The 57,671-nt window shown below is 53.8% G+C and carries 42 protein-coding genes (2 of these 42 only partly in view); 22 read left to right on the top strand and 20 right to left on the bottom strand.

From position 1 onward, the window contains the following. The 9 genes from ACO07T_RS19465 to ACO07T_RS19425 form a co-directional block, all read left to right on the top strand. On the top strand, positions 1 to 707 hold the 3' portion of the coding sequence (locus ACO07T_RS19465; RefSeq protein ID WP_422050771.1) for an LLM class flavin-dependent oxidoreductase. Its footprint begins 343 nt before the window's first position; 707 of the gene's 1,050 nt are visible here — the last part of the coding sequence; its start codon lies beyond the left edge, outside the window; it ends in the stop codon at positions 705 to 707. Positions 708 to 712: 5 nt separating this feature from the next. Continuing rightward, positions 713 to 1,213 carry a flavin reductase family protein gene (locus tag ACO07T_RS19460; RefSeq protein WP_422050770.1) on the top strand — a complete coding sequence of 167 codons (501 nt, stop codon included), beginning with the start codon at positions 713 to 715 and terminating at the stop codon, positions 1,211 to 1,213. 17 nt (positions 1,214 to 1,230) lie between these two features. Beyond that, positions 1,231 to 1,425, top strand: coding sequence for a 2-hydroxymuconate tautomerase (locus ACO07T_RS19455; RefSeq protein WP_422050769.1), 195 nt, complete (start codon positions 1,231 to 1,233; stop codon positions 1,423 to 1,425). Positions 1,426 to 1,433: 8 nt separating this feature from the next. After that, on the top strand, positions 1,434 to 2,210 hold the full coding sequence (locus ACO07T_RS19450) for an alpha/beta fold hydrolase (protein WP_422050768.1): 777 nt from the start codon (positions 1,434 to 1,436) through the stop codon (positions 2,208 to 2,210). A 170-nt stretch (positions 2,211 to 2,380) separates the two neighbouring features. Further along, positions 2,381 to 3,877 carry an NAD-dependent succinate-semialdehyde dehydrogenase gene (locus tag ACO07T_RS19445; RefSeq protein ID WP_422050767.1) on the top strand — a complete coding sequence of 499 codons (1,497 nt, stop codon included), beginning with the start codon at positions 2,381 to 2,383 and terminating at the stop codon, positions 3,875 to 3,877. Position 3,878: 1 nt separating this feature from the next. Then, positions 3,879 to 5,519 carry a choline dehydrogenase gene (locus ACO07T_RS19440; protein ID WP_422050766.1) on the top strand — a complete coding sequence of 547 codons (1,641 nt, stop codon included), beginning with the start codon at positions 3,879 to 3,881 and terminating at the stop codon, positions 5,517 to 5,519. Positions 5,520 to 5,557: 38 nt separating this feature from the next. Beyond that, positions 5,558 to 6,514: an ABC transporter substrate-binding protein gene (locus tag ACO07T_RS19435; RefSeq protein ID WP_422050765.1), complete on the top strand. Its 957-nt coding sequence runs from the start codon at positions 5,558 to 5,560 to the stop codon at positions 6,512 to 6,514. Positions 6,515 to 6,594: 80 nt separating this feature from the next. Continuing rightward, positions 6,595 to 7,650, top strand: coding sequence for a quaternary amine ABC transporter ATP-binding protein (locus ACO07T_RS19430; RefSeq protein WP_422050764.1), 1,056 nt, complete (start codon positions 6,595 to 6,597; stop codon positions 7,648 to 7,650). Then, positions 7,643 to 9,703, top strand: coding sequence for an ABC transporter permease (locus tag ACO07T_RS19425; RefSeq protein WP_422050763.1), 2,061 nt, complete (start codon positions 7,643 to 7,645; stop codon positions 9,701 to 9,703). Before ACO07T_RS19430 ends, ACO07T_RS19425 begins: the two co-directional genes overlap by 8 nt. Here the strand turns inward: ACO07T_RS19425 and ACO07T_RS19420 are convergent. Further along, complete coding sequence (locus ACO07T_RS19420; protein ID WP_422050762.1) at positions 9,663 to 10,529, bottom strand: LysR family transcriptional regulator; 867 nt, start codon at positions 10,527 to 10,529, stop codon at positions 9,663 to 9,665. The genes ACO07T_RS19425 and ACO07T_RS19420 overlap by 41 nt on opposite strands. Positions 10,530 to 10,780: 251 nt before the next feature. On the opposite strand from ACO07T_RS19420, the gene ACO07T_RS19415 reads away from it, so the two are divergent. Continuing rightward, entirely contained in the window at positions 10,781 to 11,569 is a 789-nt protein-coding gene (locus tag ACO07T_RS19415) for a dimethylarginine dimethylaminohydrolase family protein (RefSeq protein ID WP_422050761.1), read from the top strand. Positions 11,570 to 11,686: 117 nt separating this feature from the next. Here ACO07T_RS19415 and ACO07T_RS19410 read toward each other — a convergent pair whose 3' ends face one another. From ACO07T_RS19410 to ACO07T_RS19395, 4 genes are all read right to left on the bottom strand, one after another. Beyond that, positions 11,687 to 12,694: a GlxA family transcriptional regulator gene (locus tag ACO07T_RS19410; RefSeq protein ID WP_422050760.1), complete on the bottom strand. Its 1,008-nt coding sequence runs from the start codon at positions 12,692 to 12,694 to the stop codon at positions 11,687 to 11,689. A gap of 82 nt (positions 12,695 to 12,776) precedes the next feature. Beyond that, a complete protein-coding gene (locus ACO07T_RS19405; protein ID WP_422050759.1) occupies positions 12,777 to 13,202 on the bottom strand; it encodes a universal stress protein in 426 nt (141 codons plus the stop codon). Continuing rightward, positions 13,199 to 15,817 carry a TRAP transporter permease gene (locus ACO07T_RS19400; RefSeq protein WP_422050758.1) on the bottom strand — a complete coding sequence of 873 codons (2,619 nt, stop codon included), beginning with the start codon at positions 15,815 to 15,817 and terminating at the stop codon, positions 13,199 to 13,201. The genes ACO07T_RS19405 and ACO07T_RS19400 overlap by 4 nt, the downstream gene beginning before the upstream one ends. An 84-nt stretch (positions 15,818 to 15,901) precedes the next feature. Continuing rightward, complete coding sequence (locus ACO07T_RS19395) at positions 15,902 to 16,870, bottom strand: TAXI family TRAP transporter solute-binding subunit (RefSeq protein WP_422050757.1); 969 nt, start codon at positions 16,868 to 16,870, stop codon at positions 15,902 to 15,904. 222 nt (positions 16,871 to 17,092) lie between these two features. Between ACO07T_RS19395 and ACO07T_RS19390 the strand changes: the two genes are divergently transcribed. Beyond that, the gene (locus ACO07T_RS19390) at positions 17,093 to 17,848 is read left to right on the top strand and encodes a substrate-binding periplasmic protein (RefSeq protein ID WP_422050756.1); all 756 of its coding nucleotides are present in this window, start codon (positions 17,093 to 17,095) and stop codon (positions 17,846 to 17,848) included. Then, complete coding sequence (locus tag ACO07T_RS19385; protein WP_422050755.1) at positions 17,845 to 20,553, top strand: ATP-binding protein; 2,709 nt, start codon at positions 17,845 to 17,847, stop codon at positions 20,551 to 20,553. Before ACO07T_RS19390 ends, ACO07T_RS19385 begins: the two co-directional genes overlap by 4 nt. Here ACO07T_RS19385 and ACO07T_RS19380 read toward each other — a convergent pair. Next, positions 20,538 to 21,356, bottom strand: a complete 819-nt coding sequence (locus tag ACO07T_RS19380) for a response regulator (RefSeq protein WP_422050754.1) — start codon at positions 21,354 to 21,356, stop codon at positions 20,538 to 20,540. The genes ACO07T_RS19385 and ACO07T_RS19380 overlap by 16 nt on opposite strands. Before the next feature lie 150 nt (positions 21,357 to 21,506). Between ACO07T_RS19380 and ACO07T_RS19375 the strand changes: the two genes are divergently transcribed. From ACO07T_RS19375 to ACO07T_RS19360, 4 genes are all read left to right on the top strand, one after another. Further along, positions 21,507 to 22,757: a sarcosine oxidase subunit beta family protein gene (locus tag ACO07T_RS19375; protein WP_422051054.1), complete on the top strand. Its 1,251-nt coding sequence runs from the start codon at positions 21,507 to 21,509 to the stop codon at positions 22,755 to 22,757. A gap of 111 nt (positions 22,758 to 22,868) precedes the next feature. Beyond that, complete coding sequence (locus ACO07T_RS19370; protein WP_422050753.1) at positions 22,869 to 23,156, top strand: sarcosine oxidase subunit delta; 288 nt, start codon at positions 22,869 to 22,871, stop codon at positions 23,154 to 23,156. Further along, entirely contained in the window at positions 23,153 to 26,101 is a 2,949-nt protein-coding gene (locus ACO07T_RS19365) for a sarcosine oxidase subunit alpha family protein (RefSeq protein ID WP_422050752.1), read from the top strand. Before ACO07T_RS19370 ends, ACO07T_RS19365 begins: the two co-directional genes overlap by 4 nt. After that, entirely contained in the window at positions 26,094 to 26,654 is a 561-nt protein-coding gene (locus ACO07T_RS19360; RefSeq protein ID WP_422050751.1) for a sarcosine oxidase subunit gamma, read from the top strand. Before ACO07T_RS19365 ends, ACO07T_RS19360 begins: the two co-directional genes overlap by 8 nt. 978 nt (positions 26,655 to 27,632) lie before the next feature. On the opposite strand, the gene ACO07T_RS19355 is transcribed toward ACO07T_RS19360, so the two are convergent. Beyond that, entirely contained in the window at positions 27,633 to 28,799 is a 1,167-nt protein-coding gene (locus ACO07T_RS19355; protein ID WP_422050750.1) for a glycosyltransferase family 4 protein, read from the bottom strand. Between the two features lie 413 nt (positions 28,800 to 29,212). Here ACO07T_RS19355 and ACO07T_RS19350 point away from each other — a divergent pair, with 413 nt between their 5' ends. Beyond that, positions 29,213 to 30,394, top strand: a complete 1,182-nt coding sequence (locus ACO07T_RS19350; protein ID WP_422050749.1) for a Gfo/Idh/MocA family protein — start codon at positions 29,213 to 29,215, stop codon at positions 30,392 to 30,394. A gap of 26 nt (positions 30,395 to 30,420) precedes the next feature. On the opposite strand, the gene ACO07T_RS19345 is transcribed toward ACO07T_RS19350, so the two are convergent. The 9 genes from ACO07T_RS19345 to ACO07T_RS19305 form a co-directional block, all read right to left on the bottom strand. After that, on the bottom strand, positions 30,421 to 31,449 hold the full coding sequence (locus ACO07T_RS19345) for a lysylphosphatidylglycerol synthase transmembrane domain-containing protein (RefSeq protein ID WP_422050748.1): 1,029 nt from the start codon (positions 31,447 to 31,449) through the stop codon (positions 30,421 to 30,423). After that, complete coding sequence (locus tag ACO07T_RS19340; protein WP_422050747.1) at positions 31,442 to 32,182, bottom strand: acyltransferase; 741 nt, start codon at positions 32,180 to 32,182, stop codon at positions 31,442 to 31,444. The genes ACO07T_RS19345 and ACO07T_RS19340 overlap by 8 nt, the downstream gene beginning before the upstream one ends. Before the next feature lie 49 nt (positions 32,183 to 32,231). Next, positions 32,232 to 33,560, bottom strand: a complete 1,329-nt coding sequence (locus tag ACO07T_RS19335) for an O-antigen ligase family protein (protein WP_422050746.1) — start codon at positions 33,558 to 33,560, stop codon at positions 32,232 to 32,234. Next, complete coding sequence (locus ACO07T_RS19330; RefSeq protein WP_422050745.1) at positions 33,557 to 35,140, bottom strand: GMC family oxidoreductase; 1,584 nt, start codon at positions 35,138 to 35,140, stop codon at positions 33,557 to 33,559. Before ACO07T_RS19330 ends, ACO07T_RS19335 begins: the two co-directional genes overlap by 4 nt. Continuing rightward, positions 35,140 to 36,318: a glycosyltransferase gene (locus ACO07T_RS19325; protein ID WP_422050744.1), complete on the bottom strand. Its 1,179-nt coding sequence runs from the start codon at positions 36,316 to 36,318 to the stop codon at positions 35,140 to 35,142. The genes ACO07T_RS19330 and ACO07T_RS19325 overlap by 1 nt, the downstream gene beginning before the upstream one ends. After that, entirely contained in the window at positions 36,315 to 37,256 is a 942-nt protein-coding gene (locus tag ACO07T_RS19320; RefSeq protein ID WP_422050743.1) for a sulfotransferase family protein, read from the bottom strand. The genes ACO07T_RS19325 and ACO07T_RS19320 overlap by 4 nt, the downstream gene beginning before the upstream one ends. A gap of 178 nt (positions 37,257 to 37,434) precedes the next feature. Then, entirely contained in the window at positions 37,435 to 38,568 is a 1,134-nt protein-coding gene (locus ACO07T_RS19315) for a hypothetical protein (protein ID WP_422050742.1), read from the bottom strand. A gap of 20 nt (positions 38,569 to 38,588) precedes the next feature. Further along, positions 38,589 to 39,608, bottom strand: coding sequence for a glycosyltransferase family 2 protein (locus ACO07T_RS19310; RefSeq protein ID WP_422050741.1), 1,020 nt, complete (start codon positions 39,606 to 39,608; stop codon positions 38,589 to 38,591). Continuing rightward, entirely contained in the window at positions 39,602 to 40,816 is a 1,215-nt protein-coding gene (locus tag ACO07T_RS19305; RefSeq protein WP_422050740.1) for a glycosyltransferase family 2 protein, read from the bottom strand. The genes ACO07T_RS19310 and ACO07T_RS19305 overlap by 7 nt, the downstream gene beginning before the upstream one ends. Positions 40,817 to 40,896: 80 nt before the next feature. On the opposite strand from ACO07T_RS19305, the gene ACO07T_RS19300 reads away from it, so the two are divergent. Next, positions 40,897 to 42,207: a polysaccharide biosynthesis/export family protein gene (locus tag ACO07T_RS19300; protein ID WP_422050739.1), complete on the top strand. Its 1,311-nt coding sequence runs from the start codon at positions 40,897 to 40,899 to the stop codon at positions 42,205 to 42,207. A 75-nt stretch (positions 42,208 to 42,282) separates the two neighbouring features. On the opposite strand, the gene ACO07T_RS19295 is transcribed toward ACO07T_RS19300, so the two are convergent. Then, positions 42,283 to 43,506, bottom strand: coding sequence for a glycosyltransferase family 4 protein (locus ACO07T_RS19295; protein WP_422050738.1), 1,224 nt, complete (start codon positions 43,504 to 43,506; stop codon positions 42,283 to 42,285). 131 nt (positions 43,507 to 43,637) lie between these two features. Further along, positions 43,638 to 44,567 (bottom strand): glycosyltransferase family 2 protein, encoded by a 930-nt coding sequence (locus ACO07T_RS19290; RefSeq protein WP_422050737.1) that lies wholly within the window; start codon positions 44,565 to 44,567, stop codon positions 43,638 to 43,640. Between the two features lie 196 nt (positions 44,568 to 44,763). Here ACO07T_RS19290 and ACO07T_RS19285 point away from each other — a divergent pair, with 196 nt between their 5' ends. The 3 genes from ACO07T_RS19285 to ACO07T_RS19275 all read left to right on the top strand — a co-directional run bounded on the left by ACO07T_RS19285 (position 44,764) and on the right by ACO07T_RS19275 (position 52,295). Next, a complete protein-coding gene (locus ACO07T_RS19285) occupies positions 44,764 to 45,789 on the top strand; it encodes a glycosyltransferase family 2 protein (protein WP_422050736.1) in 1,026 nt (341 codons plus the stop codon). Next, positions 45,786 to 46,862 carry a Gfo/Idh/MocA family protein gene (locus ACO07T_RS19280; RefSeq protein ID WP_422050735.1) on the top strand — a complete coding sequence of 359 codons (1,077 nt, stop codon included), beginning with the start codon at positions 45,786 to 45,788 and terminating at the stop codon, positions 46,860 to 46,862. Before ACO07T_RS19285 ends, ACO07T_RS19280 begins: the two co-directional genes overlap by 4 nt. A gap of 471 nt (positions 46,863 to 47,333) precedes the next feature. Continuing rightward, positions 47,334 to 52,295 (top strand): G8 domain-containing protein, encoded by a 4,962-nt coding sequence (locus ACO07T_RS19275; RefSeq protein WP_422050734.1) that lies wholly within the window; start codon positions 47,334 to 47,336, stop codon positions 52,293 to 52,295. A gap of 132 nt (positions 52,296 to 52,427) precedes the next feature. On the opposite strand, the gene ACO07T_RS19270 is transcribed toward ACO07T_RS19275, so the two are convergent. Then, positions 52,428 to 53,318 carry a glycosyltransferase family 2 protein gene (locus ACO07T_RS19270; RefSeq protein ID WP_422050733.1) on the bottom strand — a complete coding sequence of 297 codons (891 nt, stop codon included), beginning with the start codon at positions 53,316 to 53,318 and terminating at the stop codon, positions 52,428 to 52,430. Positions 53,319 to 53,467: 149 nt separating this feature from the next. Between ACO07T_RS19270 and ACO07T_RS19265 the strand changes: the two genes are divergently transcribed. Next, complete coding sequence (locus ACO07T_RS19265; RefSeq protein WP_422050732.1) at positions 53,468 to 53,719, top strand: hypothetical protein; 252 nt, start codon at positions 53,468 to 53,470, stop codon at positions 53,717 to 53,719. 107 nt (positions 53,720 to 53,826) lie between these two features. Here ACO07T_RS19265 and ACO07T_RS19260 read toward each other — a convergent pair whose 3' ends face one another. Continuing rightward, positions 53,827 to 57,671 carry the end of an Ig-like domain-containing protein gene (locus tag ACO07T_RS19260; protein ID WP_422050731.1) on the bottom strand. The gene runs 4,360 nt beyond the window's last position, so 3,845 of the gene's 8,205 nt are visible here — the last part of the coding sequence; its start codon lies beyond the right edge, outside the window; the stop codon is at positions 53,827 to 53,829.

The raw sequence follows: 57,671 nt of genomic DNA, 5'->3' as shown, positions 1-57,671 counted from the left end.
TGGAGCGTATCGGCGTTCCGATGGAAGAAACGCAGGATAAATTCAATGAATCCCTGGATTTGCTGCAAAAGCTGCTGACCGAAGAAGAGGTCAGCGCAGATGGCAAATACTATAAGTTTGATCCGATCACGATCATGCCGCGTCCGATGACACCGGGCGGCCCGCAGATGATGATGGCGGTGCTCAATCCTGAGGGGATTTACCACTGCACCAAGCGGGGTTTCCACATTCAGACCACGCCGTTGGCGGGCCAGCATCAGCTGTTGCTAGATCAGGTGGCAGGCTTCAACCGCGCCAAAGACGAGCTTGGCGATGCGGGTTCACATCTGACGCTGTCCCTGTCGCGGCTCGGGTTCATCAGCAATTCGGATGCGCAGCGGACCCGGTTTATTGACCAGGCCGAAGCCTATTACGCCCGGTTTGACAATGTGTTCACCGGTCCCGGCGAGGTGGAAAACGGCCTGATCAAGCAACTGCCCCGCAAGCAGACTCGTCAGGAACTGGATGACAGCCTAATGATTGGGTCTGTGCAGGAGATCGTCGACAAACTGGGCGTTTATGCGGATCTGGGCATCGACCGGTTCATTCTGAGCTGCAACTTTGGTCTGTCCCAGAGCGAAACACTGGACACAATTCAGCAATTTGCCGAAGAAATCGCTCCGCATTTCTCCCCTGCGATGAAGAACAAGCGCGAGGCCGCAGAGTGAGCTACATGGGTGGGATAACCGCGGTGGAACGGGATCGTTTTATCGGCGCGATGCGGCAAGTGGCTTCAAGCGTGACCGTGGTGACAACAGATGGTGCCGCTGGGCGCCATGGAGCCACGGTCAGCGCCTTCAATTCGCTGTCGGCTGATCCGCCTTCGGTGCTGATCTGTCTGCGTGCGGACAGCCGCATCGCCCGCGCTGTGGTGGAAAACGGAAGCTACTGCGTGAATGTGCTGCCGGAAACCTGCGCGGATATGGCCGGACGGTTTGCCGGCGCGCAGGACGCAGATCTGAGCGACCGTTTTGACGGGATCGACTTGCTGGCAGCAGAAACGGCCTGTCCAGTGTTGTCCGGTTCAACGGCGTTTCACTGTGCGCTTGGGGCGTCTTTTGAACAGGGCAGCCATCTGATCCTGATCGGCCATGTCACAGATATCTTTGAGGGCGGTGCTGCGCCCCTGACCTATATGGACGGCCGGTTTCACCGTGTCCTCCCACACTCATAAAACTAGAAAGGAAACACATGCCAATCATCCGGGTTGAGATGTTCAAAGGCCGCAGCCGTGAACAGAAACGCGAAATGGTCAAAGAGGTCACGGAGGCCTTTGTACGCACATGTGGCGGCACGCCAAAGGGGCTGGCGGTGGTGATCACCGAAGTTGAAAAAGAAGACTGGGGGTCCGCTGGCGAGCTGTGCTGTGACCTTTACCCGGATTGAGGTGCGCCATGACGGATGTGATTGACTGCGCCTATACGGTTGAGGGCGAAGGCCCGCCGCTGTTCCTGATCCACGGGATCGGTGCGGCGCGTGACACCTGGCGCTATGCCATGCCGGTGCTGACCGAGCATTTCACCGTGATCAGCTATGACCTGCGTGGCCATGGCACTTCGCCCTTGCCGGAGGCGGAGTTTGGTCTGGATGAGCTGGTGGCGGATCTGGAAGCGCTGCGCGCTAAGCTCGGCATCGAGAAAGCCCATTTTGCGGGGCATTCGCTGGGCGGCATGATCGGCCCGGCCTATGCGCGCAAATATCCTGACCGGGTGTTGTCCATCGGGCTTCTGTCAACTGCGGCAGGACGCACGGAACAAGACAGCAAAAACGTCTGGGCCGTGGTGCATGCCATGGAGGAAAAGGGCATCGCTAATGTCCTGCCCACCCTGAAAGACCGCTGGTATACCGATGGGTTTCTGGAGAGCCATCCGGAAATCGTGCAACGGCGCATGGATCAGGTTACCGGCATGTCAGGCGAGATCTTCATGAATGTGTTTCGTATTTATGCGGGCACAGAAATGCTGCCTTGGCTGCATGAGGTCAAACATCCCTGTCTGGTGCTGACCGGCGAAAAGGATGGGGGCTGCAATCCGCGCTTGAACACCTTGATTGATGCGGAGCTTGAGAACTCAGAGCTGGTGATCCTGCCGGAGCTCAAACATTCGATCATGCTGGAAGACGGGGCTAATGTGGCCCGTCATCTGGTGCGCTTCATTCAGTCTCTGGACTGAGGTCAGAGGGTACCGCGCCCGGTGCGCGGTATCCAAATTGGTGCGTTAATTCGAAAAAATCGAACCTGACGTTTCATAAAACTCGCTGTACCGAAACATGCATCGGATCATACCCTTTTCCGATAAACGCATGGGTTGCGGTCGGCGGCTCGTAGGAAAAGGGAACCTTTGTGACTATCGCCACCACGTTCAATGACGCCACTGTGGGCGCTGCTCTGGACAAAGCCATTGCGCTGGACCTTCTGAAAACCGGATCATTCATAGACGGAGACTGGGTTGAAACCAGCGGGGGCGCGACCTTCCCTGTGCTGGACCCTGCGACCCGCGAGGTGCTGTGCCATGTGTCAGATCACGGCGCAGAGCAGGCCGAGGCTGCGGTTCAGGCGGCAGAGAAAGCGCTGGCCGGCTGGAAGATGACGCCACCACGCCAGCGGGCCGCGCTGCTTGAGGCGTGGTGTGCGCTGGTTGAGCGCCACAAAGAGGCGCTGGCCGAGATCCTGACGCTGGAAAATGGCAAGCCACTGGCGGAATCTCTGGCAGAGGTGGCCTATGGCAATTCCTACATCAAATGGTACGCGGAAGAGGCCAAGCGCATAGAAGGCGCAATCCTGCCCTCGCTGGTGCCAGAGGCGCAGGCCATTGTGACCCGTGAGCCTGTGGGCGTGGTGGCGGCGATCACGCCGTGGAATTTCCCATCCGCCATGCTGGCGCGCAAGGTTGCCCCAGCATTGGCAGCGGGTTGTACCATTGTTGTCAAGCCTTCCGATGAAACGCCTCTTTCGGCACTGGCGCTCACCGAATTGGCGGCGCGTGCCGGAATTCCGGCAGGGGTGATCAATGTGGTGATCGGCAAGGATGCCCCGGCGATTGGTGGCGTGTTCACTGGCAGTGATGTGGTGCGCAAAGTGTCTTTCACCGGGTCCACCGCCGTGGGCAAGCTGCTGCTCGCGCAATGCGCGGGCACTGTGAAGAAAGCCTCTATGGAGCTCGGAGGCAACGCGCCGTTTATCGTGTTTGATGATGCAGATCTGGACAAAGCCATCGACGGGCTGATGGTGTGCAAATACCGCAATGCCGGGCAGGTCTGCACCGCCACAAACCGGGTGCTGGTGCAACGCGGCATCTATGCCAAGTTTGCAGAGGCCTTTGCCAAGCGCGCTGAGGCGTTGAAAGTCGGTCATGGGCTGAACCAATGTGAGCTGGGCCCGCTGATCAATGAAGCGTCATTGAGCAAAGTGCAAAATCTGGTGGACAGCGCCGTGGCTGACGGGGCGAAAGTGCTGTGCGGTGGCACGACTGCTGAGGACATGTCCAAGCATTATCTGCCCACGGTCATGACCGGTATCACCACCGAGATGCAGATCACCGGGACTGAGGTCTTCGGCCCCGTGGCGGCGCTGATCCCTTTTGAGACCGAAGAAGAGGCAATCGCGATTGCCAACAGCACGGAATACGGGCTGGCCTCTTATTTCTACACCCAAGACGCCGCCCGCATGTGCCGCGTGAAAGATGCTCTGGAATTTGGCATGGTTGGTGTGAACACCTGCGCTCTGGGCAATGAGATCGCGCCTTTTGGCGGCGTCAAGGAATCCGGTATTGGCCGGGAAGGCGGGCGCGAGGGCATCGAGGAATATCTCGAATCCAAATATGCGTTGATGGCGCCCTGATATGGCAAAAGGGTACTCTCACATTGTCATAGGCTCCGGTTCGGCGGGGGGCGTGATTGCCAGCCGCCTGAGCGAGGATGCTGATACCAATATTCTGGTGCTGGAAGCCGGGCCGATGGACCGCAGCCTTTATGAGCTGCGGATGCCCGCCGCGCTGGCCATTCCTCTGGAAAGCGAGCGGTTTAACTGGGCCTATTATTCCGAACCGGAGCCGCATCTGGACAATCGCCGCGTCTACTACCCGCGGGGGCGGGTTGTGGGCGGCTCGTCTTCGATCAATGGCATGGTGCATTTGCGGGGCAACCCGCTGGACTATGAAGGCTGGGCGGCACGAGCGGGGCTGGAAGATTGGTCTTATGCCCATTGCCTGCCGTACTTCCGCAAGCTGGAAAGCAGCGCCCATGACGGGAATTTTCGCGGCAAGGATGGCCCGATAAAGGTTACAATCCCGGACTGCAAAAATCCGCTGTTTGAGGCCTTTCTGGAGGCCGGCCAGCAGGCGGGACATGCCTATACGGATGATGTGAACGGCTACCGTCAGGAAGGCGTGTTCCGCATGGAACGCTCGACCCACAACGGGCGGCGCAGTTCGGTGGCGCATTGCTATCTGCATCCGGCGCGGCAATCTGGCCGGATCACGCTGGCCGTGAAGGTGCGTGTCACGCGTATTCTGTTTGACGGGCTGCGCGCCATCGGCGTGGAATATGTGGAAAAAGGTGAGACAAAGCAGGCGTTTGCGGAGCAAGAGGTGATCCTGTCAGCAGGGGCCATCAACTCCCCGCAGCTGTTGAAACTGTCCGGGATCGGCCCGCGCGAGGAGCTGGCGGAACACGGGATCGACACGATCCAGAATCTGCCGGGCGTGGGGGAAAACCTACAGGATCACTTGGACTATCTGGTACAGTATCACTGTCTCAAACCCGTGTCGTTTTACTCGGCGACAACGCCTTTGGGCAAACTGCGCACAGGGGCGGAATGGCTGTTTCTGCGCAAAGGGGTCGGGGCGTCAAATATTTGGGAAACGGGAACATTTTTCCGCACCCATGACGGGGTCGATTTCCCGAATATGCAACACCATTTTGCGCCGATCGCCGTCAGCTATGACGGGTTGGAGAAGATCGAAGGCCACGGATTCCAGTTCCATATCAGCCAGATGCGCCCGCGTAGCACCGGCTGGGTGCGGCTGGCCTCCAATGATCCGATGGCGGCTCCGAAAATCCGCTTCAACCATTTGTCCAACGCGGATGACCGTCAGGAAATCCGGGATGCGGTGGCCATGACGCGTGAGTTTGCAGCGCAGAAGGCGTTTGACGAATTTCGCGGGGCTGAGATTGCGCCGGGGGCGGATGCGACCAGCGATGCGGCGCTTGACGCTTTTGGGCGCGCCAAGGGGGAGACCTCACATCACCCCAGCTGCACCTGCAAAATGGGCCAGGATGACATGTCTGTCGTGGACGGGCAGGGGCGTGTGCATGGGATGGAAGGGCTGCGGGTGGTGGATGCGTCGATCATGCCGACCATCGTTTCTGCCAACATCAATATCCCCACCATCATGATGGCTGAGAAAATCGCGGATCATGTGCGCGGGCGGCCCCCGCTGGCGCCGCAACATACAGAGTTCTTTCAAAATAAGTCGGCCTGACAAAAACCAAGAAGCTGACCTCAACAACGGAGAAATGAATGACCACAGGGATCTTTAAGGCACTTTCAACAGCGGCGCTTGGCCTTGCGCTTGGCACCGCTGCCTTGGCAGAGGCGGAATCCAGCGATCCGATCAAGCTGACCATCAACGAATGGACAGGGCAGGTTCTGACCACCAACATCGCTGGCGCTCTGCTGGGCAAGATGGGTTACAATGTCGAATATGTCACCGCCGGGTATTTCCCGCAGATGACCGCGCTGCAGGACAACACGGTGACGGCGGCTCTGGAAATCTGGACCACCAACATCGCAGACGCTTATGACATCGCGATCGACTCCGGCAATGTGACCGACATCGGCAGCCTTGGCATTGTACCGCTGGAAACCTGGTTCTACCCCGCCCATGTTGAAGAGCTCTGCCCCGGATTGCCGGATTGGGAAGCACTGAAAAACTGCCCGCATGTCTTTGCAACGCCAGAGACAATCCCGCAGGGACGTCTGGTGGATTACCCGGCGGATTGGGGCACATCCAACCGTGACCGGCTGACCGGTTTGGAGCTGCCGTTTACGTCGATCCCGGCTGGCAGCGAAGGGGCTCTGGTGGCTGAGATCAAAACCGCTTTCACCCGTAAGACGCCTTTGTTGGTGATGTTCTTCAGCCCGCATTGGTCTTTCTCCGAATATGATCTGCGCCCTGTCACGCTGCCGCCCTTTGAGGCTGGCTGTGAAGATGATCCTTCTGTTGGCGTGAACCCGAACGCCACCTTTGATTGCGATTTCCAACGCGGCGATGTGCGCAAGGTGGCCTGGGCCGGCATGGCTGACAAATGGCCCGGTGCGCATGCGCTCCTGAGTGCGCTCGAGATTTCCAACGAGCAGCAGATCGAACTGATCAACATGGTCGACCAGCAGGGCAAATCTGTGGATGAGGCCGTCGCGCATTGGTTGGCGGAAAATGAGGCCAGCTGGACCTCCTGGATCGACGCCGCGCAGTAAACCGCAGCGGATCAAATATGGGAACGGGCCCGCCATGCGCGCGCCCGTTCCGTTCCCTTTTGTTGACAGGAAAGCCAGACGTGAAAGACGCCTCAGTCCCGCAAAAAGACGTGATTTTAGAATGCCGCAACCTTTGGAAAGTGTTCGGTGACGCCCCTGATGGGTTTGATCAAGCCACCAGAAGCCTTTCAAAAGAAAAGGTTATCGCGCAGGTGCGGGAGAATGGCAGCTTGCCGGCAATCTGTGATGTCTCTCTGGATGTGAAACGCGGAGAGATCCTCATGATCATGGGGTTGTCAGGGTCGGGCAAATCCACGTTGCTGCGCTGTATGTCACGTCTTGTGGAGCTGTCTGCGGGAGAGGTTTCTTTTGAGGGTCAGAACATTCTGACGCTGAAAGACCGCGCCTTGACAGATCTGCGTCGCAACAGTTTTGGCATGGTGTTCCAGAGCTTTGGACTGTTGGGGCATTTGAATGCGCGCGACAATGTGGCCTTTCCATTGCGGGTGCAGAATGTGCCCAAAGCGGCGCGACATGCGCGCGCGGATGAATTGCTGGATCTGGTGGGGCTGGGGGAGCGCAAAGGCAACTTTCCGCATGAACTTTCCGGCGGTCAGCAGCAGCGGGTGGGGATCGCGCGGTCGCTGATTTCCGACCCGGACCTGTGGTTTCTTGATGAGCCTTTTTCAGCGCTTGATCCGCTGATCCGCCGTCAGATGCAGGATGAGTTCCTGCGGTTGCAGACCACATTGGGCAAGACCATTGTGTTTGTTACCCATGATTTTCTGGAGGCGGCGCGGTTGGGGGACCGCATTGCCATTATGCGGGATGGGCAGCTTGTGCAGGTTGGCACCCCACGCGAAATTATCCTGTCACCAGCAGATGACTATGTGCGCGATTTTGTGTCCGATGTGCCCACCAGCCGTATCCTGCATGTGTCAGATCTGATGAAAGCAGGTGTGGCCGAGGCAGAAGCGCCAACTGTGGCCCCATCTGATCCGCTGGAAGTGGCGATTGACCATTTCCTCTTTGGCCATGCGGCGCTGCGCGTGGTGGATGATACGGGTGTGGCCGTGGGGGTGATTGCGCGTGATGATTTGCATGTGTTGACCGGGCAGGGGGCACATCATGGCTGATCCTGTGCAATCCCGTCGCGCCCTTGCCGGGTTTCTGGGGGCGGTTGTATTGACCGTCTGCGCCTTGCTGTTGCGCAGCCAGCTGCCTTGGATATTGACCTTTCCTGCGCAATGGACCGTGGCGTTCAGCGAGATGATCAATGTGGTGATCGGGGCGCTTCTGGATGTGGCCTCGCCGCTGTTTCGCGCGCTGTCGGCTTGTCTGGAGTGGCCCATGCGCGCCATTCGGGACGGGTTGCAGGCGGTGCCCTGGCAGGTTCTGACCGTTGCATTTGTGGCTGTGGCCCTGCGCGCAGGCGGGGTGAAGCTGGCGCTGTTTTGTGCGGTCTCCTCTGTCTACATCCACATCTCTGGTTACTGGGTGGAAAGTCTGAACTCTGTTGCGTTGGTGAGCGTGGCGTTTCCGCTGTCGATGCTGGCAGGACTTGGGATCGGCATCATGATGAACAAGAGCCGCCGCCTGTCCATGGTCTTCACGCCGATGCTTGATTTCATGCAGACTGCGCCCGCCTTTGCTTATCTGGTGCCGCTGATTGTGTTGTTTGGCTTCGGCCCTGTGGTCGGTTTGATCGCCAGTGCGATCTACGCCATTCCCCCGATGGCGCGGAACACAAAACTGGGGCTGGATCTTGTGCCTGAAGATCTGCATGAGGTCGCGGCCATGACGGGGTGTTCGCCCAGCAAACGGTTTTGGCTGATCGAGGTGCCCACGGCGCTGCCGCAACTTTTGATCGGGCTGAACCAGACCATTATGGCGGTGCTGAGCATGGTGGTGTTTGCGGCTATCATTGGCGGGTTTGAGGACATCGGCTGGGAAGTGCTGCGCAACATGCGCCGTGCTCAATTTGGGGAGAGCCTGATGGCAGGCGTGATCATCACCCTGATTGCCATTTTGCTGGATCGCATCACCCGTGGTTTTGCCTTACAGGCGCGCAGCCATACGGCACCGGCCACCTCCCTCAGCCGTTTTGCGCTGATCACGCTGGGGATCATGGCGGTGGTCTGGGAGCTGTCGCTGACAGGTCTGGCGCAGATCGGACCTGCTGAGCGCGGTTTCACGCCAGCAGATCAGATCAACAGCTTTGTGGCGAGCCTGAGTGTTTCGGTTGGCAGCTTTACGGATTGGCTTAAAACCAGCGCGATCTACTATTTCCTTCTGCCAGTGCGGATCGGGCTGGAAAAAGCCGTGTCGCCTTTCACCTGGGGCTTTGCCTTCACACCGGCATTGCAGCTTGGCTACTGGGGGCTGGTGGCGCTGATTGGCGCGCTGCTTGCGTGGCGCCAAAGTCTGTTGGCAGGCAGTGTCGCAGTGCTGGTGGGAGCCTTTCTGTTTACGGGCACCACCGGGTTGCCGTGGCCCGCGACAATTGCCATTGCTTCTGCCACCGGTTTTTGGGCCGGGGGATGGCGTGTGGCGTTGTTGTGGGCGGGCACGCTTGGGGTGATCCTCCTGGCGGGCCTGTGGGCACCGGCAATGTTCTCGGTCTATATCTGCCTGTCCGCGATTGCCTTCTGCATTGTGGTGGGCGGAGGGATTGGCGTGCTGGCGGCGCAGTCAGACGCGGTCTCCGCGGTGATCCGACCGATTTTGGATCTGTTGCAGACCATCCCGCCATTTGTCCTGCTGATCCCTGTTGTGATGTTCTTTCAGGTGGGGGATTTCAGCGCCTTTCTGGCGATCATTTCCTATGCGATTGCGCCAATGATCCGCTACACCGAACGCGGGCTGCGCGACGTGCCGAACACGATGATCGAGGCCGGGATCAGCACGGGATGCACGCCGCTTCAGCTGTTGTTTCTGGTGAAGCTGCCCACCGCGCAGCGCCAGATCATGCTGGGGATCAATCAGGCGGTGATGTATGCGCTGGCGATGCTGGCCGTCGCGGCCCTTGTGGGGTCGCGGGGACTGGGGCAGGAAGTCTATGTTGCGCTTGGCAAGGCGGATGCCGGGTTGGGCATCATGGCGGGCTGTGCCATTGCGGCCATCGCGATTTGCGTTGACCGCACCTTTGTCAGCGCTCTGGCGCGTCAGCAGGGGCAAGCTGCGCCTTGAGCGTGTCTATGGAGGACTGGAACCAAGGCCAGTCCTCCCCCACATCTGGGCGGGAGACCAGATAGGCGGTGCGGGTAAATTCGGGCGTGTCCCCAACCTTGAACAGACGCTCTGTCGCCAAATGATCCTGCACCATACGCGCGGGCAGATAGCCGGAGCCGCCCCATTTCAGCAGGTAGTCAATGGCCCAGCTGCTGGAGCTGATCGTGATCACCGGAGTGCGCGCCACAGAGAACGCCTCTGCATGCAGGCGCCGGAACTCGGCCCCTAGATCCACATAGACATAGCCGGGATCCCATTCCATGAAGTCGCGCGGCTGGTTGGACACTTGGATCAAACGATCTGCAAACAGGCGTTCGACATGCCAACCGCCGGAGACGGCCGCATCAAACATCAGCGCCACATCCACAAGCCCAGTGGACAGCCAGCGCTCGATGTCTTCCACATCTCCGGCCCAGAACGAGAGCGCCACCTCGGGGTGGTTCTCGCGCAGCTGATCTGCCCAGATCCGGCCCGCGCCGTCCCAGAGATCAAAATGGCACCCCACGTTGCAGACGCTCTTGAATTCTTTACTCAGCGACAATTCCTGCCGGGCCTGACCCCAGGCCTGAGACATGATTTCCGCATAGCGCAGGAACTTGAATCCGGCAGAAGTCAGCTCTGCGCCGCTGCGGCTGCGGATCAGGAGCTTTTGCCCCAGGAGGTTTTCAAGTGCGTTGATCCGTGTGGTCACAGTGGATTCGGTGACATTCAGCCGCCCCGCAGCGCGATTGAGGTTGCCAACTTTGACAACTTCAAGGAAGGTCTGGGCAAAGGTGACGTTCATTTCGGCCCCTATAGTTTTAATTTTCTTTCGTAAATGCGCAGTAATTTTGAGATATTGCAATCAAATGCGCGTATTTTGGCCGCAATGAGGTGCCGCGCACGGTGTTTTCCTGTGCAGATGCCCAAATTGATTGCCTTGTTAGGTTTTTGGGGAAGCAAGGCTGGCAATCCTGTCCCGGACTCCATAGCATCCCGCCGTTCGTCAATGAATTCGCGAACTTAGATGAAAGACCTATCTGGAATGACACGCCTATGAGCAACCCGACTTTTGAGTTTTCCCATGCGATCACGCGCCGCCCGACGGCGAGCATTATTGACGGGCTCCGCGCCGAGGATATCGGCTCTCCTGATCTGGAGCAGATGCTGAAAGATCATGCGCATTATGTTGCCACTTTGAAGGCCACGGGCGCAAAGGTGATCGAGCTTGACGGCGTAGATGCCTTCCCTGATGCTGTGTTTGTGGAAGACACCGCGCTATGCCTGACTAAAGGGGCGGTTCTGATGCGTCCCGGTGCCGCAACACGTTTGGGCGAAGTGGCTCAGATGGAAGCCACCATTCGCGCAAATTTTGAAGATGTGCGCCAGATCACCAAAGGCCATATCGAAGGCGGCGACATTCTGGTGACCGAGCGGGAAATCCTTGTGGGCCGGTCAGATCGCACCGATGCAGAAGGCGTAGAGGAGCTGCGCAGTCTTGTTTCTGATTGGGGGCACACGGTACGTGAAGTGTTCACCCCGCCCGGTGTTTTGCACTTCAAGACCGATTGTTCTTTGCTGGATGGGGAAACAATCCTGTCAACCAAACGTTTGGATGCATCTGGGTGTTTTGAAGGCTATCGCGTTTTGCATGTGGCAGAAGGCGAAGAGGTGGCGGCCAATACGATCCGTTTCAATGATACGGTGCTCTGCCCGGCCGGCTTCCCACGCACCGCAGAGACCCTGCGCGCCCATGGGTATAAGGTGGTTGAGATCAACAACTCCGAATGTGCGAAACTTGATGGCGGCATGTCCTGCCTGTCGCTTCGGTTCAACATCCGCTAGGCATCTGGTTGCCCACTGCAGTGCTTTGATGCGGTGGGCAGATCGCGGATTGTCGTAGTTGATTGATGCGAGCAGAATTTCGATCGACTGTCCAAAAGGTTGCAACCAGTCTGTAGCTCAGGCAACCGGAATTGGTTGCCCGCGTTCAATTTTGAAGCGGTTGCTTTTTTGGTTGCGCTCTTCGCTTGGGGACAGGCCAAAGGCTCGTCTGTAGTGTTTTGAGAGCGTTGAAGAGCTGTTGTAACCTACGGAAAGTGCTACGTCAGACAGGCTGTTACGTGAGTATAAGACCTGTTGCCGGGCAGCGTTCATGCGCAACATGCGATAGTAGTTCAGAGGGCTTTGACCAAGGTACTTCTTGAATTGACGCTCAAGTTTACGCGGGGAGACCTCTGCCTGCTCGGCGACATCTCCAATACTCACGGGCTCTTCTAGATTGTCGGAGAACACCGCAATCGCTTTGGCCAGAGGGGGCGGCAGATCCCTTGTCACACCCGCTGTTTTAAACGCAGGGACGCTTTGGCCAACGCCTTCTGTGCGTACCATTGGATGCTGGAACCAACAGGCGACTTCGGTCATCACAACGCTGTCCAACGTGTCTTCGATCATGCCCAACATCAGGTCAAACATGGCGGCAGCGCCAGAGGCCGTCAAACGGCGGCGATCAAGGACCAGCACATCGTCGCTGACTGCTATCTCTGGAAAAGCCTTTTCAAAGGCAGCCCGATAGCACCAGTGCACCGAGCAGGTGTGTCCCAGAAGTAGGCCCGAAGCTGCAAGCGGGAAAACACCGCCACTTACCGCGCCGATTTGCACACCGTGGCGCGCCAAATACCGCAGATGTCCATTTCCGGATGCAGGCACTGCAAATGCGCTCTCAGGGTCAGACAAGAGAAACAGGTAGTCGAGGTTTTCAACATCGCGCAGTGAGCAATCTGGTTGAAAAACGACATTTGCGCTGGCAGTGACAGCCTCGCCATTTTCAGACAGTACACGCCACGAGAAAGCCTCACGATCAGAGATTTCATTTGCCGCCCGCAACGGCTCGATGGCGGAGGTCAGGCACGCCATCGGAAAGCCCGGGAAAACCAGGAATCCAATATTGGTTGTGTCTCTACGTTCCATGGTCTCTTGATCAGAAATCAGCCGCTAAGTCGCGTTCTATATGGCTGAAATTATTGGATTATGTCTGGCGTGAAAGGAATTTTCAGCGCACGATGTAGACAGAACAAGGGGCGTGGCGGGCAATCTGGGCGGCATTTGGGCCAATGAGATAGTCCCTGAGATTGGGCTTATGGGCGCCCATCACGATCACCTGTGCATCAAGCTCCTCTGCCGTGATCAGGATTTCCTCAGAGGTCTTACCCATGCGGATCACATGCTTTGTCTCAACGTCACGGCCAACGGTTTCCTCGATGAACTTATGGAGGGCGACCCGGCTGCCTTCTGCCATTTCGTGGGTATGCTCGTCAGAGAAAAAGGTACCAACGACGCTCATGCGAAAATCAGGTAGCACTGTGACAACCGACAATCGTACGCCTTCCAAATCGGCAATCTGGCGTGCTTTTGTAAGTACGGCTTTCTGATCTTCAGGTTGGGTCAGGTCAATCGCGGCGAGTACTGTGCGGGTCATGCGGGCACCTCTTGAGAATCTGTTTTCGCTTTGCGGCGGCGCTGTACGCCAAACACAAGGCCAAGCAGCAACAGAGCGGGGAGATAGAAGATCTCTTGAGGTGGACGAGCAGCCTCCACTTCGATCTCAACCACTTCCCAATCAAAGTCGATCTTGAGCTGCTCTGCCGGGCCGCCGAAGTTCAGATTGTCCACCAAAAGTGCGCCATCTTCGTCACGGAACTCGATGCCCGCGCCGTCCAACAGTCGTGTTTCACCATTTTCACCAGCGGTGCCAAGCGGGAGCAGATAGCGCGCATCTACCAGATCGCCTTCTAAGTTTTCTCCGGTCAGACGGACGCGAAGGGTGCCGTTGTCGGGCGCGGCTTCTGCCAGTGTGTAGAGTTCAGCGGGGGAGCGGACTTCGAATTCATCTGCGATCTGGTTCAGGAAGAAATCCGGACGGAACAAGATGAAGGCACAGAAGATCAGAACCGCGCTTTCCCACAGTTTTGAGCGTGTCTGGAAGTAGCCCATGGTGCCAGCCGCAAAGAGCAGCATGGCGATCAGCGCGGTGATGAAGACAACTATCGCTTGGACCGGGCCAACGTCGATCAACAACAAGTCGGTATTGAAGATGAATAGAAATGGTAAAAGCGCGGTCCGGATGGAGTAGAAAAACGCTTGGAAACCGGTGCGCAGAGGGTCGCCTTTTGAAATGGCCGCAGCTGCGAAAGACGCAAGGCCAACCGGGGGGGTCACATCTGCCATGATGCCGAAGTAGAAGCAGAACATGTGTACCGCAACCAGTGGCACAATAAGGCCATTTTGAGCACCCAGCTCAACAACCACGCCGGCCATCAACGAGCTAACCACAATGTAGTTTGCTGTTGTTGGCAGCCCCATGCCCAGAATGATCGAAATCAGAGCGACGAAGAACAGCATTGCCAACAGGTTGCCGCCTGACAAGAATTCCACAAATTCAGCCATGACTTGTCCGATACCGGTCAGCGTCACCGCCCCCACGATGATGCCCGCAAGCCCCATCGCCGCGGCAAGGCCGACCATGTTGCGCGCACCGATAATCATGCCTTCGATGGTTTGTGCAAACCCATGTGAGAAAGAGGCGGCGATGGTGTTTTGATTTCGGAAGAAGGCCTTGAGCGGATCCTGGGTTAGCAAAATCAGGAGCATGAATATTGACGACCAGAAAGCTGACAGGCCCGGCGACTTGCGTTCGATCATCAGCAGATACATCAGCAGCAGGATTGGTAGCAGGTAATGCAGACCAGTCTTCAAAATAGTCCGAGCCGGGGGCAGATTCAGCATGGAGTCGATGCCGGTTTCCAGATCGGGTCGTGCTGCGGCATAGCGGACAGCTGCCACGTAGGCGATCAAGAGGCCAGCCACAAGAACCGGTGTGGACATTGGCCCAATCAGGTTGTCGACCAAGGTCACGATCTGACCGGCAAGCCAAAGAGTTCCCCCACCGATCACGATAGAAATCGCGATAATGAAAATTGCACCGAGCATGAACTTGATGGGGTGCATGCGGCTTGTGCCGGTCATGCCCATCTTCAGCGCTTCAAGGTGCACAATGTAGACCAGAGCCATGTAGGAGATCGCCGCAGGTACAATCGCGGTCTTCACAACCTCCACATACGAGATGCCCACATATTCCGTCATTAGAAAGGCCACCGCGCCCATGACTGGCGGCGTAAGCACACCGTTGATGGAAGAGGAGACCTCTACCGCACCTGCTTTGGCGGGCGAAAAGCCGACGCGGCGCATCAGCGGAATTGTGAATGTTCCGGTGGTCACCACATTGGCGATGGCGGAACCGGAGATCAGACCAGTGGCAGCAGAGGCAATAACGGCCGCTTTCGCGGGGCCGCCACGCAGGTGGCCAAGCGCAGCAAAAGCCAGCTGAAGGAAATAGTTACCAGCTCCGGCTTGATTGAGAAGTGCGCCAAACAGCACAAACAGAAACACAAAGCCAGAGGAGACCCCCAGAGCCACGCCGAACACGCCCTCGGTTGTCAGCATCAGGTGGCTCATCGCCTTGTTAAACGACGCGCCCTTCCACTGAACCATTTCCGGAAGCCCGTCCCAGGAGCCGAAAAAGACATATGCGAGGAAGAAAATCGCAACACCCATCAGTGGGAAGCCAAGAGAGCGGCGGGCGGCTTCCATCAGCAACACAATGCCGATGCCGGCCATGGCGAGATCAAGCGTGCTTGGAATGCCGGTCCTGGCCGCAACCCCTACATAGTTCCACGCAAGATAGGAGGCGCTGACTGCGCCTGCTATGGCGGTCAGCCAAGTCAGCGCGGGTACATGATGGCGCGGGCTAGAGCGGAAGGCTGGAAAGGCCACAAAAGCCAAAAAGACCGCGAAACCAAGGTGGATTGCACGGGTTTGCGTGTCGTTCCACACGCCCACGCCCAAGATGAAGGGAAGCGGGGATGCGATCCAAAGTTGATAGATCGACCAAATAAGAGGAACCGCCCACAAGATTTTGGCCGAAAACCAATTGTGTGGCGTGCGCGCTCCGGTGTCGGACTCGGCAACAATATCTTCCAGATCGACCTGATTGGTCTGTGCAGATGTATCTGACTGTGTCGAAGCGTTGGTCACGGTTGTCCCTCTTGTTTGCGGAATTCTTTTTATGAGCGAATAAAAAGGGCCCCCACCGATTAGGTGGGGGCAGTTGGGAGGAAATTACTTCCAGCCGCGTTCTTGGTAGTATTTCATCGCGCCTGGGTGGATTTCTGCGGTCAGGCCATCCGAAACCATTTCAGTTTCTTTCAGGTTGGCGAAGGCTGGGTGCAGTTTGCGGAAGCCATCAAAGTTTTCAAAGATGGCCTTTACCACTTCGTAGACAACTTCGTCAGATGCTTCAGCAGATGTCACGATGGTGGCTTTGGGCCCCCAGGATGGCAGATCATCTGGGTTGCCAGGGTACATGCCGCCGGGAATGGTCGCAGGCGCATAGGCCGAGTTGTCCGCCAGCAGCTTGTCGATGCCTTCACCAGACAAAGGAATGATTTTCACATCGCAAGTGGAGGTCGCTTCCTGAGAAGAGCCGTTGGGCAGGCCGGCGGCCCAGATGGTCGCATCGATTTTGCCGTCACACAGCGCTGCGGCTTGCTCAGAGGACTTCAGCTCTGCTGCCAGAGAAAAATCGTCAACGGAGAGACCTTCATATTTCAGCAGTGTTTCTGCCAGAACGCGGGTGCCGGAACCAGGGTTTGCGATATTTACGCGCTTGCCTTTGAGGTCTGCAGTGGTCGTGATGCCAGCATCTGCGCGTGCCATCAGGTGCATTGGCTCAGGGTGTACGGAGAACAGGGAGCGCAGGCCGCTGTAAGGACCGTCTTCGGAGAATTGGTCGGTGCCGTTGATGGATTTCACCTGAACGTCAGACTGGATCACACCAAAGTCCAGTTCGCCCTGACGGATGGTGCGTGCGTTGTAAACTGAACCACCGGTGGATTCTACGGAGCAGCGGATGTTGTGCTCTTTGCGGCCTTTGTTCACCAGACGGCAGATCGCACCGCCGGTAGGATAATAGACACCTGTCACACCGCCGGTTCCGATCGTCACAAAGGTCTGATCCGCTGCGGAAACAGCACTTGCACCCATGGTAAGAGCCAGCAAAGCACCTGTAATTTTCTTGGTCTTGGACATGTTTTCCTCCTGTTGAATTACCATACGCCATATGCCCGCTGCCATAAGTCGGCAGAGGCGAGCATCAACGCTTTGTCCGAAAGTTGGTTACCAGCGAAGCCCGCGCCTTTGTGAGAGACAAAAAAGTTACGCTGTGACCGTAATTTTTCTGAGGGCTGGAAACATTGCCTTGGGCAAAAGCCGGTGGTTACAGTTCCACGTAACTGCGACGGAGCCTTCAAAATGAAAATCCTTTTGGAAAAAGCCATTCCTTTTGTGGTGGCAATTTGTTGCTGCGCCAATTTGGCGAAGCCTGGCAACGCAGAGGTTTGGGTCGTCGGGTCGATGGAGGGTTTTGCGCCGTTCAATTATACGGTCGACGGCCAGTACCGCGGGATCGACGTGCAAATCCTCAATGAAGCGGCTGAGAAGATAAATGTTGAACTGGAGCACCGTCCCTTACCTTGGAACCGCGCCTTGCTGGATTTTAACGCCGGAAATCTGGATGCTGTTTTTCAGCTTGCACCAACGAAGGAACGTTTTGAGAAGTGGAATATGGTTGGCCCCTTGCGCCGCACAAAAACGGTTTACGTAACTCTGATTGACAGCCCTATAGAGGACATCCGGTCACTTAACGAATTAGATGGGCTGATTGTAGGCGTCGTGTCAGGATTTACCTATGAAGACAGTTTTGACCGACATCCCGACATTGCCCGCGAGATGTCAAAGGATGATTTCACCAATATATTAAAGCTCATGCTGGGGCGGTCAGATGTCATTGTCGGTGGTCACGCCACGCTTGCGCATATCATTGACGACATGGGATTGACCGAGAAATTGCGCTTTCTTCCGACACCCTTGGTTGAGCAAGAGCGCTATATTGCATTCCCACGAGATGGAGACGGGGACGACATGGCAAACCGCTTGCAAGGCTCTCTGAGCGCCATGCATTCTTCTGGCCGCATCCGTGAAATTGTTCAGGAGCATTTTGAGGAATGAGAGGCACACGTCTGCATCGATTGGGGGTAACACCCAAGATCGCGATAGCGGCGGGCATCATTGGCATCCTCTCTGGGTTCGTTCTGGGCGTTGTGACCCTTTGGCTTGAAGGAACACAGCGGGTTGACACGGCCCGTCAAAACGCCGACCGCATCATTCGCGCCACTTTGCCGCAAATCGAAAGCGCCTATTGGGAAGTCGATATCCCCGACACACTGGCCTTTATGGGGGGGCTATTAAAAGATCCCGTGATCACCGAAGCATGGATTGAGGATCCGCTGTTAAGCGACAGCCTGCGGGAAAGTGCGGGCATTGGTGATTTGTCGGTCGCACGCACCGCACAGGTAAAAGCGCCAAGCGTCGCACGTTGGTTTGGCTTCGGCGCAGATGGCGATGAAACCTACCGCTTTGCCCTGCACAGCAAGCGAGATGGGGCCGATATCGGGACTCTTTTTGCCATTTACTCCTATCAGTCCATCGGAGCTGAAATGGTCGCCCGAAGTTTGGTGGTGCTTGGCTCTAGCATTCTTCAGACACTTCTCGTGACCAGCGCGATTTTCCTTTTGGTGCAGGTGACCGTTATTCGCCCAATTACTCGCCTGCAGATGGCAGCATTACGTGTGCGTGATGGGCATAAATTCGAACTCACCGATCGCGACCGCCACATGCTTGATCCGCACCGCAGAGACGAAATCTCACGACTTGCACGCGCCTTTGGGAGAACAGTCGGTGAGCTGGAAGATAGCCGGGACAATCTGAAATCCATCGTGGACGATCGCACACAAGAGTTGGTGGCGGCACGAAATGAGGCCGTGGAAGCGTCGCAAGCGAAATCCGTCTTTCTCGCCAATATGAGCCACGAGTTGCGCACGCCAATGAATGCCATCATTGGGCTATCCGAGGTGCTGTTGAGGGACGGATACAACGATCGAACGCCCCGCTACATTCAAGATATGCGCGCTGCAGCGGCCCATTTGTCGCAAAATATCAATTCGGTGCTGGATCTCTCCAAAATTGAAGCGGGGGAAATGGCATTGGAGAACGTATGGTTCTCTGTGGATGAGTTTTTGGATAGCGTGATGATGCAAACTCGCGCTTTGTTGCAACAAAAGCCGGTGCGCTTGATCTGGAACTACGCACCGGACCTTCCTCGTGAGATCTTTGCTGACCCGCTCAGATTGCGGCAAGTGGTGATGAACTTTGCTTCTAACGCTGTGAAGTTCACTGACCAAGGAGAGATCTGCATCAATGCCTGTTGCGAGATGCTTGATCAGAACAAGGGTCACCTCACCCTTAGTGTCCGCGACACTGGCATTGGAATTTCACCGGAGCAGACCGAGGAAATTTTCAAACCATTTGGACAGGCAGATACTTCTACCACCCGAAAATATGGTGGGACCGGACTGGGACTGTCCATTGCTTTGCGCTCAGCGGAACAAATGGGTGGGACCTTGAATGTAGAAAGCGAGACTGGCCAAGGTGCCTGTTTTTCATTTGATTTTGTTGTCCCCAGCAAGCCCGCGCTCTACGGACAGGACAGAAAACTGACGATCCCGGTTTTGGGGGAAGGTCACCAACGGGCCTCGGTAGCTGCTATGGCGCAAAGAGTTGGTGGCCAGTTGGCTGAAGAGGGCGCGGCTGTTCGAGCTCTTGTGGATAGCGACCACGTTACTTTTTTGCGTGAAGAGTTAAACGCTACACCGGCGATATCGATCGACCTTCCAATCACACACGGCGAATTTCTTGAGGCGGTGAAACGCTCTCAAAATCAAACCAATGAGCCCAAATCAACGCCAGATATTTTGGCAAGGCGCGACATTCTTGTGGTGGAGGATAATCGGATTAATCAATCGGTCTTTGAAGCGTTGATTGGCGGGTTTGGTGCTGATGTACGAACGGCCGCCAACGGCCTTGAAGCAATAGAGCACGTGGCGAAAGCCATGCCTGACATGATCTTGATGGACCTACATATGCCCATGATGGATGGTCACCGCACCATGCAAAAGCTTCAAGAGGACTACGGCGGTAAACTGGCCCCGGTCATCGCTACGTCGGCCAACGCCACCCCAGAAGAGTACCAAAAGTGTCGCTCTGCCGGCTTTGCCGAATTTTTGCCCAAGCCGGTCGACCCTGCCAAGTTGCAAGCGGTGCTGGAAGAACACGTGCCAACTACGCAGGCGCCAAAGCACTTAGATCGCCAGCAGGGCCTCTTCCTCGCAGGGGGAAATCGCCTGCTTTATGAACAAAATTTGGTACGCTTTCGCGAGCAACTTAAGGGTTGGTGGCAAGCACTGTCGGGCGGAGGCGTTGCGCCCGACGATATGAACTCCACACTTCATGTCATTAAGGGATCTGCACGCACCGTGGGTGCTGTGCCGCTCGCCGAAGCGGCCCAGAAGACTGAAACTGATCAGGCGCATCTCAAATTTGTATTGAGCGAAATCGAAGTTTTGTCCGAAGAACTTACCTTGGAGGATTTGGGGTTAGAGGAGACCTCAACCCAACATCCTGCCAGTTGGGAGGCGCTAATTGAGTTGATCCAAAGTCATGATATGGCGTCTTTAGGTCATGCCAAGATGCTCCACAAAAGCGAACACTTCAGTAAAGAGTTCGTCGAACTGATAGATGCACTCGAAAAGTTGGACTTTGTTAAGGCTCTTCGGCTGGCCAAAGATGGGTGTCCGCGATCTCACTCTGACCGATAAGCCTCGATCTCTTTGGCCATTTTTGTCAGCAGGTTTTCGGCCTTTTGCAATCTGTCCGCGCGACGTGTGAGCAGGCTTTCTAGTGCGCTCCTGGACTGTCGCAGTTCGATTTGAGTACGGATGCGCGCACTCAAGACCGCGGGTACCACTGGGCGTGAAATGAAATCAGAAGCGCCTAGTTCCAAACCTTTGGTCTCATCTGCCGGATCATCCAAATTTGTTACAAAGATGATCGGTATTTCCGCGAGACTGGCCGTCGCTTTGATGCGGCGGCATGCTTCGTAGCCATCCATGTCCGGCATTCGGATGTCCAATAAGACGAGATCTACGCTCTCTTTGGACAAATAGGACAGAGCACCCTGCCCAGAGCGTTGCGCAATGACGCGATAGCTCTCGCTGAGCAGTCCGTAAAGATGATGAATATTGTCGGCGGAATCGTCGACGACCAACAGAGTCGGCTTGTCATCGTGTTCCAGAGGTACCTCTAGTAGATCCGCCTCAGGGGCTAACTCATTCTCATTTGCCCCTCCCGTGAGCTCATTTGCAGCGGAGGCAATTGCCCATAGATTTGGCGAAACGGTTGCGTAGAACTGTTGCCCTGTCAGACCCATGGCGGCCGTATTGGCGTCTCGTTCAAACAACTTAACACCCAAATGCGCTTCTAACGCGCGGATTTGGCGGCTTACCGCTTCCCGCGAGACATTCAACTCTTCTGCGGCTGTGGTGAAAGATCCCAGCCGCGCGGCTGCCTCAAAGGCAACCAGTGACGTCAAAGGGGGCAGCTGTCGTTTCAATTGCTTCATGCGAGGCATGTGAATGGAAACCACAGCTCTGTGCAAGTGGGCGAACCCGCTTTTGTGCGATGTGACGGAAATGGAGCAATGACTGACCAAAACGCGTCTGTGAAAACCAAACCACAACCGTCATTTTCGCTTCAAATGAATGAGGATGCGATGCGTTACAGCGGATTTCGAGTGATCAAGGAAGCCCTGACAGGCCACAAGGGGTGGCGCCCAACTTGGCGCGATGCCACTCCTCAAGCAGACTATGATTTTGTCATAATCGGCGGTGGTGGTCACGGGCTTGCAGCGGCTTACTACTTGGCGAAACAATTTGGTCAGAAGCGGATCGCGGTTCTGGAAAAAGGCTGGATCGGCGGCGGCAACGTTGGACGCAATACGACGATTGTACGTTCCAACTACATGCTCGACGGGAATGAGCCGTTTTATGAGTTTTCGCTGAAGCTCTGGGAAGGGCTTGAACAAGAGCTGAACTTCAACGCAATGGTCAGCCAGCGCGGTATCTTGAATCTGTATCACACGGACGGACAACGAGATGCGTTCCGGCGTCGAGGCAATGCAATGATCCTGAATGGCTCAGATGCCGAGCTTTTGGACGCAGAGGGCGTGCGCGCCATGTATCCCTTTCTGAATTTTGAGAACGCTAGGTTCCCGATCCGAGGAGGCTTACTGCATCGGCGCGGTGGAACGGTACGCCATGATGCCGTAGCTTGGGGCTACGCACGCGGTGCAGATCGGCATGGCGTCGACATCATCCAGAACTGTGAAGTCACCGGCTTCCGTATTGAAAACGGCAAAGTCCTCGGCGTGGAAACCTCACGCGGATACATTGGTGCAAAAAAAGTAGCAGCATCCGTTGCTGGCAGCTCAAGCCGCCTGATGGCCCTTGCTGGCATGCGACTCCCAATAGAGAGCCATGTACTGCAAGCTTTTGTCTCAGAGGGGCTAAAACCTACGATTCCAGGGGTGATTACCTATGGTGCGGGGCACTTTTATTGCAGCCAGTCTGACAAAGGTGGCCTTGTATTTGGCGGCGACATAGATGGGTACAACTCTTATGCGCAACGGGGCAATCTGCCTGTTGTTGAAGATGTTGTGGAAAGTGGCGTCTCCCTGATCCCTGCGCTGGGGCGCGTGCGCCTGTTGCGCAGTTGGGGCGGCATCATGGACATGTCCATGGATGGGTCGCCTTTCATCGACAAAACTCACATCGAGGGGCTCTATTTTAACGGAGGTTGGTGTTACGGCGGCTTCAAGGCAACCCCGGCAGCCGGGTGGTGCTTGGCGCATCTCTTGTCGACTGACCGACCGCATGAAACGGCTCAAGCCTATCGGCTGGATCGTTTCCAAACGGGTCACATGATTGACGAAAAAGGGCAGGGTGCCCAACCAAATCTGCACTAAGGACACCACCATGATCAACAAACTTGACCAGGGTCCGATCCCGAATTGGCTTCCCTGCAGCGAGGGACTTGCAGTGCACTACGCCGTTTTTGGGCCGTTGGAGACTAAAACATGCTGATCAATCATCCTCTTTTGGGACCACGCGATGTCTCTGAATTTACCTATTTGGGCGACGCCTCGTTGATGAACCGCCCCGATTGGCAGGCCGAGAACGCGGTTCAGGCGTTCCACGACTACCTCTATTTGCGAGACAATCCGGCGGGTCTGCATCGGGAACTCTGGTTTCACGAACAGGGTGATCGGTCATGGTTGGTCGTGACGCGCAACACACTGACACATGAAATTGTTTCCGTGGAAATGGCCAGCGAAACAAGACGATCGGGAGGAGCTGCCCAATGAGTGTCAACAGACTACAGGGCGGTCTGATAGACCACACCGCGCCGTTAAACTTCACTTTTGATGGGCAGAATTATGAGGGCCGCCAAGGTGATACCCTTGCTTCTGCCTTGTTGGCCAATGGCGTGCGCCTCATGGGGCGGTCGTTTAAGTATCACCGCCCGAGAGGTGTCGTTACGGCTGGATCAGAGGAACCAAACGCGCTGGTCATATTGCGCGAGGGCGGCCGTCAGGAGCCCAATACAAGGGCGACAACTATCGAGCTTTTTGACGGGCTCAGCGCAAAAAGCCAAAACCACATGGGGTCTCTCAAATATGACTTTCTTGGCATTAACGATCGGTTCGCACCGTTCTTCGCCGCGGGTTTCTATTATAAAACGTTCATGTGGCCGAAAGCCTTTTGGGAAAAGCTCTATGAACCGTTGATCCGCCGCGCTGCGGGTCTCGGCAGCATATCGTTTGAAGATGATCCTGATGTCTACGACAAAGGCTTTTTGCATTGTGACCTTCTGGTTATCGGTGCTGGGCCTGCGGGTTTGGCGGCTGCACTCACAGCAGGGCACGCTGGCGCCCGTGTGATCATTGCAGAAGAGGACTTCTTACTTGGCGGCCGCCTTTTGGCGGAAACTCAAGAGCTGGATGGCGCGGCCGGGATCGACTGGGTGGCGAAAATCCAAGCAGAATTAGTATCGCTCGATAATGTACGTATCATGCCGCGTACCACCGTTGTCGGAGCGTATGATCACGGCATCTATGGCGCAGTCGAGCGTGTGTCTGATCATTTGGCAGCCCCGCAACCCGGTAAGCCGCGTCAGATATTTTGGCGTATTTATTCCAAGCGTGCTCTTGTCTGTGCTGGAGCTATTGAGCGCCCGATCGCATTTGAAAACAATGACCGCCCGGGCGTCATGCTGGCAGGAGCAGTCCGCGCTTACGCCAATCGTTGGGCCACGACGCCGGACCAAAGTGTTGTGGTCTTTACCAACAACGATGACGGGCACCGCACAGCGAGAGACCTACTGACAAAGGGCGTTTCTGTGCCTGCAGTGATTGATACGCGGCATAATGCGCCATTTGTCAATGGCACAGAGGTTCTGGCGGGCGCTCAGATTATCGACACCAAAGGCAGACTTGGTGTTAAATCGGTGACTGTCAAATTAGCCAATGGAAAAACGCGCATTATCCCTTGCGGCGCCGTTGCGGTTTCTGGCGGTTGGAATCCCAATCTGGGACTAACTTGTCATCAACGTGGTCGACCTGTGTGGAACAACGCAATTCATGCATTTGTGCCAGGAGGGGCGCTGCCCGTGGGCCAGTCCGTCGCAGGGGCTGCATGCGGTGACATGACCACCTCACAGGCTTTGATGGGAGGGGCCCAACGCGCAATGGACGCTTTGGCAGCCCTTGGCATCACCGCAAAGGAGATCGAGTTGCCGCAAGTTGCGGAGGAACCTTGCAACATCACACCTTTCTGGCATGTCCAAGGTGCCAAACGCGCTTGGGTCGACTTCCAAAACGATGTGACGGTTAAAGATGTGAAACTGGCGCATCAGGAAGGTTTCCGCTCAGTCGAGCACCTGAAACGATATACCACGCTTGGCATGGCAACGGATCAGGGCAAAACCGCGAATGTCACCGGATTGGCTGTGATGGCCGAGATAACGGGAAAGTCCATACCGGAAACAGGTACAACCATCTTCCGCCCCCCATATGTACCGGTATCAATGGGCACTCTGGCTGGTCGTTCCGTTGGCGCTGAGTTCCACCCTGTCCGCAAGACTCCCAGTCATAATTGGGCGGAGGAGCAAGGCGCTGTCTTTATGGAAACCGGCAATTGGTTGCGTGCGCAGTACTTCCCTCGCAAAGGCGAAAGTCACTGGCGCGAAACGGTCGACCGCGAAGTTCTGACAACTCGCAATTGCGTGGGCGTTTGCGACGTAACCACTCTTGGCAAAATTGACGTTCAGGGTGCGGACGCCGCCGCATTTCTCAACAAGATTTACGCCAACGGCTTTGCAAAATTAGCAATCGGCAAAGTCCGCTATGGCTTGATGCTGCGCGAAGATGGCATCGCGTATGATGATGGGACTGCAGCCCGGTTTGCCGAGGACCATTTCGTCGTGACGACCACAACTGCAAACGCTGTGCTGGTCTACCGAAACATGGAATTCGCCCGCCAATGTTTGTTCCCTGAGATGGATGTCCAACTGATCTCCACAACGGAAGCTTGGGCGCAATACGCAATCGCGGGACCTAATGCACGCAAGCTGTTGCAGAAGATTGTTGATCCTGATCACGACCTCAGCAACGAGGCTTTCCCGTTCATGAGCTGCGGTGAGATCACAATCTGTGGTGGGTTGCGTGCCCGTCTGTTCCGAATTTCCTTCTCTGGCGAGCTGGCCTATGAGCTGGCCGTACCAACCCGGTACGGTGATGCTTTGATGCGCCGCCTAATGACAGAGGGAGAAGAGTTTGGCGTAACTCCATATGGCACAGAAGCACTTGGCGTGATGCGAATTGAAAAAGGCCACGCTGTTGCAGCTGAAATCAACGGCACCACCACAGCTGCCAATCTCGGTATGGGGCGAATGGTGTCCAAGAAAAAAGACAGTATCGGAAGCACTTTGTCAGAACGTTCGGGGCTGAACGGGGATGATGATTTGCGCCTCGTGGGCTTGAAAGCTGTCGGAGAAGGTGTGGTAACCGCGGGCGCTCACCTCATGAATGCAAATGGTCCTGTTGATGCCAAACATGACCAGGGCTACGTCACATCAGCGGCCTATTCTCCGGTGCTGGAACGCTCCATTGGTCTTGGGTTACTAAAAGATGGTGCCAATCGTATGGGAGAAACCCTTCGCATGGTGAACCCTCTTGAGGGCAAGGAGGCCACGGTAGAGGTGGTATCCGCTCATTTCATTGACCCCGAAGGAGGGCGTTTGCGTGTTTGATTTGAAACCCACCACCGCGCTTGGAGAAGAGAACGCGCGCATTGATGTCGTCGGTGCGTTCACCATCTCTGAAAACTCAAACTGCTCGCTTGCCTCGCTGGCTGCCTGCAAAGGGCAAGAAGAAACTGTCGCCGGTGCTATTGAGAGCGCTCTTGGGATCGACCTACCCGGCCCAGGAGGTTGTGTGACCAAAGATGATCATCGCGTCTGGTGGTCCGGTCCCGGTCAGTGGATGATTGAAGCGGATCACGACACGCACCCTCTTCTGGCCGGAGAGGTCAAAGAGATCGTCAGAGACGCTGGCGCTGTGACAGAGCAGACCGATGGCTGGTGCCGGTTTGATATCGAAGGCGCCAGCCCGGAGGCCTTGTTTGAACGCCTCTGTGCTGTCGACATACTCGGCTTGGCTACAGATACCGCAACGCGCACCAGCATCCATCACATCGGTTGTTTTCTAATCCGGGAAGAGGCGCGCTTTAATGTAATCGGCCCACGTTCGTCTGCTGGTTCGCTGCACGGTGCTTTGGCTGAGGTGGCCGCAGGGTTGCCTTGAATTGTCCGAGAAACAGTGAGGCGGATGTTTGACTTGATGTCAGAAAGCTGGACGGTTGGTTAAGGTGTATCCAAGACCTTTGGAGGGATACGAACACGGCGAAGCGCCGGAATTTTATAGGTCAGTTTAAGGCCAAGGTGGCGTTGGAGGCGCTGCGTGGCAACAGGACCGTGCAGGAGATCGCAGCGAAACATCAGTTATATACAAAACAGGCTAACACCTGGAAGCGCTCGATGATCCAGCGAGATCACCCCGAGCTGAGTATCAGTCAGCAATGCAAACTGGTGCAGCTGTCGCGGTCGGCGCTCTACCATACCTCAGTCGGGATTGATGCTGACACGTTGGCGATGAGGAAAGAGATCGATCGTATGTTCACCAAGTATCCATTTTTCCATTGCAGCCAGGCGATTTGGGATAGCTAGATCTGCCGAGAGGGGCGGAGGCTAGATCGTGGCCTTTCTGCGCTGTGAAGGCACGATTGTCGGGCCTTACCGCGGCAGGCGGCTGATGCGAAGATGACGCTGGAAACGATCTACAAGGGCCTCCGAACCCGCCAGCTACATCCCCAGCATCCCGTTTACCCGTACCTGCTGAGGAAGATGGTGATAGACCGTCTGAACCAAGTCTGGTGCGCTGACTTCACCGTTGCTCCAGTACGGAACGGCTTCCTGAATATGGTCGCGATCATGGATTAGGCCAAGCGTAAGGTCTTGAGATGATGGCTCTCGAACAGGATGCACGCAGAATTTTGCACAAATGCATTGAAAGAACTCATCACTAGACACGGCCCACCGAGATCATGAATTCAGATCAAGCATCGCAATTCACCGGATCGGTGTGTATCACAACATTGACCAACGCTGAGGTGCACATCTCGATGGACGGTCGAGACAGATATAGACGCGATTCCCGGAAAACCAGTTTTAAAGCGGGATTTGCTCACTAGGCTCGGGTCACTTCAGCCAACTTGATGCATTCTCAGGTTAGCACCCTAGAAGCCACGATTGTCTCATAGAATTCGGACAATCGTGCCTGAAACGCCGCGTGGCTAAACTCTGCTTTCACGCGTTCTTTGGCACGTGCGGCGAGCGCCTTAGCGGCTTCCGGATTTGCAGTCAAGTGCAGCAATCCTTGGGCCATCGCTTCAGGCGTCGGTGCAACCAAATGAGCGATATCTTCGCCAATCACCTGGGTGTGGGTTGAGAGGGCAGTGGCGAGCAATGGGCGGCCGCTGTCTAGGTATGAATAGACCTTCATCGGCGTGTTGACACCTATTAGGCGTGGAGACACGACGATGTCAGCGGCCCTCAGATATGCTCGAAGTGCAGAAATCGGACGCGGCCCCAAAAAATGGCTGACGTCGCCGATACCGAGATCAGCGGCTTTGGCTTTATATCGCGTAATGTCTTCGCTGGCCCCGCCAATCACGACCAGATGCATCCGCCTTTGGGGGAGGGCGCGGGCAAGTCCTTCCATCAGCAGATCCAGCCCCTGGTAGTGTTCAAGATTTCCCACATACATCGCCACGGGAGCATCAAACCTAGCATCAGATGTGTCGACATCGTCCTGCTTTATCAAGGCTCCGTCGAGCAAGCTGACATCTGTGATAGTTTTGACAGGCAACTCTGGCGCATTCGCGCGGGCAATGCGTTCCAGCGCCGGGCAACATGTTATTGCAGCAGTCGCGCGCCTAAGTGCACCACGTTCCGTGGCTTCGAGCATACGTTTAATGGGCCCAGGGAGGTTATATTTCTCCTCGATTTGCATGGGAATTGAGGAGTCTAGATCAAATACATAAGGCACGCGAAAGATCGGTTTGAGCCATCGCGCGACGTAGGCCATTTCCTCCACTGCGTGGATAACATCATAGCGGTTGCGCGATAATATTGCGATGGCCATAGCTGTCATCAACAGGTCAGCGAAAGCTTTTTTTCCGGAAAAGCCAGGGCGAATGCCGCGCAATGGAGCCAGGTCGGCTACCCGAAAAATATTGACCCCCTTTATTTCCACAGGATCACCCTCAGCAAAGGTGAGCATGTCGATCTCATGTCCCTTTGCCGCAAGGCTTTCGAGCAACATGAGCAAAGCAATCGGAGTGCCGCGCAGAGAGAAAAATGGCTGCGGCGCTAAAACTAATATTCGCATCAAGACATCTCAAATTTAATAATGCTATTTACGCCGAAATCTCGTGGCGTCTTGTCTAAAGAACCGCATTTTCTGCCGCCATGGCTCCTGCAGTGAGAAACAGTCTCCAAACTCCCGGAGCATTTAGTCAAACCAATTTTGTCTGAACATGTAAATAATTCCGCCCCGTTGCAGGAATTCCAAGCCTTACAAAGCAAGGTTAGAGTGCTAACCATTTAGATGACTGATGCATTCGCGCAATATAGCGGCGGCTTATTGGGGCGAGACGTAATTCGTTGTCGTTGCGATTGTGCCGTTAGGCAAAATAGTGATAAGGAATGAGGTGTTAAGCTGATTAAATAACTATAATTTTTGTTCATTTTTTAATTGCGCCGACGGTCACTCAGTTATGGGTCTGTCGGTTCTGAGACTTTATGATGAAGAGTGACTTCGCTGAAAAAATCGGAATTGCCTTTGTAGGTTGTGGCTATGTTGCTGATCTGTATCAGGCCACCCTTAGCAATTGGACCGGGCTGTTAGATCTCAAGGGCGTACACGATATTTCCCTGGCTCGGCAGAGGCAATTTGCCAGCCACTATGGCGTACCGCAGTACGACAGTTTAGATGCGATCCTTACCGACCCGAACGTCCAGATTGTTGTCAATCTTACTCCGCCAGCGCAGCATTACGCGATCTCCCAAAAATGTCTCTCTGCCGGGCGGCATGTCTACTCTGAAAAGCCGCTGGCATTGGATTTGCCTGAAGCCAAGCATTTGGTAGATTTGGCACAAGAGAAAGGGTTGTACGTTGTTTCCGCACCCTCGAGTTTTTTGGGGCCAGCAGGACAGACTCTCTATCAGGCGGTGCGCAACCGCGAGCAGGGGGTGCCGCGTCTCGTTTATGCTGAGATGGACGATGGCATGGTTCATCGTATCGGTTATGAAAATTGGAAAACGGCTTCTGGCGCATATTGGCCGGCGGAGAATGAATTTGAGACGGGCTGCACATTGGAGCATGCCGGATATGCGCTGACTTGGCTTGTTGGCATGTTCGGTCCTGTTCGGCGGATGGTGTCTTTTGCAAGTTGCTTAGTGGCAGACAAAGGACCGGAAACACCAACCAACTACACCACGCCTGATTTCACTGCGGCCTGTCTGGAATTTGATGAGGGGTTGGTCGCGCGGCTAACCAACAGTATTGTCGCGCCACATGACCACCAGTTCCGTATCATGTGCGATGACGGCGTTTTGAGCGTCGACGAAACTTGGGATTTCTCCTCACCTGTACGATCCATTCCTTTACCAACAACCCGTCTGCAACGCGGAGCAAAGAAGCTCTTGGGCTTGGATTTTGGCAAGCGTCTACAGCCGGAAGCCTCGCGCGAAATTTCCACGGCTAAGCGGGGATACCCGATGGACTTTGCGCTTGGTGTTGCGGAGATGGCGATGGCGCTGAAGAGTGGTACACCCCCGCGTTTGGGCGGCGAGTTTTCTCTGCACATCACTGAAGTTTCTCTCGCGATTCAGCATCCGGAGATCTTTGGAGCAGAATATTATCCCACTTCAGCACCCGAAAAAATGGAACCGATGAAGGTGCTTGAGCTTTCTTGCTCTTAAAGGGAAGACGATCTTCGGTGTCCCGCTTATTCTTGGCTGCTCGCGTTTGACCAAACCAAAGGGTCCTCAGATGTGCCGCGTTGTCTCTTCCGCATCGCGAAGATGACACCACCTGCCACAGCCTGAAGTAAGACCATTCCAAACCCAATCCAAGCCAGTGATATGGCCTGAGCAGCACCAATTCCAAAAGCTCCAAAGAGGTAAACAAAAATCTGCTCGCGGATGCCAATACCGTTGACTGAAGCAGGGATCATCATGACAAAAAGCGAGATCGGAATGATCCCAAAATAGATCCAAACAGGAACCTCAATGCCAAGTGCTACTCCAATCAAATAATAGTGCAGCACTACGTTGGCCTGAAATACAAATGAAATTCCCATACATTTGTAGATCGCTCCCATTTCGGACCCAAAAGCTCGAGATGTTTCACCAATCTTGCCAGCAATACTCTGGAGCTTTTGAGCACCGGGCAGACTAAAGGTAGACGTTTGACGCCGTTCTTTACGCATCAATGCAAGGCCAATACTGGCAATCAAAAGAAGTACAAAAACCGCCAAGAGCACCCAATGAACGCCGGTTTGAGCAAGAATATCGCGCCCCACGAAAGGCAGTGCGAGCGCAGCTAAGACGAGCAGCCCAAACATACCTGTAAGCCGTTCCACAAAGAGAATTAGGAAAGAGCGCGTATAGGATCCTACGCGGTCAGAAATGTCGTAAGCCCTCATAAAGTCGCCACTCATCAGGCCTGGCAAAAATGCGTTGAAGAATATTCCGATTGTGTAGGCGCGGATCAGCTCCATTAAAGGTACGTCAAACTTCTGAGCAGCCAAGAGAATCCGCCAACGCCAAGAGCACAGCAGGTAACCAAAAACATTGAGGGAAAATGCCAGTAGAAGGATCACCGGATCAGCGTGGCCTATGGCCATCCAAATTTCATCCATGTTGTCTATTTGCTTGTACAGCAAATAGGTCAGCAAGCCGATGCTAATGACCGCCTTGATCAAGAATGAGATCACCGCCCGAAGACGACCCTTTCCAGATGGCGTTTCAGACATTTTCTTGGGTACGCTTTCGAATGAGTTTCGCCGGAACTCCCCCCATAATGCTGTAGGGTTCTACATCGTGGGTCACCACTGCCCCAGCGGAGATGATACTGCCATGCCCAATCCGCACGCCATCGAGTACACGTACGCCTGAACCTAGCCAAACATCATCTTCGATTTGAATACCAAGACAGTTTACGCCCTGAGAGATCATAGGGGTGTTTAAGTCTGCAAATCCATGATTTCCGGCTATGATGTGGCAATGACCTGCGATCAGGGCGTTGTCGCCAATGGTTAAGCCGCCGTGGCCATTCAATATAGTATAGGCACCAACAAAGCTGTTGCTCCCAACAGAAATGTGGCCTTCGTATCCAGTCTCAAACCGGACCCCCGCCATAATTTGTGTCTGTTCACCAACTGAAACGGATGCTTCTGTGCTCTTGATGTCAAAGACCGTGTTTTCGTCAACAAGTGCGCCCGCTTCCAGAGTGAGACGTTGTGGACACCTCAAAGTAACGCCACGGGAAATCGCTGCGCCTTTGCCAAGTTTGCCAATCAGGGCGCGGTAGATATTTTGTCGTAGCAGTAGCCCAAGCGCGCCGGGCAAATTCATAAGAAATAGTGTGCAAGCTTCATACTTTAGCAGATCAAAGAAACGTTCACTTCCAACGATCCGCTGCTGGTAGCTTTTGAGTGCACTTTGTTTGCCTTGCTGCAATCTGTTGTTACTGAAATTTTGCGTCATTCGCCGCTTTCAAAAACTTATCTATGAGGGTTCCCAACCGGGGCCGAAACTAAGCTCCATTCCAAGAAGCGGCAGGGTTGGTAAGAAAAGGGGGGCGCTGTGGCTGAATACGAACACTACTGAAACGGGCATTTTTCTTAAATTTAGTCTCAGGCGTTTTCACCCGAGACATAGCTGACATTAACCCCCCGGTTATGAATAGCATGGTGAGCAGTGCAAACGGCGCGATGAAGTCAGACTCGGTCATACTACGAGCTAGTGAAACCGAGCAGACACAGAGGAAAAATACAGTTGGGATCGGATTGGTCTGGCTTCTTGCAAGCAGGATGCTTCCGATTGTCCAGAGAACCGTCAGGATGCAGAAAAAGAGACCGATCAGTCCTTGGTGTACAGCAATTTCAAAATAGGAATTGTGAAAAGAAAAGGTTGCATAGGTGGCCTTGTGGAACTCTTCATAGATGCGGCTAGCCTGAGACAGTTTGTCATAAGGTGTCCAAAAGCCGCCAGCCCCAACGCCGAGAAGAGGGTCGTCCTCTATCTGGCGTGTTGCATATTCCCAGAGCAGCGTGCGGCCGGTTAATGTGGTGTCTTTACCGAACGCGCCAAGCACAGCATTGATGGGATCAATGCTTTGCGTCGTGAAAAAGGCCGAGGCGCTTAGTAGGAGCGCCGCTACCGCAAGAAAGCCCAGGGCGTAGAACCAACGACGTTTTAGAATGCCAGTCTGAGGTACGATTGCGAACAAGAAGGCGATCACTGCGATACCAAATGCCAAGAGCATAGCGGTGGCGGAGCTTGCCATATAAATTTGCCAAGCGGACAAAACCAGAGCGAACATCCCGAAGAGCTTTCGTTTCTTCGATGAATCCGGGTCAAAAACTATACACAAAGAGCAGAGCCATAGGATCACCATCGCTGTTCCCATGGCATTCTTACTCGAAAACACACCACGGGCACTAGTACCTGTACCTATGTAAGGCGCGAGAAAACTAAGTATGCCGTAGTAGGTCGCGGTCAGAGCCAGAGCTAAAATCAAATCACGGACCGTCAACCTTGTTGCAATGAAATAGCAGATCATGATTGTCAGGAGCAGTTGCAGGCCTGACCTTAGAATCAAGGTCGTCTCAACGCCCCATATTGCTGACAAAAGCCACCAAGCAGGAAAAAGGAAAAGGACGAAGCTGCGGGCAATCAATGGGAAAATCTTCTGGAAATCTCTTATGAACGCCCACGCGAAGTAGAGCGCCAGCGGGTAGAGTATGAGTTCGTCAAAGCGAAATTGTTTGAAAGTTACAAAAAACCACAGGGCGACAAGAATGAAATCCCGGCGGCGTTCGCGAATTTCCAAGACCTCCATGGGTGTCGCAGTAGCGGTCATTGCGTTACCTCACTTCGTTGGTGCCGTTTAAGGTGGTCTGCGAGCCGCAATGACATTGCCACAACCGAAAGCGTTGGATTGGCCTGTCCTGACACCGGAAAAACTGAGGCTGAGGCGACATAGAGATTGTCGATCCCATGTACGCGGCAGTTGCGATCAACGACCCCGGATCCCGGTGTGTCAGACATACGAGTAAGGCCTGCCTGATAATAGCCATCGCGGGCCTTGTCCTCGATGGCCTGCGCAAAAGTCTCATCGTCCGGCAACGCGATCTCAGCAACATTCGCTGCTTTGAGGCGCTTTGCCAAAAGCTTATGGCCAGCCATTAGCGCATCAATTGTGCGCTGTCCGTATCGAAAGTCTATCTGCAACATGCGCTGCCCGAATTTGTCTCTTTCTTCAGAAAGTGTAACCTGACTCCCGGATTCTGGGAAATGTTCGGCGTGATAAGCGAGAATGTATGGCCCGCGACCTACAAAGGCGAGACGTTGAGGGCGTCGCATCGAAGGCGGCATAAACCGTTGAGCCGCTGAACGCAGGATGTTTGATGCACCAATGGGATCTTTGATAACATTGGCAATATGATTGCCTGTATCTTCGAAATCTTTGGGCTTTTTGAGCAGTCTTTTAAGGGAGATCTCGCCAGAACTTTGCCTAGGATCTTCAGGGGGCAGGTTTTCAAGCCAGAAAGCCACGTTACTTGGTGCACCATCTAACAGGCAAAATCGACGCCGATACGGGCTGCGCCCGCGAGCACTTTGATAGCCGAATTGCTTGGCGAGTTGTGGATCAGTGAAAGTGATTTCAGCCATACCGCCGGTGAGGTGCCCCATGTAGTAGCGCCCAAGGGCATTTTCAGTGGAAGCAAAGATCTTGGGATGTGCAGCTTTTTCAAGCAGCAACATACGTGTGGTTTCAAGTCCGCCGCAGGCCAAAACGAGTTTTTTGCAGTGTAGGGCACATATTTGCCCTTCATGGGATAATGTGAGTCCACTCACTTGGTATTTTTTAGAAGTTTCCCAACGAAAGGAGAGAACGCGTGTCCTTGGTAAAAGATCAATGGGCTCAAGCCCGTTTTTGAGGCGCTCTTGCAGATTGGTCGCTTGGTCTTGGGCATTCAGGAGCTCCACTTTTTTGAGGCAGACCCCTGGAATGTCTGGATTATTTGAGACTGAGGGGTGTTCAAATGTCGAATCTGCTTTGAGAAATTCCGCGGCTGGAGCGATCCACCGAGCATACTCATTGAAACTTATCGGCCAGGGATGCTTGTGGCGCGAACGGTCTTGCGCAAAATCTTCTGGGTCAAATGGCATGCAGCGCCCGCCCCAGCCAAGTAATGTTCCTGCCACCGCTTCGCGGTTTGTACGATGCCGTGGATCGTGAGTGTCGGTTGAAAGATGAATATCTCTACGCTCACTAGGATCAATTGTCCCTTCGTCAAAGCCCCCCTGTTCGATGACAATAACCTTCACACCTGCTTGCCCAAGTGACAAAGCCAGTGCCAAGCCAGCAGCGCCCGCTCCAATAACGCAAACATCGTAGTTCTTCGAATGGGCGATTTGCAGGGTAACGGCCGTCATCAGAGCTTTGCCGCCTGTTCTATGGATACTGCATTTCGTTGACGGCGCTTCAAGCCAATCATCTTTCTCAAGGTAGTGATCGGAGCGGCTTGAATTGGCCCTAGGCGAGAACAGCTACCTGTATCGTTTTGCAGGGCGCTCAGTCTTTCGGGGATGGCCTTGCTTGCATATTGCTGTGCCGCACGCTCACGGATATCTGCGCAGTTCTGCCGGGTTGCTTTGACGTTTGTACGAAGAGATCGAACCAGATCATGAACGTCTGTCGGGTTGGCGTATTGCGCCATCGACCCAAACGTATCTCGTAGGCTTGGGCTCAGTACACAGGGGCGCTCCATCAACATTGCTTCAAGGATCGTGCGTCCGAAGGCTTCGACCCACTTGTGACTGTGGAAGTAGGAAAAAACATCTAAACTTTCGACGAAACGGTCCACAGGTTCGTTGTTGAATGGCACAATCTTCCAACCTTCTAAATTGGCGCCGAGAGAAATGAGGTGCGCTTCTGGGCACCCCATAACGCGTGTTCGCCAGCCAGCCTCCCGTGGAGCAACATGTGCCGCAACATCAGCTGCAGTGTCCGGCCATTTTAGCGGATCTTCACGGCTGTGACGGCCAACCGTTGCTATTGGCCCATCAAAAACGGGACGGTTTGACATCCAATTGCCGGTATCAAAGGAGTTCACCCAATCGGCGCTTGTTAGCCGTATAAATGGCAGGAAACTGCGCAGATGTTTTCGGATGACGCCTGAGACTGGTGCCCACATGGGCCGAATACCAAAAGACTGTTCGACATATCGTGTTGTGGCAATCGGGTCATATTCAAGTGATCCATCACCACGAAATGGAGGATGATGGCTCACCAAAACGGATGTGTTTGAACGAATTTTAGCGTTTTCTTGCACTCGATGTGCGAAGGTCAGCGGGTGGTGAAAAAAGGTGGTGTCAGCAACAACATATGCTTCCGGTTTGATGACTTTGACACCTGGTAAATCAGCCAACGCCGCTAACGCTGTGTTTTTTCCTGTGCCCGCATCAATGAAAAATCCGGAAGTCACTTCCAGTAATCCAATTGTCAAACCAGCAGCATGAAAAGCATGGGCGTCAGTCAAAATCGCGCTCGCCGTTCCCCCGGTGAATCTTGGGTCATAAACAAGCAGGATATCTATCCGGCTGGCTGTCATTCGCTAAACCCTGGCCAGACTTGTGACAGATCGCGCCCCAACAGCTCCGATAACCCGGCATTTCTGAGCGACAAATGCCCTGTCAGGTATCTGGCTGTTTCTGACTTCATTGCGGGCGGCTTCTGAGCTGTGAGCAGGATCGGATTAATCCGCTTAAACCACTGATAATGAATTTTTTTTCTGATGGCATGAGACAAGCCAGATTCATGCCCCATGTGATTACGATAGCGGCGAGAAACGATTGGCTGGCCGAGATAATTGATCAGCTGCTGGCCCTTGGGCAAGGAGGGAAAGTTGGTGCGGTTGAACCAAGTTTTTAGCGTTTCTACGTCCATATTCGAGGCTCCAATATGGGCGGTAACACCGTCTAAATAAGCCTGTTTATCGCTCAAAAAATCTTCAAATAGTGCGACATGCACATTATCACGGCCAAATACTCGAAAATACTCCGCAAGATGCGGCGCATAAGTGGAGCCGAGTAAGATCGAGCTGTGCGCGCTAATGGCTTTTTCAAAACCACAGGTTAGACGGCCGCTGCACATCAAGTGCCAATACTGAGAGTAGGCGCGCTTTACGGGGTTTCTCAATAGAAAGACCAGTTTCACGTCTGGCAATAGTCTTTTAATGCGGCGCGCAGCGACCGCAGAAAAGAGATAGGTTGTAGAATCCTCCCCGACGAGCTGATGATTTTGGAACTCAGAAAAGCACGACGTATACCAACTCAAATTGGGTGTGTTCTCTGGGCTCGGATCGAACCACTTCAGGCCTTTTTCGGTTTCAGTCAGAAAGTCAGGATGCGTGATCGGATCATCCGCATCAAAGAAATGGATTTCCTGATCGGGGATGCCGATTTCCGGATTTTGCCCAAGTATAAAATGCAACGACGTCGTGCCACATTTCGGCGCACCGCCGATGATAAAGTCAGGTAATCTTGTCAAAGTTCAATGACCTTGAGAGTCAGATAAGAAAAATAAAAAATGTCGATCAAAAGACATACAGAGATTAACCCGAGTCGATTGTGGAATCTACAATTCGTATCTTTTTAAAGATGCGCCTTAGGGTTTGTGGCGTATTCGCCGCAATGAAAGGCGTACTTTCTTATCAGATGCCCGCTCCCTAGGTGGCCGATGCCGCCTGCAACAGGCTCTGTGTCGTCGCAGGGGTCTCCACAAAAGTGCTGCGAGGGAGCGATAGTAACTGCGCCCGCAGTTTCTCTATTGGTGTGCGGTCTTTCAGAAGCCCCAATATTTCTTTCTCAAGAGCTTGCTCAATTGGTTGATTGAGAAGAATGCCACTTCCATGATCCTCAAGCCAGCGCGCAGTCTCTGTGCCTGCGGGAGCCAAGGCAGGGGTCGCAAAATATCCCCCCTCATAAATGCGGTTAGGCAATAGCCAAAGTGAATTGGCGCCTTCCTCATACCAATCGCCCGCCCACACCAGATCGACATCAGCATACATTTCAGACAAATCGTCTGGGGCGTTATACCGGCCACCAAAAGAGACATTGTCATAGGGCCGGATTTCACCTTCAAAGTCTTCGAACACGCCCGGTGCCGGGTAGCCGCGCAATACGATATCGACGTCTTCCGGAAAACTTCTGGCCAATCCAAGCAATAGCGCAAGCGATTTGCGGCAACGTAGATTGCCAAACCAGCCGATGCGGAGCCGCTGGCGCGGCTTTGATGATGGGGCATCATGGGGTGGACGATCCGGGAAATTGTCTCCGTCGATCATCAGGTTTTCGAGCAAGAAAGATCGATAGGCATTTGGGTAATGTACGGCGAAGTGCTCACTCTCAAAGCGAGGCGAAGAAATCACCACCAATGCGCAGTGTTTTAGTAGGCGCTCCTCTATACCGCGCAAAAGGCGGGCGATTGCGGAGGTGCCAGTTAGGCGATGATGCACGTCTAGGCATTCATATATCAATGGAGTGTTGAGGTTGAGTTTTGAACGCGCGCGCGCAGCTGCCGCGAGCATATCGAGATTTCGAGCGTAAATAACATCGGCTGTGCTCAACTCGTTCTCGTGTTGCGCCGCGATTCTTGCGCCTTTAAAAATTGAAAGCAGCCTTTGCCCGTAAGCATTATCAGTAGTTTCTCCGAGGTCGACGAGCGGCCACCCCGTGTTTTGCTTGGCACCGCGATGTGGCATGAAGCCGATGACCTCATGACCGGCTGATTGGAAAGCGCGGGCGCGTCGGCGGACTGCAGGCTCGTTTGAGTTGTGACCAAAAAATGCGATTGTAGACATAGGGGGTCTTCGATCCGCGATTATTCGGCAGGCTGCGGGAAAAATGATTTGGGTGTCTTTTTCATCAGGCGCGAGAGAAACCCAATTCCCCAAGCGAAGTGCATGGTTACTAAAGCAACGCTGGCAGCAAGTCCGCAGATAGAGCGGTGCTTGAGAGCAATCAAGATCCCGCAAGACAGCATGGCCAAAGCATAAATAGCGGGCCACAGAAGAAGTAGGGGCGTGATTGGTAGGACCGCTAGGCTAGCCAAACAGACTGCCGTGTGCACGGCTGGTATCATCTGACGCAGGGCGGGCTTGATGCTGTGTTTGCGGCAGGTCCGCGCACGTCCTTCGCCGTAACGAAAATACTGTCGCCACAATCGGCTTGCTGTCTTTCGCGGAAAATATTTGATACGCACATCAGAATTCAGCCAGATACTGCCGCCAAAATCTGTCAACCGCTTGTCATATTCGGCATCTTCATTGGTGCGAAAGTCAACATCGTAACCATCGAGCTTTCGGAACGTCGACATGCGGAAAGCTGCATGATGCCCATGGTCACAGTACCCGGAAACATTCCCGCCACGATGTGGGGAGCCTCCGGCTCCAAGCGGGGTATCCGCAACCCAAGCGAGCCCTGATTGAAAGCAGCTCTCGCTGTCAGCAATGGCATCCATTGGAACAACAACTGAGTCGACTTCTTTCTCTAACATACAGTGCACCAGATCACTGACATAGCCCTGCGGATAAGCAGCATGCGCATCACATCTGATCGCGAAGTCGATGCCGTCGAATTCCGGCGTCAGAAGCAAATTGAATGCAGCAGCTTGTATGCGCTGAGAATTGTGCCTCAAATGCAAATTAGGATGCTTTCTCATGAGGCGTGTTACAATGGCGCAGGTGTCGTCACTACTCCCACCATCTGCGACGATCACTGTGCAGCGAGAAGCAACAGCGTCTCCATGCATGATCTGGCTCAGCACAGCCTCAATCTGATCTGCTTCATTCAGGGTCGGAATAAGAACGGCGACGCGCGCGGGGTCAATCGTTGTTACCAATTGTAGGCCTCATGTGTCAGGTGGTCCAACTCAGACAGATGTGATGCAAACGTTCCGGGGTGCGGTCGCGCTCCGGATTGCAAAAGAAAAGTTGTAATTTTCGTGAGCAGTTTAAAGTCGCGATTGTTCAACGCCTCTCTTGCGCGCCAAACAGATCCTCGTCCAAGTGCATTTAAAATTGTTTTGCCCGTAAGGCCAAATTGCGAAAGGCTTAATAGCTGTTTGCGTACCGGCGAAGAATACGCCTCGGCGTTACCGTGCTTACCGGCCATAGACCTCACAACAATGTCAATTTCAGTCGGTGTGAGGCCGTCATTTTCTGCCATTTGTGCTGCCGCTTTAAAATCCTCAATAGCGCGCATCCAATCGCAACGCCGCGCGTAAACGCAAGCACGCTGCAAATGAGCTGCCCGTAAGGCCAGGGCTGATTTCTCCGCCTCAAAAAACGATGCATAGAAAGAAATCGGCAATGTTTGGTAGAGATCGCAGAATATCTCCCGATCGGCGGAAAGCCAAACTTCTTCGGATTTTTTGGCCGCGTGTTGCTGGCCTTCTGGACCACGTGCGCCACCATGTTTGCGTTGGTAAAACAACACATCATCGATCATCTTGATCGGAAAACGAGTGCACAATCGCACAAACATCTCATAGTCAATTGAACGGCTTAAATCTTCGCGAAACGGCCCCACTTTGTCAAAGCAAGCGCGACGCACCAAGCTGGCATTTTGGAAAAAGAAAATGTCTTCCAACAGATGCCGAATGATGCTGCCTGACGATAAGTCGGGCCAATAACCTGTTCCGAAGAACTCTTTATCTTTCTCGGACTCATCCGTCCTGAAACGCGCATGTGCTCCAGCCACAATGTCCACATCGGTAGCGTCAAGCACTTCGGCCATTTTCTCCGCCGCATCCAGACAAGCGACATCGTCGTCATCGCAGATCCACACGTACTCCCCCCGCACTTCTTTCATGGCGCTATTCAAAGCAGAAGATTTGCCCTGATTTTCTGCCCGGAAGTACTGAATTACCCCTCTTTTATCAGCGTTCATCGCAGATTTGACTATTTCAGGCGTCGCATCGGTTGACCCATCATCCCACACAATAATTTGGGCCACGGGTCGCGTCTGATGTAATAAGGCATCAATTGCCTCTTGAAGAAAACTACTCCGATTAAATGTCGGAATAATTGCAGAAATCGAACCTTGCAACGAGACAAGCCTTAAGTGAATAATTGTCAAACAATCGACGATTATTCAAACATGGGTATTTTTCTTATGTCTAGTTTTAAATGGAAAGTTCTGGTGGCGGTGTGATGTTCGGGTGTCACTTCGTTGCTCGGAAGGAAAAGAGCATTATTTGGGCTTTGCTGATTTCGTTAAGTTTTTTGGTTTCTGCGTCATTGGGGATTGCGCAGTCACTAGAAAATGACGGCGTATACAGACTCTCAGCTGGAGATAAAATCAGCCTTCGGGTTGTGATCTGGGATGAAGGTGAGCGAGACTATGTGATCTGGCGCGCTGTGAGCGGAGAGTTCTCCGTGCAATCTGAAGGCCGCGTCATGGTGCCGCTCGCGGGGCATCTGCCGGCGGCAGGACGCACGCCTGAAGAGCTCGCATACGATGTCGCGGATGCGCTTAAGGCTCAGGTGCGGAGCAACGATCCGCCGTCGACCTCTGTTGAGGTTGTTGAGTACGGCGCGTTTTACATCCTTGGTGATGTGGACAATCCCGGAGCGTATTCGGCACAACCAGGTTTGACAGTGCTTCAAGCTTTTGCCCTCGCGGGTGGTGGCCGGCATCTCGACACAGTTAATGGCGATCCGCTGTCCGTGCTGCGTGAAACAGGTTCGCTAGAGCAAATTCAAGCAGAACTTCTTCGTGCTCAAATAACCTCGCATCGTTTGCGTGCAGAAATTGAGGAGCATACTGAGCTGCGGTTTCCCGAAACACTCGGGCGAGACAGCAGCGCTGATAAGCTCGCGCGCTTGCTGGACGAGGAGACGCGCATTTTCAGCTCTCGTAGAACCGCATTAGAACGCGAGCAGGCTTCTTTGATGGAGTTAATCGCGCTGCTGACGACGGAAATCGAAAACGTTGAAAAAAAGATTCAGAGCCAACAAGAACAGTTGCGCCTCGCGCAGGAGTATCTTGAGAATACGCAATCTCTTGTCGACAAAGGTTTGGCTAAGGCTCCCCAGTTAACTCAAGCTCAGAAAGGCGTTTTTGATGTGGAAGCCAAGACGCTTGACCTGCAAAATACCTTCTTTCGAGCCAGCCAGAGCATCAAGGAAGCTGAGAGAGATATTGTTGCCCTGAGAGCGAACAGAGCAACGCAAGCCGCTGTAGAGCTGCAGAACGTGAGCGCAAGAATAGAGTCGCTTCTCAGTCGTCGCGAAACCGTACGCCTGCTATTGTTGGAGCGAGGCGCAACGAATACCGTAGTTGATGAGGATCTCCAGACAGAAACGATCTTCAGTTTGCAACGTGGACGTGGTGACGCTGCAAAAATGATACCAGGCGCTGACACGATCGTACTGCCGGGCGATGTGATAAACGTCGAGCAGCGTCTCGTCCCTGCGGATGAAGTGATCCCTGGCTGATCTAGAGCGCCTGTCGCCGCATGCGGCAGGCGCCAATCCATCGCGGCAGGCGAACTATCGCTTGGGCGCACTTAGCTAACGGCAACGAAGTGCCTCCAAAAGTTCTTCATTTGACATTTCGGCTTCAAGCCGTTGGACAGCATCTTGCGGGCAGCCTTGCTGCTCTGCGGCCTTCGTCAGCATAACAATGAGGGTCTCTGTGAATTCTTTTGGCGTATCGACTGCGGTGACCAGGCCATCCAGCATGTCGCCATAAGCTTCGAGAGTCTTTTTGAAAGTGACAACTCTCATGCCGAGCTCGAGATATGTGCCGATTTTGATACTTATCCCACTCGTGACCAGCATGGGCGCAATGCCAATAGTATTTCCATCACCTAATGTACGTAGATCTTCAACAAAACCTACGCAGCGTACACCGTCGTGTCTGCCTTCCACCCATTTGGAAATTTCGCCGACAATCCATAGCTCTACGCCGGTTTCTTCCCAAACGCGGGGCCATATCTCTTTTAGGATCATGTCTAATGCGGCGCGATTGCCGCCATGTTTTACGCCAATAAAAACAACACGCTGCGGGGCGCTTGCATCTCCGGTGTTTTTTGTGAGCCGTGGGCGCATCCAGATATGTTCTGCATCTGGAAGATGGTGCTTGACTGCATCTGCTTCAATTTGTGAGGCGTGAATGCAAATATTCGCGTCACGCAGGCGCGCGACCTCTTGATCTAGAGTGATGGGATTATGGTCTGGGCATATCCCGGACTCCTGAAAAGACACTGCCCTACTGGAGAAAAGGTCGTGCATCAAAACGCCACGCATCTTAGCCTTACAGCCGCCGAGCAAAGGGGCGAGGGAAGAGTACTCGGCAATCACCAAATCTGCACCCAAAGCATTTGCTGCGCATTGGACCTCTTCAGCCTCCCAATCTGCAAGCGTTTGGCCCAAAGCGCTAGGAAAAGAAAGTCGCCGCCCTCCGTTTAAGCCCGTGGTAAGAGACGTCACGCTTGCGAGGGCGCGGAGAATAAATTTTTTCCAGACCCGCGAACGGGTCGAGACATAAAGTCTACCAACCTTCAGGCTTCCGGGCCAAATGACAGGTATGTTGTTGTCGTACAAAACAGGGTCGGGGCGGCAAAATGGGATGTGACCAAAACTGGTGGTCGGCGCGGCGACAATGCGAACCTGATAGCCTGCGTCAAAGAGGATTGAGCAAAGGCACATAAGGTGCACACCGCTACCCGACTTGAGGTTGCTCAGGCGGCGATGCATCAGTATCGTTGCATAAACTGGGGCAGAGGTCGTCAAATTTGAATCCACCTTAGGGTGTTCATCTCTTGAAGCTATACGGATTGATACGCGAGATATACCCTTAAGGATTAATTCTCAATTTATTACAAAGCCACTAAGTGGCGCTATACCTTTCAAGCGCGCCTTTTTTAAGTAATTCTATTCCTTATTGCCTCCAGCAGCTGATGCCCGACCATCGGAATAACATAGGGGTGACGTGATAAGTGACGGCAGGCTGCACCCACTTGCCTAGCTTTCAACGCTGACATGATGCGTTCGGTTTCCATCATTTTCCTAAGGCCAATCTCTCTTTCGCGAAATAGATCAATCGCATGATTACTGATATCGTTATGATATCTATCGACAAACCTACAATCTTCTTTGATCAGTGCTTCGAAGTGATCGGGATCTATTCGGTGAGAAATCGACCCTCTCCTAACAGTGTAGAGGTAGTCAGCTTTTGGCCAAACGAGAACTCTCCCCCCCTTCGCCAACGCTTCAAAAATCAGGTGGCAGTCCTCGCCATTTCTCAGGCTTCTATTGTATTCTAGTTCTTTCTCTTCGATGAAAGATCTACGAAATATCGGCTTTAAATACCCCGTGTTTTTTGATTTTGGGGAAATTGTATTCTCGGAAACGTATTCCTCTAATGCAACTTTAACGCCAATCTTAATTTCGTTATGCCTTAGAAAAGCGCCATTCTCGTATGTATGCCCTTGCTCATCGACCTTTTGGAAGTTTCCCAGCAAGACGTCGGCATCAAATTCCTCCGCGTATGCAATCATTTCTTTGAGGCGGTCTGGCTGCATCGTGTCGTCAGAATCAAGCACGCAAATCCAGTTTCCTCCGCAGTGATTTAGCGCTGCATTTCGTGCTGCGGCGGGACCACCGTTATGGGCCAATCTTTCGAAGACCACGTCGTTTCGCACTGGAATTTGATCTACAAAATCTTCATCTGACGCATCGTCAATAATCACGACACGCGTTTTTACATCCCGCTGACCAAGGGCACTGCTTACTGACTTTTCAATCGTTGCTTTAGCATTCCATGCTGCAATTATTACCGTTGCATCGGTCATCTGAGTCTAATACGGTTCTATCGATTTGATTTTGAAATTAGTGGGTTAAGAACTTAAAGATGCTCGAAGATTGCCGTGCCTCAAAGCGGTTTGCAACAGATTACTCCGCATCAAGCCTCTATTTTTGTTGTCGGTTTTCTTTTTGGCAACAGAGATGCCATTTGCACAATCCACCTAAAGCAATGGTTGGCCGGACTTGACTGCCACTAAAGATATACCATCTGTCTCGGTAATTATCCCGGCTTGGAATGCCGCTGAGACGCTCTCTCGCGCGGTAAAATCTGCGCTACAGCAAGAGGGGGTCTCAGTAGAGGTTATTGTGGTCGATGACGCTTCTACAGATGAAACACTGGTTTGTGCTGAGAGGCTGGCAGCAGCAGATAATCGGGTTCGTGTTTTAAGGCAGAAGAATAATCGGGGCCCTGCTGCTGCGCGCAACCTTGCATTAGATGAAGCTCGCGCGCCTTACGTTACACCTCTGGACTCAGATGACTTTATGGAGAAAGGGCGCCTCAGAGCACTTTTGGCTATCGCACAAGAAACACATTGGGATTTTATCGCGGACGACCTCTTCAAGGTGCCTGAAAGTGACATTGATGGCCCTCGCCAGCGTTTGATTTCAGATGAACCAATCAACGAACTCAGCATAGATTTCGCGGGCTTCGTCCAAGGGAACCTTTCAAGCGAACGTGGCGGGCGTCGGGAGCTAGGTTTCATAAAGCCGCTTATTTCCAGAACATTCCTGGAGCAGGCAAACCTTCGCTACGACGAAAGTCTTCGTTTGGGGGAAGATTACATATTTTATGCCTCCGCGCTTTTGAGTGGCGCGAGATTTTGTCTGACGGATCCTTGTGGATACGTTGCCGTGATGCGGCCAACCTCCTTGAGCGGTGATCATTCTACGCGGGACTTGGGGGCGCTGGTGCAGGGGGACCTCTTATTGATGGCAAGTCCTGCGCTAAAGCCCGAGGATCGGGCTGCTTTGAAGGCGCACTACATTGAGACGCTCAAAAAATGGCACTGGCTTCGACTAATTGATGCGGTCAAATCTCGTAGCCCGCTTGAGGCTATTCGCTGCTTTTATGCCCCCTTTCCTGTGATCGAGGAGCTGCTGAGAAATCTCAGTGAACAGTTCATAATAAGAGGTAGCGCAAAGTGCAGGTCGTTGTTCGGGCGCGCTGCTAAGGCAGGGTCACCCAACGCTAAAGGCGGCAAATCATGAGCGGAGCAAAGATCCGGTGGGGAATTTTTGGCTCAGGGTCGATCGCGCAGCAGTTTGCGTGGGACATGAGATTCACCCGTACGGGTACACTTTCAGGCATCGCGTCACGATCAAAGGAGAACGCCAAGCGGCTTGCGGATGTTCACCCCGGAGCGAAGGTGTTTGCAAATTACGAGGAACTGGCGGCGTCGGATGCCGTTGATGCAATATATGTCGCGACACCCAATGCGCTGCACAAAGAGCATTGCCTCATCGCTATTTCTGCAGGCAAAGCCGTTTTATGTGAAAAGCCATTTGCGACAAATTCTTCGGATGCGCGAGAAATCGTCGCGGCTGCAAAGGCCGCAAATGTGTTTTGCATGGAGGCGATGTGGACTCGCTTTCTTCCGATGCTGACAAAGGCGCGCAGCCAGATCCGAAGTGGCGAGCTGGGTGAGATTGCACACTTAAACGCAACGCTTGGCTTTGCCAGAGCTGAACACCAAGGCGACCCAATCACCGATCCAGCGCTCGGCGGTGGGGCGCTCAATGACCTTGGGTGCTACGGACTTTCCATTGCTGAGTATCTTCTTGGGCCGTTTGAGGTTGTCGGTGGCGATCTGCAGCGCTCAGAAAACGGCTCAGTTAGGACCGCAACGATATCACTGCGCCATAACACCAAACGCGAGCTTAACCCACTTTCGGCAATAACTGTAAGTCATGCCACTCAATTGGAGAACGCGCTCACTATTTCGGGGACCAAGGCGCGGCTCTCTCTTTCAGCCCCGTTTATTCAGGCCCGCGAAGCTAATTTTTCCTCTGTGACGTTTTCAAATCCTTCTAAAAGTCCAAGTTCTTTAAAATCTCGATTCGCCTCTTCTTATTCAGGTCAAAAATTAAAGAAAGCGATTCGGACTGTTTTTCCACCATCCAGGGCGATTTCTGCCTCATTTCGTGGCGGAGGGTTACAATTTGAAATAGATGAAGTTGCGAGATGTTTGACGGGGGAATTGGTTGAGAGCGATATAATGCCCTTAAGAACAACCATTTCCATCATTGAGGAGCTTGATCGTATCGACAACTTTCGCAAATAGAGTGGACTTTCATTAGTGCGAAGAGACAAATTAATACGGACTTATTAGTCACAGTTTCGCCAAGGTCCGGGCGCCAATATGACATGTTGGAACTCTAGCTTGATCATTGACAGGTCGCTGCAAGCAGTGGTCGGCGTGGTTTCGGTTCCGGCATGTAGTTTATTGTGGGCCATTTCCAGAATATTGCCGGGCATTTTTATTCCAGAGGCTGGTCGAAGAGTTCGAGTAGGCGGATTATGGAATGTCCTTTTACAGTTTCACGCGGGTTTTTGCCGATCTTTCGGCGCACTATTCCGCATTATGGTTCTGGTTACTTTTGCGCGCTACATCGGCAATGCAGTATCGAGGCGGTACACCACTCAGCCGTTTCGAATTCACTACAGCACTGAAATCAGGGCGGTTTGCACTGCTCTAATTATTTATGTCGGCCTTTTGGCTGAGCCTTTGGTATGCGAAACGACTGGAGACGAAATGAACGATATGACGCACACGATGGAGATGGATCACCATGCCGGGCATGGGGCCGGTGATGCTGGCCAGGATCTTATCGGTTCGGGTAGTATCTCTTTGGCAGAAGCCATCCAGAAACAAAAAGAAATGATATCTGGTGGGCATGGCGCCCATATGGATGATTCCGTGAAAATGGGCGAGCACACAAGTCTCGTCGATCTATTTCCAGATGCAAGCGATCCAGACACCTTTGTAGCCATCAATGGCGGTTCTTGGTTTGACGCCTCGACATGGGCAAACGGCAAGATTCCAGGCGAAGGCGCTGATGTTTATATTCCGCAGGGTATCTCTGTTGTCTATGACGGTGTAAGTACCGCCGAACTCAAAACTGTGGGTGTCGATGGGGGCCTTCACTTCGCAGTAGATACAGATACGCGCATGGAAGTGGAATCCATTTTCACTGGATCCAGTTCCATTCTGACGATTGGTGTCGAAGGGAACCCGGTTCAGCCGGATGTTTCTGCCGAAATCATCTTCACAGATGGCCCGATTGACCTGTCATCGGATCCGTCACAACTAAGCCATGGCCTTGTCACGCATGGTCAGGTCGAGATCCAAGGTGCCTCTAAAGCTCCCTATCTCAAGCTGTCGGACGAACCTTCCAAAGGCGACACCACCCTGAAACTTGAAGGGGATGTGGACAGCTGGCAGGTTGGCGACAAGCTGGTAGTCATGGGCACAGAATATGTTGGCAACGACTCCAACGGAGTTCTGCAGACCCAAGACGAAGAAGTGACAATCGTAGCGATCAACGCAGAAACCGGCGTTGTGACCATTGATCGCCCTCTACAGTATGATCACCATACACCTGACTATGTGGGTCGTGACGGCATCGACAATGAGCTGTCCGTTTATGTTGGTAACTCAACCCGCAACGTGAGCTTTGAATCCGAAAATCCAGAAGGTGTACGCGGCCACGTTATGTTTATGCATAACCCGGATGTGGAAGTGCGCTTTGCAGAGTTCCATGAGCTGGGCCGCACCGACAAATCAAAACCGATCAACACCAACGAACTCTGGGATGCAAATGACTGGTCCAATCGTGGCCCAGGCATCAAAAATGGCCCTGGCGAAGATGTCATCGGTACCGCACGTAACCCCGGCGACGACAATGTCGAAGGGCGCTATGCGCTTCACATTCACCGTACAGGTGCCGCAGAAGACGCGACACTCGCGATCATCGAAGGTAACTCTGTCACCGGCAGCCCGGGCTGGGGCATTGTGCACCACGACAGCCACGCCGCGATCGACTACAACTTCGTTTACGGTGTCGCCGGCGCAGGGATTGTATCCGAAGATGCCAATGAAACCGGTCAATGGATTGGTAACTTCGTAACGTCTACGGTTGGAACGGGCCGTGACCCCAACTACGATGGCGCTGCCAATGTATTGACGCTGGAAAAGACAGGCGACTTCGGCATTGAAGGTGTGGCCTTCGAAAGCCAAGCACGCCAAATCGTTCAGCAAGACAACATCGCGGCGAACTCCAAAACCGCCTGGATGTTCAACACTTCGGAGACAAGTACTCAAGGCCCTCTCGCGGATGTGGTGCAGTTTGATCCATCTGGTGAACCATTCGAAGAAATTGAACGCTACGATGAAGAAGACACCTCAATTGTTGGCTTCACTGGCAATCAGATGATCGCTGTCGAGCAGGGTGTTTTCACAGGACACCGCAACATCGACAATGCGACCGACATTCAGCAAACTTTCGAGGACCTTACCGGCTATAACATTCACAATGAAGCTGTACACATCTTCAACTACACAAACGAATATGTCTTTAAAGACACTCTGCTTGTGAATGTTGGTAAAGCTTTCAAAGTTGGAGACAAAGTCGAAGGTGTAAACCTCTCCAACGTACACGTCGAAGACTCATTCGAGGTTCTCTCATCACGTGGTTTCAATGCAGATGCCGTGTATGTCGATGTTACGTATCGTGATGTCAGCAAAACTTTGAGTGCGCGTGATGCGAACGGCAATCTCGTAAACGTCGCAAACCAAATCATCGACAGTAGCAAACTGAAGCCGGTAGAGCAGATCACGTTCAAAGCAGACTCCGGAACGAAGATGACAATCCGCGCAGGTGGGTCTGATCTCGATATTCGCGGCACCTTGACCGATACCGCAGGGGAATTCCGTTTCCATGCAAACACTTGGTACCGCCAAGATGTGCATACTTTTGACGGCCTGCAGACCACAATTCGTTCAAGCGAAATGGACTACGTGCTGGACAAGTTTGGCGCCATCAAGAACGCGGACGGATCCTGGGACCTCGGTTTCTATTGGTGGGTTGGTGACCGTGTGACCGGCGAAAACCAAGCGGTACACATTCCATTGAAGCTCGAAGGGTTTTCGAATTCCTATCTAGAGCAGTATCGCATCGACAAGTTCGTCGCGCCCTCCGGAGAAATCAAACACTATTACGAAGATGGCATTAGCTCCATTGACGATGATTTCTCCAATGAAACCGGCGGAGACCACGGCGGCCACACAGGTGGCGACACTGGCGGTGATACCGGTGGCGATCATGGCGGCCACACAGGTGGCGACACTGGCGGTGATACCGGTGGCGATCATGGCGGCCACACAGGTGGCGACACTGGCGGTGATACCGGTGGCGATCATGGCGGCCACACAGGTGGCGATTCTGGCGGTGATACCGGTGGCGATCATGGCGGCCACACAGGTGGCGACACTGGCGGTGATACCGGTGGCGATCATGGCGGCCACACAGGTGGCGATTCTGGCACAACTCCTGATCCCGATGCTGTTCAACTGACAGATGGTGACGACGACGGCCGTTCTTTGAGCACCGAGGGTGCAGACGTCATCGATGGCCTCGGCGGCAACGATGTCCTCTATGGCAATGACGGCGGTGATACGCTCTACGGAAGCATGGGCAACGATACGCTCTATGGTGAAGATAGTGGCGACACATTGTTCGGTGGATCCGGCGATGACTCGCTTTATGGCGGTAATAACAACGACATCCTTGATGGCGGGTCCGGTGCCGACATCCTGCGGGGCGGCAAGGGCAAAGACACCTTCAAGTTCTCCATGGTGGATGGCGCAGTCGACACCGTTAAAGACTATGCTTGGTGGAATTTCGTCGACGTCGGAGACGCTTTGATCGGTTACTCTGCCGACGCAAATGACATCACAGATTTTGTGCGTTTCACAACCACGGGCGACAACACACTTCTGGAAATCAGCCCAGAAGGCAAAGCAGACGGCTTTGTAAAAGTCGCTATCCTTGAAGGTGTAAAAAATCTTCAGGGTACAGAGGCTGAAATGGAGGCCAATGGCTCCCTGCTGACAGCGCGCACCAACACTTCGCCAAGTGAAGGCGATGGCGGCCATGACGGCAGCGATAATGGCGGAAATGCCGGCGGTGATCACGACGGTCATACCGGCGGCGACACTGGAGGCGATACCGGTGGTGATACAGGCGGCGACCATGGTGGTCACACAGGTGGCGATGCCGGTGGTGATACCGATGGGGACAACGGCGGTCACACAGGTGGCGATACTGGCGGAGACAGTGGCTCTGGCTCACACGATCACGACGTGATTGGCGGTAACGGTGTAACCACACTGACTGATGGCGATGACAACGGTCGAGATCTGTCTACTGCAGACGCCGATCTGATTGATGGCCTGGCTGGCAATGACGTTCTCTACGGCGCAGATGGCGGAGACACGCTATTTGGCAACGCGGGCAATGACACCCTTTATGGCGAAGACAACGGTGATACGCTTTATGGTGGTGCCGGCGATGACTCGCTTTATGGCGGCAACAACAATGACATCCTTGATGGCGGGTCTGGTGCTGACATTCTGCGAGGCGGCAAAGGTAAAGACACCTTCAAATTCTCCCTGATTGATGGTGCTGTTGACACCGTCAAAGACTATGCATGGTGGAATTTTGTTGATGTGGGTGACGCTTTGATCGGCTTCACTGAAGGCAGCAGCGATATCGCCGACTTTGTCCGCTTCACCACAGTTGGAGACGACACACTCTTGGAGATCAGCCAGGAAGGCAAGGCAGATGGCTTTGTCAAAGTGGCCATCTTTGAAAATGTGCGCAACCTGGAGGGCACCGAAGCCAAGATGGTTGCCGATGGCAAACTGTTGACAGCCAAATCCACTCCCGGCGACCACGTTGCAACCGATGGCGGTAGCGATCACCAAGATGGTGATACGGGTTCACACGACGATAGCGACACTGGTCATAACACCGGCGGAAGCGACGACAACGCGCCTGATCCTGTGGATCAGGATGTTGTTGGCGGAGCAGGTGTCACAAAACTGACCGACGGTAACGACGACGGCTCTGCTCTGGTCACCTCGGACGCAGATCTGATCGATGGCCTAGCTGGGGATGACCTCCTCTTTGGCGGCGACGGTGGCGATACGCTCTTTGGCAACCTTGGAAATGACACGCTGAGTGGCGGCGACAATGGTGACACGCTTTATGGTGGCGCCGGCAATGATGCGCTGGATGGCGGAAACAATAACGACATCCTTGATGGCGGATCCGGTGCCGACACACTGACAGGTGGGAAGGGCAAAGACACCTTCAAGTTCTCATTTGTGGACGGCGAAGTTGACACCGTTGAGGACTACGCATGGTGGAACTTCCTTGATGTGGGTGATGCACTTGAGGGTTACACCAAAGGTGCCGACAACATCAGCGACTTTGTCCGCTTTGTCGCTTCCGGATCCGACACCATGCTGGAAATCGACACAGATGGTGGTGCCGATGCCTTCGTCGAAGTTGCATTGCTGAAAAATACCAAAAACCTTGTGGGCACTGAAGCCCAGATGGAAGCCAATGGTCAGCTTCTAACGGTTGGCACAGATTCCATGGCAACCGATCTCGGTCTCAGCAGCTTTGATGACAGCAGCTTCATATTCTGAACTCAGCATGAGATGGGCTTAGGCCGCATCTTTTGAAAAACAAAGATCCCCGAGGCAACACACGTCGCCTCGGGGTTTTTTTTGGTCTTGGCCAAAATCTAGCAAAACCAAGCTAAATAACTCAGCGCGTGACTACCCATAAAATTCATTGTGCGGTTTTCGAAAACACCCGCGCAGCACCCCAATATGGAAGCAGCCCCTCAAAGCCCAGAATGTCAGTTTTTTTCTGTTGGAAATAGAAGCCAGTGTTCTCACTGAACAGTAAGAGATTTTTGCAATGCTTTTGCCCATAAGGCTGGCGGTTTTTCCACGAGTATCTTGCCGGGCACAAAACCCGTATATCGTGCCTGTCGCGATACTTCTAAGAGATAACCACTTGAATGACAGGCGCGCGGGAGCCACAGGTTCATAAACAATCGCATCTTTGCTGATCGCCATCTGAAGGCCTGCGCGATAGTGGCGAAAGAAAAAGTCGATATCTTCGCCACCTGTCTTGCCAAAATCCAGCCGAAATCGAGCATCACGCAATTTAGGTTCACGAAGATCAAGCAAGACGTTGCCGGAAAAGCCTGTCTCAACCTTGCCATTTAATTTCGAGGGAACGCTGGAGTGTATCTCATTGTCTCTCATCCACTTCGGCGCATCAGGTGGATAAACGGCATAGACTGGCCCAAAAACAATCTGCGCTTGTTCTCGGGTCGCTGTTTCTAGCAAGTTCATAACCCAGCCTGGCTCTGCTGTCTCATCATCGTCGATGAATAGAAGAAAGTCGGCCTCAGCGTTTTCCAAGCAAGCATTGCGCGCAATCGAGATGTTACGCGCAGGTGCGTGGACATACTTTAAGTTGACGCCAAGTTCTGCTGCCCATGCTTCGATTTCAGATTGCTTAACAGGCTGTTCATCATTATCGGAAACGATAATACGCAGCCGCCAGTGAGCTTCCAGATTTTGTCGGCTTAAGCTTTCAAGCGTGTCATACAAACTATCTCTGCGGAATGTGCAGATGCCAATATCAATGTTCATTTTGTCACCTGCGTGGCCGGATTCTGCCAATAAGCTTGTGAAATTAAATAGAAGTACCAAATATGGTCAAAATATCTCAAGGTTGTTGCTAAGGCCACAAAATAACAAAGGTCACGGCAATCTTGCTGCCGAGTAGGACAATTTAGGCAATGATCATTTTAAAGGTGTTTTTTTCATCCGCAGCCACCATCGGTCTGTGCTTTTTGATGCATCTGTTTTTCGGTGGGTCCTGGGTTGTTTGGTTGATCGTCGGCTGGGTTTTGTCGGGGCCGATTGTCTTACTGATGTTTGCGCTTCATCATAGTGATACCGGCGACAGCATCACCCGGACTATCCAGAAGAAGTTTGTTGCATGGCGATCGAAGTCAGCTTCGACATACGACAGAGAGCCGCACCCTTAGCTTTCATTGACCAAGCTGTGCAGACATAATGAGTATTAATCTCTCCACATGGAGAGTGCTCTGAATAGGAGGGCAATGACCATTGCCCCCACTTATCCAATCACGGCCTACACAAACAAGAAATCAGCGTCATTCACGAAGGTCACCAAACCTGTATCGTTTGTGAGCTCGTATGTGCCTCCACCAAGGGCGTTTCCTTTAAGCAAGTCAGCGCTGGCACCATCCACTTCGATAGCTGCACCCCCAAAGGAAATGACAACTCCTGTTCCATCACCTTGATCCGTTACAGTGCCCGCACCAAGAGAAAGCTCGAACACTAGCCGGTCACTGCCAAGATCACCAAAGTCGGTTATCACATCGGCGGCGCTTGCACCTGTGGCAAAATCAGAAGCGAAGATGAATACATCATCTCCTTCGCCGCCAGACAACTGATCCGCACCCTCACCACCGGTAAGACGATCATTACCGATGCTACCCGCCAATGTGTCGTCACCAGCCAAACCACGAAGCACATCGTTGCCAGCTCCGCCATCCAACAGGTTCGCTAAGGCGTTGCCGGATATTAGGTCTCCAGCATCACCACCGATCACATTGATCGCATCCAGCGCCATTGCGGAACCTTGGATAGTGCCATTTGCAAAGCCTATTTCTGTCTCAAGAAGTGCCGCCAAAGCCTCTGCGTATTTTGCGTCACCTGCGTCCGTGAAGTGCACCATATCAGGCAGCAGATCCGCCTCCGTCAAAGGCGTATCAAACAAATGCAGAGTAGGATGATCTAGGGCTTCGGTGTTCACGAGCTGCCGGATCCCCGGGACATAGGTCCCGTTCCCTACATCACCGACAACGCGCGCGCCATCTACAATGCTGTAACCTTCATTGGTCTGGTCCACCAAAACACCAAGCTCAGGCTTCACAGGGATAAGAGAGATCACCAAATGACGATCAGCTGAGCCATCCAATGCAAAGTACTGATCAATCAAGACCTGCATACCCGCCAAGATCTGATCCACCTTGGTAGGCCCATTGAGGTCATTGGTGCCCAACATAAAGAGCGTCACGTCTGGATTGAGTTCATCTACAGTGAGCGAGAAGTTCATCTGGTCATTGGGATCATCGGTCAGTACCTCAGCCAAAGAATGGCCCGGAACTGCAGAATGGTCCTGATCAAGCATACCTTCTGAGCCGCTGTTAAAGCGGCCGATGTAATCTATCCAGACATCTTCGGCCAAGAGGTTCTCAAAGAGGTCATCTCTGAAGCCGCCTTCGACCTCGGGGTTTCCAGTCTTGAACCCTTGCGTCAAAGAATCTCCAAACATCATCACAGTCGCTGCGTAACCGTAGCTTGCCTGGGCCAGATCAACCACCAGACCACGACCTTCTCCCGTAAAGTCTCGCTGACCGACTGCCAAATCCACAGTACCTGTGTCTGTCGTTTTGCCATCGCTGATTGTGTAGGTGAAGCTGTCATCTCCGGTGTAGCCTGCGTTTGGTGTGTAAATCACTTCACCATTCACAATAACAACCGTCCCGTGGCTCGCTTGTGATGTGATCTCTGTTACATCCAAAGACGTGAGATAAGTGGCGTCTGGATCAACATCATTGGCCAAAACGTCCAATGTCCAGTTGCCAGAGCTTTCCACGCTAAAGAAGTCGTTATTGGCGACGGGTGGTGGGTCTACTGTCACCATGCGGCCATTTGACTCCATGCTCGCTTCGGTACCTTGGAGATTGCGTACGCCTTGCAGGATGGCAACGGGCACAAAACCGCTGGCCCCATCCGGATTGATTTCCATCAGCGTGTCGCTGCCGGTGGTGGTGAAGCGTACAAAATCCGTGATGTCATCGGTCGCGGAGTTATAGCCGACCAGCGCATCACTCACATCAATGAAGTTCCACCAGGCGTAGTCGGTGACCGTATCCACCGCGCCATCCACCACAGAGAACTTATAGGTGTCGTTGCCCTTGCCGCCGGTCAGCGTGTCCGCACCGGCGCCGCCGTCCAAAGTGTCATTGTTGTTATCACCAGACAGCGAGTCATCGCCAGAGCCACCAAACAATATGTCACCACTGCTGCCGCCAAAGAGCGTGTCGTTGCCAACATTGCCATAGAGACTGTCTGTCCCGCTGCCGCCATAGAGCGTGTCATTACCCGCCAGCCCGTCAATCGCATCAGCGCCGCCAGTCAGATACGGCAGCCCATCGTCATTTCCGTCTGTGAGCAGAACCGCGTTGGGATCAATCGGATCATAGAGCGACCCAACGGTCACAGATACATCGGCCGTGCTGGACGCGGTCCCATCCGACACCGCGTATGTGAAGCTGTCGCTGCCGATAAAGCCCGCATCCGGTGTGTAGACAATCTCACCGTTCACCACAGACACCGATCCATTGGCAGGTGTGGATCCCGAGACATCCAGCGTGAGACCGTCCCCATCCACATCGCTGTCATTGGCCAGAACGTCAATGGTGACGGCCACATCCGGGTCCGTACTGGCGCTGTCGTCCTGCGCCACCGGCGCATCATTTTGCGCCTGAATGGTCACCGTGGCACTGCCATCGGTGGTGGTTTTGCCATCACTCAGCACATAGCCAAAGCTGTCCGTCCCGGCATAATCCGCATTCGGTGTGTAGGTGGCAACGCCGCCCGCCAGGGTCACTGAACCATGTTCGGTTTCCACAACCCCTACGGTGCCCGCGTCATCATAATCGCTGGTCAGAGCCGTCACCGTCAGCGGATCGCCATTGGCGTCACTGTCATTGGCCAGCAGATCCAGAGCCACGGCTTGATCTTCCAAGGTGTTTGCCGCATCCGCCACGGCCACAGGTGCCGCATTGGTCTCATAGACTGTGACAGACACAATTGCTGTGCTGCTGCTGCTGCCATCGGAGATCGCATAGGTAAAGTTGTCGCTGCCCACAAAGCCGGGATCGGGCAGATAGACGATCTGCCCATCCACAACGGAGACCTGTCCGTTGGATGGAGTAGAACCGGAGACATCCAGCGTCAGGCTGTCGCCATCCGCATCGCTGTCGTTGGCCAGAGCATCAATCTGGATCGGGCCATCCTGCTCGCCATTGACCGCGTCATCCTGGGCCACCGGTGCATCGGGGGCAGGGGCCACGGTCACTGTCACCGTGGCAACAGATTGCGTGCCCTGATCATCGCTCACTGTGTAGGTGAAGCTGTCGGTGCCATTGGCGTCGGCATTGGGGGTGTACGTCAGCTGTCCCGCATCAATCACAACAGAGCCAAACTGCCCTGGAGTGACCGCATCCAAGCTCAGCGCAGCGCCTTCAGGATCGCTGTCATTGGCCAGCACATCGATGGTCACCGCTTGATCCTCTGTGGTGCCGGCACTGTCATCCACCGCGTCCGGCGCGGCGTTGGGGCTGGCCGTCAGAAGGCCACCGCTGGCTTCCAGGGATGCCTCGGTGCCTTGCAGGTTACGCACCCCTTGCAGGATGGCGACGGGTACAAAACCACTGACCCCATCCGGATTAATCTCCATCAGCGTGTCGCTACCAGTCGTGGTGAAGCGTACAAAATCCGTGATGTCATCGGTCGCAGAGTTGTAGCCAGCCAGCGCTTCCGTCACATCAATGAAGTTCCACCAGGCGTAGTCGGTGACCGTATCCACCGCGCCATCCACAACAGAGAACTTATAGGTGTCGTTGCCCTTGCCGCCGGTCAGCGTGTCCGCACCGGCTCCGCCGTCTAAAGTGTCGTTGTTGTTGTCGCCAGATAGCGAGTCATCGCCGGAGCCGCCAAACAACATGTCACCACTGCTGCCGCCAAAGAGCGTGTCGTTGCCAACATTGCCATAGAGACTGTCTGTGCCGCTGCCACCATAAAGCGTGTCATTGCCGGCCAGCCCGTCAATCGCATCAGCGCCGCCAGTCAGATAGGACAAGCCATCGTCATCCCCGTCTGTGAGCAGAACCGCATTGGGAT

This window comes from Shimia sp. (genome assembly GCF_965227725.1).
Taxonomy (GTDB): Bacteria; Pseudomonadota; Alphaproteobacteria; order Rhodobacterales; family Rhodobacteraceae; genus Shimia.
Note: the sequence above shows the minus strand (reverse complement) of the source record. Positions and strands in the feature narration are given on the sequence as shown.

Bases quoted from the DNA above. Each gene is read 5' to 3' on its own strand.
- ACO07T_RS19390 (WP_422050756.1), top strand. From the start codon at position 17,093: ATGAAAATCCTTTTGGAAAAAGCCATTCCTTTTGTGGTGGCAATTTGT.
- ACO07T_RS19410 (WP_422050760.1), bottom strand. From the start codon at position 12,694: ATGGAACGTAGAGACACAACCAATATTGGATTCCTGGTTTTCCCGGGC.
- ACO07T_RS19435 (WP_422050765.1), top strand. From the start codon at position 5,558: ATGACCACAGGGATCTTTAAGGCACTTTCAACAGCGGCGCTTGGCCTT.
- ACO07T_RS19380 (WP_422050754.1), bottom strand. From the start codon at position 21,356: ATGAAGCAATTGAAACGACAGCTGCCCCCTTTGACGTCACTGGTTGCC.
- ACO07T_RS19340 (WP_422050747.1), bottom strand. From the start codon at position 32,182: ATGACGCAAAATTTCAGTAACAACAGATTGCAGCAAGGCAAACAAAGT.
- ACO07T_RS19280 (WP_422050735.1), top strand. From the start codon at position 45,786: ATGAGCGGAGCAAAGATCCGGTGGGGAATTTTTGGCTCAGGGTCGATC.
- ACO07T_RS19345 (WP_422050748.1), bottom strand. From the start codon at position 31,449: ATGTCTGAAACGCCATCTGGAAAGGGTCGTCTTCGGGCGGTGATCTCA.
- ACO07T_RS19335 (WP_422050746.1), bottom strand. From the start codon at position 33,560: ATGACCGCTACTGCGACACCCATGGAGGTCTTGGAAATTCGCGAACGC.
- ACO07T_RS19315 (WP_422050742.1), bottom strand. From the start codon at position 38,568: ATGTCTACAATCGCATTTTTTGGTCACAACTCAAACGAGCCTGCAGTC.
- ACO07T_RS19405 (WP_422050759.1), bottom strand. From the start codon at position 13,202: ATGACCCGCACAGTACTCGCCGCGATTGACCTGACCCAACCTGAAGAT.
- ACO07T_RS19460 (WP_422050770.1), top strand. From the start codon at position 713: ATGGGTGGGATAACCGCGGTGGAACGGGATCGTTTTATCGGCGCGATG.
- ACO07T_RS19375 (WP_422051054.1), top strand. From the start codon at position 21,507: ATGCGTTACAGCGGATTTCGAGTGATCAAGGAAGCCCTGACAGGCCAC.
- ACO07T_RS19450 (WP_422050768.1), top strand. From the start codon at position 1,434: ATGACGGATGTGATTGACTGCGCCTATACGGTTGAGGGCGAAGGCCCG.
- ACO07T_RS19425 (WP_422050763.1), top strand. From the start codon at position 7,643: ATGGCTGATCCTGTGCAATCCCGTCGCGCCCTTGCCGGGTTTCTGGGG.
- ACO07T_RS19355 (WP_422050750.1), bottom strand. From the start codon at position 28,799: ATGCGAATATTAGTTTTAGCGCCGCAGCCATTTTTCTCTCTGCGCGGC.
- ACO07T_RS19290 (WP_422050737.1), bottom strand. From the start codon at position 44,567: ATGACCGATGCAACGGTAATAATTGCAGCATGGAATGCTAAAGCAACG.
- ACO07T_RS19415 (WP_422050761.1), top strand. From the start codon at position 10,781: ATGAGCAACCCGACTTTTGAGTTTTCCCATGCGATCACGCGCCGCCCG.
- ACO07T_RS19395 (WP_422050757.1), bottom strand. From the start codon at position 16,870: ATGTCCAAGACCAAGAAAATTACAGGTGCTTTGCTGGCTCTTACCATG.
- ACO07T_RS19330 (WP_422050745.1), bottom strand. From the start codon at position 35,140: ATGACGGCCGTTACCCTGCAAATCGCCCATTCGAAGAACTACGATGTT.
- ACO07T_RS19365 (WP_422050752.1), top strand. From the start codon at position 23,153: ATGAGTGTCAACAGACTACAGGGCGGTCTGATAGACCACACCGCGCCG.
- ACO07T_RS19265 (WP_422050732.1), top strand. From the start codon at position 53,468: ATGATCATTTTAAAGGTGTTTTTTTCATCCGCAGCCACCATCGGTCTG.
- ACO07T_RS19300 (WP_422050739.1), top strand. From the start codon at position 40,897: ATGGAAAGTTCTGGTGGCGGTGTGATGTTCGGGTGTCACTTCGTTGCT.
- ACO07T_RS19385 (WP_422050755.1), top strand. From the start codon at position 17,845: ATGAGAGGCACACGTCTGCATCGATTGGGGGTAACACCCAAGATCGCG.
- ACO07T_RS19325 (WP_422050744.1), bottom strand. From the start codon at position 36,318: ATGACAGCCAGCCGGATAGATATCCTGCTTGTTTATGACCCAAGATTC.
- ACO07T_RS19455 (WP_422050769.1), top strand. From the start codon at position 1,231: ATGCCAATCATCCGGGTTGAGATGTTCAAAGGCCGCAGCCGTGAACAG.
- ACO07T_RS19370 (WP_422050753.1), top strand. From the start codon at position 22,869: ATGCTGATCAATCATCCTCTTTTGGGACCACGCGATGTCTCTGAATTT.
- ACO07T_RS19440 (WP_422050766.1), top strand. From the start codon at position 3,879: ATGGCAAAAGGGTACTCTCACATTGTCATAGGCTCCGGTTCGGCGGGG.
- ACO07T_RS19270 (WP_422050733.1), bottom strand. From the start codon at position 53,318: ATGAACATTGATATTGGCATCTGCACATTCCGCAGAGATAGTTTGTAT.
- ACO07T_RS19350 (WP_422050749.1), top strand. From the start codon at position 29,213: ATGATGAAGAGTGACTTCGCTGAAAAAATCGGAATTGCCTTTGTAGGT.
- ACO07T_RS19275 (WP_422050734.1), top strand. From the start codon at position 47,334: ATGAACGATATGACGCACACGATGGAGATGGATCACCATGCCGGGCAT.
- ACO07T_RS19420 (WP_422050762.1), bottom strand. From the start codon at position 10,529: ATGAACGTCACCTTTGCCCAGACCTTCCTTGAAGTTGTCAAAGTTGGC.